The following is a 56,819-nucleotide window of genomic DNA, read 5'->3' as shown; positions in this document are numbered from 1 at the left end:
CTCCGGCCCGCCTCGGCAAGACGTTGGTTGAAGTCCTCAAGGGCTAAGCCACCTAAATATAGACCGGACGGAGGAACGGCATCTGCGCCTTCCGCCCGGCGTCGACGGCACGAGAACAGCAGATGCGCCGCGGACAGGCGGCAATCGAAATGCGGCAGCCGGCCATCAAGCCGGCAAATTCATCAAAGTCAGGAGGCGGACGGAAGCGTCCGCATATCACCATGGCACGGCAAGAAGCCAACGAGCAGTTTCAGGTCACCTCGTTTCTGGATGGCGCCAACGCTGCCTATATCGAGCAGCTCTACGCGCGGTACGAAGAGGATCCGGCATCGGTCGACGACCAGTGGCGTGCCTTCTTCAAGGCGCTGGAGGAGGATCCCAGCGATGTGAAGAGGGCGGCCAAGGGGGCTTCCTGGCGCAAGAAGAACTGGCCGCTTCAGGCAAGCGGCGATCTGGTGTCGGCTCTCGATGGCGACTGGGGCATCGTCGAGAAGGTCATCGAGACCAAGGTCAAAGCCAAGGCTGAAGCTCAGGGCAAGCCCGCCGACAGCACAGAGGTCCTGCAGGCGACGCGCGATTCCGTGCGCGCCATCATGATGATCCGCGCCTACCGCATGCGCGGCCACCTGCACGCCAAGCTCGACCCGCTCGGCATTGCCGCTCCCGTCGACGACTATCGCGAGCTGTCGGCGGAGAATTACGGCTTCACGGCCGCCGATTACGACCGCAAGATCTTCATCGACAACGTGCTCGGCCTGGAATACGCGACCATCCGCGAGATGATCGAAATCCTCGAGCGCACCTATTGCTCGACGCTCGGCGTCGAATTCATGCATATCTCCAACCCTGAGGAGAAGGCCTGGATCCAGGAGCGCATCGAGGGACCGGACAAGGGTGTGGCCTTTACGCCGGAAGGCAAGAAGGCGATCCTTGCCAAGCTCGTCGAAGCCGAAGGCTACGAGCAGTTCCTCGACGTCAAGTTCAAGGGCACGAAGCGTTTCGGCCTCGACGGCGGCGAATCGCTGATCCCGGCGCTGGAACAGATCCTCAAGCGTGGCGGCCATCTCGGCCTCAAGGAAGCCGTGTTCGGCATGGCCCATCGCGGCCGCCTGAACGTGCTCTCCCAGGTCATGGGCAAGCCGCACCGGGCGATCTTCCACGAGTTCAAGGGCGGCTCGGCCGCTCCCGACGAGGTCGAGGGCTCGGGTGACGTCAAGTACCATCTCGGCGCCTCCTCAGACCGCGAATTCGACGGCAACAAGATCCACGTTTCGCTGACGGCGAACCCCTCGCATCTCGAAATCGTCGATCCCGTCGTCATGGGCAAGGCCCGCGCCAAGCAGGATATGAACGCCACCGTCTGGGACGGCGACATCATCCCGCTTTCCGAACGCGCCAAGGTTCTGCCGCTGCTGATCCATGGCGACGCGGCTTTTGCCGGCCAGGGTGTCATTGCCGAAATCCTCGGCCTTTCCGGCCTGCGCGGCCACCGCGTCGCCGGCACCATGCATGTGATCATCAATAACCAGATCGGCTTCACCACGAACCCGGCCTTCTCGCGCTCGTCGCCCTATCCGTCCGACGTCGCCAAGATGATCGAGGCGCCGATCCTGCACGTCAACGGCGACGATCCGGAAGCAGTCGTTTATGGCGCCAAGATCGCCACCGAATTCCGCATGAAGTTCCACAAGCCTGTTGTGCTCGACCTGTTCTGCTACCGCCGCTACGGCCACAATGAAGGCGACGAACCGTCCTTCACGCAGCCGAAGATGTACAAGGTGATCCGCGCCCACAAGACCGTGCTGCAGCTCTATGCGGCCCGGCTCGTCGCCGAGGGACTGCTCACCGACGGCGAAGTCGAGAAGATGAAGGCCGATTGGCGCGCCCATCTCGAACAGGAGTTCGAGGCCGGCCAGCACTACAAGCCGAACAAGGCCGACTGGCTGGACGGCGAGTGGTCGGGCCTGCGCACGGCCGACAATGCCGACGAGCAGCGCCGCGGCAAGACCGCCGTGCCGATGAAGACGCTGAAGGAGATCGGCCGCAAGCTCTCGGAGATCCCGGCGGGCTTCAATGCGCACCGGACGATCCAGCGCTTCATGGAAAACCGCGCCAACATGATCGCCACCGGCGAGGGTATCGACTGGGCGATGGCCGAAGCGCTCTCCTTCGGTGCGCTCTGCGTCGAAGGCAGCAAGATCCGTCTGTCCGGCCAAGATTGCGAACGCGGCACCTTCTCGCAGCGCCACTCGGTTCTCTATGATCAGGAAACCGAAGAGCGCTACATCCCGCTCGCCAATCTTTCGCCGACGCAGGGGCGCTACGAAGTCATCAATTCGATGCTTTCGGAAGAGGCCGTGCTCGGTTTCGAATACGGCTATTCGCTCGCCCGTCCGAATGCGCTGACGCTCTGGGAAGCGCAGTTCGGCGATTTCGCCAACGGCGCGCAGGTGGTTTTCGACCAGTTCATCTCGTCGGGCGAACGCAAGTGGCTGCGCATGTCGGGCCTCGTCTGCCTGCTGCCGCACGGCTATGAAGGTCAGGGTCCGGAACATTCCTCGGCCCGCCTCGAGCGTTTCCTGCAGCTTTGCGCGGAAGACAACATGCAGGTCGCCAACGTCACGACGCCGGCGAACTACTTCCACATCCTGCGCCGGCAGGTGAAGCGCGACTTCCGCAAGCCGCTGATCCTGATGACGCCGAAGTCGCTGCTGCGCCACAAGCGGGCGGTCTCCACGCTTGCCGAAATGGCCGGTGAATCCGCCTTCCATCGCCTGCTCTGGGACGATGCCGAGGTGATCAAGGACGGCCCGATCAAGCTGCAGAAGGACAACAAGATCCGCCGCGTCGTCATGTGCTCCGGCAAGGTCTATTACGATCTTCTCGAAGAGCGTGAAAAGCGCGGCATCGACGACATCTATCTCTTACGCGTCGAGCAGCTCTATCCGTTCCCGGCAAAGGCGCTCATCAACGAGCTGTCGCGCTTCCGCAATGCCGAGATGGTCTGGTGCCAGGAAGAGCCGAAGAACATGGGCGCCTGGTCGTTCATCGACCCCTTCCTCGAATGGGTGCTCGCCCATATCGACGCGAAATACCAGCGCGTCCGTTATACCGGCCGTCCGGCCGCCGCCTCGCCGGCGACGGGTCTGATGTCCAAGCATCTGTCGCAGCTCGCCGCATTCCTCGAGGATGCATTGGGCGGTTAAAACACGGGGGGCGCAATGGCTTATTTCTTTCTGAGACTGCAGCCGCCGCGCCCCACTTTCCCGCATGACGGGACCGGGGAGGAAATGGCGGCGATGAAACGCCATGTCGAATACTGGCATCGGCACGCCCTTGCGGGATCGGCGATCATCGTCGGCCCCGTCTTCGAGGGTGAAGGCGCTTGGGGCATGGCGATCGTCGAGGTCGAGGATCAGGCGGCGGCGCAGGTTCTTGCCGACGGCGATCCGATCATCGCTTCCGGTTTTGGTTTCCGCTTCGATATCCTGCCGATGCCTTCGATCATCTCGCGGCCGCCCGCCGTCTGAAACGCATTAACGAAAACACACGAAATCAGGATCTGAACAATGGCCACAGAAATCCGCGTTCCAACTCTCGGTGAATCCGTCAGCGAGGCAACCGTCGGCACCTGGTTCAAGAAGGTCGGCGACGCCATCAAGGCCGACGAGCCGATTCTCGAGCTTGAAACCGACAAGGTGACCATCGAAGTTCCAGCACCCGCCTCCGGCACGCTTTCGGAAATCGTCGTCGCCGCCGGGGAGACCGTCGGCCTCGGCGCGCTGCTCGGCCAGATCGCCGAAGGCGCAGCTGCCGCTGCCGCGCCGGCTGCTGCTGTACCGGCCGCCGCACCTGCCCAGCCAGCCCCGGCTGCTGCTGCCCAGCCAGCGCCAGTTGCCGCTGCTGCGTCGTCGTCATCGAGCGCTTCCGTCTCCACCATGCCGCCGGCACCGGCGGCTTCGAAGATGCTTGCCGAAAACAATCTTTCCGCCGACCAGCTCGACGGTAGTGGCAAGCGCGGCCAGGTGCTGAAGGGCGACGTCATCGCCGCCGTTGCCAAGGGCATTTCTGCTCCGGCGGCCGCACCCGCGGCAACGCCTGCCGCCGCGCGCGGCCCGTCGACGGTCGAGGATGCCTCGCGCGAAGAGCGCGTGAAGATGACGCGCCTGCGTCAGACGATCGCCAAGCGCCTCAAGGATGCGCAGAACACCGCCGCCATGCTGACCACCTACAACGAGGTCGACATGAAGGCGGTCATGGACCTGCGCAACAAGTACAAGGACATTTTCGAGAAGAAGCACGGCGTCAAGCTCGGCTTCATGGGCTTCTTCACCAAGGCGGTGACGCATGCGCTGAAGGAATTGCCGGCCGTCAACGCTGAAATCGACGGCACCGACGTCATCTACAAGAACTACTGCCATGTCGGCATGGCCGTCGGCACGGACAAAGGCCTCGTCGTTCCTGTCATCCGCGACGCCGACCAGATGTCGATCGCCGAAATCGAGAAGGAACTCGGCCGTCTTGCCAAGGCAGCCCGTGATGGTTCGCTCTCCATGGCCGACATGCAGGGCGGCACCTTCACCATCACCAATGGCGGCGTCTACGGTTCGCTGATGTCTTCGCCGATCCTCAACGCGCCGCAGTCCGGCATTCTCGGCATGCACAAGATCCAGGAGCGGCCGGTGGCGATCGGCGGCCAGGTGGTCATCCGTCCGATGATGTATCTGGCGCTGTCGTACGATCACCGCATCGTCGACGGCAAGGAAGCGGTCACCTTCCTCGTGCGCGTCAAGGAAAGCCTGGAAGATCCGGAACGTCTGGTTCTCGATCTCTGAGGGAGCGCTTTCGATGCGGAACCGGATCATGCGAGCGGCGCGCTTTCTTCTTTGCGCTGCCGCCGCGCATATTCCGGTCTCCGCATCGGCTGCCGGCTGGGACATCAGCAAGGCAAGCAGCAATTTCGAGCTGGTGGCGCTGAGCGATGCCGAACTCTCCGGGCGGTCGATCGGCGCGATCCATATGGGCAATGTCGAGCTGACATCGGGGCGCATCGTTGCGGCCGATCCGCTCGCCCAGCCCGATCGTCCAGCGCTCGCAAGAACGGTTGCGCCGGGCGACTATCCGGTGACGCTCTACCAGGCCTTCGGGCGCATCGCCGCCGCCAGCATGCGGTTTGCCGAGGGCAGGCCGGATCATTGGGAGCTTGCAGTCCTGCCCGGGCAGGACACGGCGACGCTGAAGGACGGCGAGATCTTCGGCTATCCCGTCGATGCCGGCCTCGGATGCTACATGGATGCCGATACGTTTGATCTGATCGGAGAGCGTGAAGGGCAGGTACAGGCGCAGAAACCGGATGCCGACGTCAATTATTACGATGACGTGCTGGCGTCGGACCTCGACGCCAACAAGGGCATCTATGCACTGCACCGGCCGGTTGCCGGCAGACGAGGCAATGTCGCCGTGTTCTGGAGCGGCTGGGGCGACGGTTTCTACCCGGTTTTCTGGGGGCTCGACAAGGACGGCCGCGCGCTGGTGCTGCTGACGGATTTCAGCGTTGTCGAAAACGCCGACGGGCGGAAGGAGCCGAAGCTGCAATGAGCGGAAGGATCGGGATCATGGCGGGACGGAAAGGTGTGGCTGCGGTTGCAGCCGCCGCGTTTTTTGCCGTTCCGGCATCCACCTTCGGCGCCGCATGCAAGCAGGAACAAGCCGTCTACGTCGATCGCGACGGTGCCTATGAATTGCGCTTCGCACCGCTGAATTCTCCATCGGCCGCCGCCAGCAACCAGTTCAAGGTCAGCGCGCTCAAGACACCTGTCGTGATGGAAGGTTATGTCATGCCATCGGAAGATCCGGTGCGCGCCATCGGCATCCTGATGTTCAACTGCCCCGAGGGCGATGCGACCGGCGCCGATCTCGATGCCTGCACGGTCTGGCAGGGCGCCGTCTACGGCATGGATGCCGAGGGTGAGATGGACAATCTGCAGCCCGAAGGTGCTGCGGCGGCCGAAAAGCTCGTGCTCCCCGGCCTTGGTCCCGCCATCCGCGAATCCAGTGCCTGGGGCGAGGGCAAGGCTTCGGTAGCGCCTTGGGACGTACTGACATTCAAGGAGTGTGCGACATGAGCGATGCACCTGTTGTTCTCATCACCGGCGGAAGCCGGGGTATCGGCGCCGCGGCCTCAAGGCTCGCCGCGCGCCAGGGCTGGCGTGTTGCGGTGAATTATGCCGCCAACCGCGAAGCCGCGGATGCGGTCGTGGCTTCGATCACAGAAGGCGGCGGCGAGGCCGTGGCGATCCAGGGTGACGTCGGCAAGGCTGCGGATATCGTCTCGATGTTTACGGCGGTCGACCAGCATTTCGGCCGGCTTGACGGGCTCGTCAACAATGCCGGCATTGTCGACTATCCGCAGCGCATCGATGAGATGTCGGCGGAGCGAATCGAGCGCATGCTGCGCATCAATGTGACCGGCTCCATCCTCTGCGCCGCAGAGGCCATACGCCGGATGTCGAGCCGGCATGGCGGGCAGGGCGGGGCGATCGTCAATATCTCGTCGATGGCGGCGATCCTCGGTTCGGCGACGCAGTATGTCGATTATGCCGCTTCGAAGGCGGCGATCGACACCTTCACTGTCGGCTTGGCGCGTGAAGTCGCTGCCGAGGGCATCCGCGTGAATGCGATAAGGCCCGGCATCATCGAGACCGACCTCCATGCTTCGGGCGGGCTGCCTGACCGGGCACGCGAGATGGCGCCGGCGGTTCCGATGCAGCGTGCGGGCACGCCCGAGGAGGTGGCGGATGCGATCCTCTATCTTCTGTCACCTTCGGCTTCCTATATAACCGGCGCGATCCTCAATGTGAGCGGCGGTCGCTAGAACGACAGGGCGAAAAACAGCATGCAATATATTCTCGAATTCCTCGGCCTGATGGCCGTCTTTTCGATCTTCATCGTCGTGCCGGGCGCCGATTTTGCCGTTATCCTGCGCCAGAGCATCGTGCATGGGCGACGCGCCGCCATCATGACCGGGCTCGGCATGGGCTTCTCCCTGCTCTTCCACATCAGTTACACTATCCTCGGCCTCGGCCTGATCGTGTCCAAATCACTGATGCTGTTTGCTGTCATCAAATGGGCAGGCGTCGCCTATCTGGTCTATCTCGGCATCAAGTCGTTCCGCGAACCGGGCTTCAAGGTGAGGGATATCGAGGTGACGGCGGAAGACCGCAAGCCGGTCTCGATGCTGAAATGCCTGGGCATGGGCTTCATCACCAATGCGCTGAACCCGAAGCCGGTGCTGTTCTTCCTGTCGCTGTTTTCGACGCTCGTGCATCACGACACGCCGGCGCTGATCCAGTTCTCCTATGGCATCGGCATGGCGACGGCGCTGGTCGCCTGGTTTGCCGGCGTCTCCTATTTCTTCACGGTCAAGGCGATCCGTGACCGCTTCATCGCCAGCGGCAAATGGTTCAACCGCATCACCGGAGCGGCACTTGTCGGCTTCGGCTTCCGCCTCGCTTTGTCGCGCGCGGCCGATTAAACGAAAAATCCAAAGGGAAAGAAGCAATGTCCTACGATGTGATCATTATCGGAACCGGCCCGGGCGGCTATGTCTGCGCCGTCAAGGCGGCCCAGCTCGGCCTCAAGGTCGCCGTCGTCGAAAAGCGGGCGACCTATGGCGGCACCTGCCTGAACGTCGGCTGCATCCCGTCGAAGGCGCTGTTGCATGCCTCCGAAATGTTCCATCAGGCCGGCCACGGAATGAGCGCGCTCGGTATCGATATTCCGGCGCCGACGCTCAACCTCGGCAATATGATGGCCCACAAGGATGCGACGGTGAAGTCGAATGTCGACGGCGTCGCCTTCCTCTTCAAGAAGAACAAGATCGATACCTTTCAGGGCATCGGCAAGGTCGTCTCGGCCGGCAAGGTTTCCGTCACCGCCGACGATGGCAAGGTGCAGGAGATCGAAGGCAAGAACATCGTCATCGCCACCGGCTCCGACGTCGCCGGCATTCCTGGCGTGCAGGTCGAGATCGATGAAAAGACCATCATCTCCTCGACCGGCGGCATTGCGCTGGAGAAGGTGCCGGAAACGCTGATCGTCGTCGGCGGCGGCGTTATCGGTCTCGAGCTCGGTTCCGTCTGGTCGCGCCTCGGCGCCAAAGTCACCGTCGTCGAATATCTCGACACCATCCTTGGTGGTATGGACGGCGAAGTCTCCAAGCAATTCCAGCGTATGCTTGCCAAGCAGGGCATCGATTTCAATCTCAGCGCCAAGGTCACCGGCGTTGAAAAGGGCGACAAGGGCGCCAAGGTCACTTTCGAGCCCGTCAAGGGCGGCGACAGGGTGACGCTCGAGGCCGAAGTCGTGCTGATCGCCACCGGCCGCAAGCCCTATACATCGGGTCTCGGCCTCGAAGAGGCCGGTGTTACGCTCGACAATCGCGGCCGCGTCGAGATCGACGGTCACTTCAAGACCAATGTTGCCGGCATTTATGCGATCGGCGATGTGGTCAAGGGTCCGATGCTGGCGCACAAGGCGGAGGACGAAGGCGTGGCGCTTGCCGAAATCCTTGCCGGGCAGCATGGCCATGTGAATTACGAGGTCATTCCGAGCGTCGTCTACACCCAGCCGGAAATCGCTTCCGTCGGCAAGACCGAGGAAGAACTCAAGGCGGCTGATATCGCCTACAAGGTTGGCAAGTTCCCGTTCACGGCGAACGGCCGGGCGCGTGCGATGCTGGCGACGGACGGCTTCGTCAAGATTCTTGCCGACAAGGAAACCGACCGCGTGCTCGGCGGCCATATCGTCGGCTTCGGCGCCGGCGAGATGATCCACGAGATCGCCGTGCTGATGGAGTTCGGCGGTTCGTCAGAAGATCTCGGCCGTACCTGCCACGCGCATCCCACAATGTCGGAAGCGGTGAAAGAGGCTGCGCTCGCAACCTTCTTCAAGCCGATCCATATGTAATCTTACATATTCGTAACAAAGCATACAGCCGCTTGCCGAAAGGCAGGCGGCTGTTTTAGTTGTTGCCTATCGTTGAGTTCAGCATCCGTGAAGGTCCAGAAATGCAGCAGCCGTCCATCGTGAGCTACAGCCTGAGCCAGCGTTTTCTTCACTGGGCCGTGGCGCTGCTGATCTTCTTCAACCTGCTGTTTCCCGATGGCATGAATATCTGGCATCGGCTGATGCGCAGAGGCCAGGTACCGACGCCGGAGCAGATTTCGTCGGCGAATATCCATGCCTATGTTGGCATCGCCATCCTGCTGCTTGCCGTCCTCAGGCTCGGGCTGCGTTTTACCAAGGGCGTCCCGGACGAGGTCGCACAGGAGCCGGCGATCTTCCGTCTTGCAGCGAGGCTTGCTCATGCCGGCCTCTACATCCTGATCTTCGCGATGCCGCTTTCGGGCATCGCCGCCTACTATTTCGGTATCGATCCCGCCGGTTCGTTCCACGCGGATGCCTTGAAGATCATTCTCTGGGCGCTGATCGCGGCGCATGTCGCCGGCGCCCTCGTCCATCAGTTCTATTGGAAAGGCAATGTTCTGCGCCGTATGACGCTCGGCTGACCGCCAGCGGGTTCAGTTCACCGCGGTGACGGTGAAGCCCTGCTGGCGTAGCAGTTCGATGACGCCGTCCTTGCCGGGCAGGTGCAGGGCGCCGACGGCCATGAAGACGTTGCCGCCGTCGAGGATGGGGGCGGCGCGTTCGGCCATTACCTTGTTGCGGTCGAGGATGATGCGCTGCTCGAAGGCGGCATAATCGTTATTTTCGCCCTCTTCTTCGGGCGTCACGGTTTTCAGCATCGGCATGGTCATGCCGATGTCGCCGGAGAGGTAGAGATCGGTCATCGTCTCGACGACATCGCTCATCTTGTCGCCGAGTTCCAGCGTCTCGATCAGCGACTTCAGATGGAATTCGACCGGCAGATCGGCCATGGCCTGGATCTGTTCGGCGAGGGTTTCCAGCCCCTTGACCTGCTTGCCCTGAGCAACGGCGTCGGTGGCGATCTTCTGGTCGAGGAACTGCACGCCCTTTGCCTTGCGGGCGATTTCGCAGGCCGGCAGGGCGACGGCGCTCGAGATCATCCAGGGCCGCATGCGGGAAACGGCGCTGAGCGGGATACCGCGCTGCTTGAGGCCGGTTTCGAGGCGCTTGTAGTCCTCGGGAGAAAGCAGCTTGTCGATCGTTGTGCCGTCGGTGAACATCGTCAACTCCGGCTTTGCGAGCAGGGCGGCGGTCGCTTTCCGCTCATCGAGGATCTCGTCGGATTCGATGACGATCGTACTGGCGGCATCGTGGGCTGCCTGGGCGCGCGGTGGCAAGGCGAGCACGCGCGGATCGGTGACATGCATGCTGCCGAGCAGCCACGAAGGTGCAAGTCCCGGCTTCTCGACCTTCCAGAAGATGCCCTTGCCGTTCGGCGTGGCGTCGGCTTCCTTCAGCGCCTCGGCATAGCGGGCAGGGTCGTTCTGCTGCAGTTCGATCATCAGGTTGCGGCCAGTGCAGGCCACGTCTTCGGCCGCCGCCGGCCTTGCAGCCAGGAAAGCGACAAAGAGGGCCGCAAGAAGCAGCATGTGAAAGGCTGCGATCAGCCAGAGCAACAGATTGGCCGGCACTGCGAGGTAAGACGTCCGGCGGCCGATTGATGTCGTCATGATGGGTGTTCCGATCACATGCCTTGTGCGTTTCATGGTCTACGCCCGGCTTGCGCATATTCCTTTAAGAGAATGCGTTAACGAAAGTTAAAGTGCATCACATCAAATCGGATTCATGACGATGCGCTTTAAATCAACGCATCGTGCTTCCAAAAATCAATTCCGATTTCCGGGCCGATGCGCTAGGCGCGCGGATGCGCCCGATCATACACCTCGAGCAGCCGTGACGCATCGACTCCGGTATAGACCTGCGTTGTGGAAAGGCTGGCATGGCCGAGCAATTCCTGAATGGTGCGCAGATCGCCGCCGCCGGCAAGCAGGTGGGTGGCGAAGGAATGGCGCAGGGCATGCGGTGTCGCCGTCTCCGGCAGACCGAAGGCGCTGCGCATCTTCTGCATGGTGCGCTGGATGATCGCCGCCTGCAGCTTGCCGCCGCGGGCGCCGCGAAACAGCGGTTCGCCGCTTTCGAGATGGTATGGGCAGAGCGCGCGGTATTTCTCGACCGCGTCGAAAACCACAGAGAGCAACGGCACCAGCCGCGTCTTGTTGCCCTTGCCGGTGATGCGCAGCACCGTCGCGCCCTTCTGCAGGTCGGCGGGAGCAAGATCAAGCGCTTCGGAGATGCGCAGGCCGCAGCCGTAGAGCAGCGTCATGACAGCCGCATCGCGCGCCGCAATCCAGGGTTCGTCATGCAGTTGGGCGTCGTCGCTGACGACGGTGATCGCCTGCGTGTCCGACAGCGGCTTGGGCAGCGATTTCGGTTGTTTCGGCGAGCGCACTGCGCCGGCGCCGGCGGCGTTGACCAGGCCCTTCTTTTCGAGATGGCGCAGCAGCGAACGGAGACCGGCGAGATTGCGGCCGAGCGAGCGAGCGCCGGAGCCCTGCTTGCGCCGGGCCGCCAGGAAGGCGCGGAAATCGGCGGGGCGCAACTCCTTGATGTCGCGGAGCGTCACCGGGCCGGCGAGATGGCCGGTCAGGAAGGTCAGGAACTGGCGGGTGTCGCGCTCGTAAGCGTCGAGCGTATGCTCGGAAAGACGGCGCTCACGGGCGAGATTTTCAAGCCATGCGGCACGCTCCGTCATCAGGCGCGGATCGGCGATAACAAGCAGTTCGTTCACGTGGCTGGCCTTGATTTTGCCTTCAAGTCCGCCAATTTGGAGCAGGAACAGTTATGGAATTGCTAATGCCGGCCAAGCCTTTGTCATCCTTCGATCATATTGTACTGCGATAGCTTATACCCCATAGACAGGATCTTTCATGGCACGGCGCGATTCCATGACGGCTTTCGGACAGCTCGCGGAAGCGATCGCTCTCGTTTCACAGGGAAAGCCCGGTCATATCGTCGATACGCTGATTGCCGAACGCGGCCAGAGGATCGTGAAAAATCCGCTCTGGCCGGTCATGCGGCCATTCCTCTACACGCTGCTGCGTTACAACAAGGCGCTCGAATTCGCCAATGCGGTTGCCAAGATGCCGGGTTTCCAGTCGTTCGAATATCTGAGTGATGTGCTGAAGCTCGACATCGGCATCACCAATGGCGAACGCATCCCTGATACCGGCGGCTTCATCCTCGTCAGCAACCATCCCACAGGCATCGCCGATGGCGTTGCCGTGTTCGATCTCTTGAAAGCGCGTCGGCCGGACATGATGTTCTTTGCCAATCGCGATGCCATCCGCGTCAATCCGCGGTTCGCCGAGATGATCATTCCTGTCGAATGGCGGGAGGAGCATAAGAGCAAGCTGAAGGCGCGCGAAACGCTGCAACTGACCAACCATGCGGTGAAGGAAGGCAAGGCGACAGTGCTCTTTCCCTCAGGCCGCATCGCCTACTGGGCAAACGGCCGGCTGAACGAACGGCCATGGAAGACCTCGGCCGTCGGGCTGGCGCGCAAATACAATCTGCCGATCCTTCCCGTGCATGTGACGGCGCGCAATTCGGGGCTGTTCTACTGGCTGGCGAAATGGTCGACGGAGCTTCGCGACATGACCGTGTTCCACGAACTGTTGAACAAACGCGGCGACCGCTTCGATTTCGTGATCGGCAATCTTATTCCCGCCGAACAGCTAGACGGCGACCTCAACGAGGTGACGAAGGCTCTGGAGAAACATACGGTGCAGGATATGGCTGGGGATGGCGACGCGACCTTCGTCCCGGTCGGCCTGCCGGCGGCGATGCACCGCGAGGTTCCGGTTCCTGCAATCTAGAACCACCGGCATTGCCATGACAATCGATATCCGCACGTTCCGCGATCGATTGCCGCAGGAGATCGCAGATCTCGAAAGCGAGGCCCGGCAAGAAGGCTATCTCCATATCGCCCGCCTTATCGACGAATGGTCGACCGGCGCCGTCAGATTCGATCGTGACGGCGAAAGGCTGCTTGGCGCCTATGCCGAGGAGGCGCTTGCTGGCGTCGGCGGCATGACTGTTGAAACGGCCATGTCAGGGGCGCTGCGGATGCGGCGTTTCTACATCAGTCCCGCAATGCGCGGGCGCGGCATCGGCCGGATGCTTGCCATGGCTCTGGTTGATCATGCGTCGTCCTTCTGTACCGTCGTCACCGTTCATGCGGGAAACGATGGTGCGGCAAGGTTCTGGGAGTCGCTCGGGTTTCAGCCTCACGGACGAGATGGACATAGCCATCTGCTCGCGCTGCAGCACCATAACGGTGGTCCAGCGGCTTCGGATTTGCGCCAGTGTGTTACGCCCCGATCTCCTTGAGGCGGATGGCCTGGCGCGCCAACAGCCGCTCGACATCGGCAATATCGAGTGCGGAGAGCTTGGCGCCCGGCTTGCGCAGGGTGGCCGACTTGATCACGCCGCGCTTGGCAAGCACATATTTGCGCGAGGCAAGGCCAATGCCCTGCTGCTGTTCGTAGCGGGCGAGCGGCAGATAGGCGTCGAAGATCGCATGGGCGCGATCGGGATTTCCGCCTGCATAGGCCTCGACGACGCCAACCATCATCTCCGGATAACAAAAGCCGGTCATTGCGCCATCGGCGCCGCGGCCCATCTCTTCGGGCAGGAAAAGCCCGCCATTGCCGCAGAGGATGGAGATACGCCGCATGGCGCCCTTGTCGCTGGCGGCGCGAAGCGCGGTGATTTTCGATAGACCCGGCCAATCCTCGTGCTTGAGCATGACACAATTCGGCACCTCGTTGACGATACGCTCGATGACCTTAGGCGCGATGGTCACATTGGTGGTGAGCGGATAATCCTGCAGCACGAATGGCGTATCGCCCAGGGTCTCGCCAACCGACTGGTAGAAGGCGAAGGCCTGATCGTCAGTCTTGACGGTCCAGGGCGGCGCAACCATGACACCGGCCGCCCCCTCGCCCATAACGGCTTCGGCAAGTTCGCTCATCGGCGCAAGCCCTGGCGCCGAAACGCCGACAACGACGGGGAGGCGCCCGTCGAGGCGCTTCAGCACCCGTTGGACGACTGTCCGCGATTCCTCGGCGGTCAGCTTCGGGGCCTCGCCGAGCTGGCCAAGCACCGTCAGGCCGGTGACGCCGGCGCCCTCGTAGAAATCGACCATGCTGTCGATACTGGCGAGATCGAGCGCGCCGTCATCGGTGAAGGGGGTTACGGCGATCACATAGACGCCCTTGGCATCTTCGGTCAGTCTGGCCATTCGTACTCTCCAATTCAGCGGCCGAAGAACAGCGCCTCGGCATTTCGAACAAAAATCTTTTCGGCAATCGTGGGATCGTCAATGGCGGCCCGTATGGTCTCGATCAGATCGGCGTCATCGGGCATGCCGTCCCACAATTCGGTGTGCGGCCAATCGCTGCCCCAGAGCAGCCTTTCCGCATGGCTGGCGGCAAGGGCGCGGCCGACCTCGGCGAAACCTTGGTCATTCATGTCCTTCGTCAAACGGTAGGGCGCGGTGACTTTGACGTAGGCCTCGGCTCTGTCCATCAGTCTTTTCAGGGCATCGACATGCAACGATCTCGTCTCTCTGGCAAGTGGAATGAAGCCGAGATGGTCGATGACGAGGGGCAGGCGGATGCCGGACAGCGTTGCCGCAATATCGGGAAGTTGTTCGGGATTGATCTGCAATTGCAGCGACCAGCCGAGAGGGGCAATGCTTTCCGCCAGTGTCTTGGCGGCGGCGAGCGGGAGGCCACCCTTGTTGCGCGTATTGATCCGCACGCCGCGCACGCCGAGCCGATCCAGACGCTCCATCTCGGTCGCCGTGGTGTCAGGATCGATGACGACGATGCCGCGCAGACGATCTGGATAGGCGGCAAGCGCCTCCAGCAGCACCCTATTGTCGAGGCCATAGACGCTTGGTTGCACCAATACGCCCCTGGCGATGCCAAGACTGCCGGAGAATTCGATCCAGTCGGCAATCGTCGCGATGTCAGGCGTGTAGCTGCGTGGAGTGTTGAGCGGAGCGCCGGCGCGAAAGACGTGGAAATGCGCATCGACCGTGCCTTGCGGCAGCGCCGCCCGCGGCAGCCGCGTCAGCTGCCGGCGGGGCAGGCAAAGCGGCGCCTCCATATCAGCGGCACTCATCGCGCGTCGAGCTCCTCGCTTTGCAGGAAGTCGAAGTCGGCGCCTTCGTCAGCCTGGAGCACGCGCTCCTGATAGAGCTTGGCATAGCCGCGCGACGGGGCCGGGGAGGGCCGGTTGACGACATCAAGCATGCGGCGATCGAATTCCGCCTGGTCGATGTCGAGATCGATGCGCCGGCCCTCGACGTCGAGTCGAATGCGATCGCCGGTGCGGACGATCGCCAGCGGGCCGCCATCGGCGGCTTCAGGCGTGATATGGAGGATGATCGTGCCGAAGGCCGTGCCGCTCATGCGGGCGTCGGAAATCCGCACCATGTCCTTCACGCCCAGGCGGGCGAGCTTGCGGGGGATGGGTAGATAGCCGGCTTCCGGCATGCCGGGCGCACCTTTCGGCCCGGCATTGCGCAGAACCAGAACGTCGTCGGCATGTACGTCGAGATCGTCGCTGTCGATGCGCAGCGTCATATCCTCGACGGAATCGAAGACCACGGCGCGCCCGCTATGCTGCAGCAGATCCTTGGAGGCGGCGGATTGCTTGATGACGGCGCCGCGCGGCGCCAGATTGCCGCGCAAGACGGCGATCGTTCCGATCGGCTTCAACGGTTTCTCGACGGTGCGGATAATGGTCTGGCCCGGCTCATCGACGACATCGTCGATGATCTCGCCGATCGTTCTACCGTACACGGTCGGGGCGCGGGCGTCGATTTCGTGACGCACCGCCTTCAACAGAGCCGGAACGCCGCCGGCCTCATGGAATTGCTCCATATAATGCTGGCCGGAGGGCTGCAGGTCGACGAGCAGGGGAATGCTCCGGCCGAGCCGGTCGAGCTCGGCCATGTCGAGGCGCAGACCGAGGCGGCCGGTTATCGCGGCAAGATGCACGACGGCATTGGTCGAGCCGCCCATCGCCTGCAGTGCGACGAGGCCGTTGCGTATTGCCTGCGGCGTCAGGATATCGCGCACCGTCGGTGCAGCCTCATCCATGGCGAGACGCGCGGCGACACGGCCGGTCTCCTCGGCAAGGCGGACTCGTTCAGATTCGACGGCGGGTGCCGAACCGGCGCGGGGAAGGCAGAGACCCATGACTTCGGTGAGGTTCGCCATGGTGCTCGCCGTGCCCATCACCGTGCAGGTGCCGATCGAGCTGGCCAGCTTGTTGTTGACGTCGGCGATCTCGGCCTCGTCGATCTCTCCGGCGCGGAAGCGCCCCCAGAAACGGCGGCAATCCGTGCAGGCGCCAAGCCGTTCGCCCTTGTGGTGGCCGACGGCCATCGGGCCGGTCGGCAGGAAGATCGCCGGTATCTCGCTGCTGGCGGCCGCCATGATCTGGGCCGGCAGGGTCTTGTCGCAGCCGCCGATCAGGACGACGGCATCCATCGGCTGGGCGCGGATCATCTCTTCCGTTTCCATCGCCATCAAGTTGCGCAGATACATCGAGGTCGGCGAGGCAAAGCTCTCGTGGATCGAGATTGTCGGAAACACCATGGGCATCGCACCCGTCAGCATGACGCCGCGCTTGGTTGCCTCGATGAGTTGCGGCACATTGCCGTGACAGGGATTGAAATCACTGTAGGTGTTGGCGATGCCGACGATCGGACGGTCGAGCGCATCGTCCGAATAACCCATGGCCTTGATGAATGCCTTGCGCAGGAAAAGGGAGAATCCCTGATCGCCGTAACTCGTCAGCTTGCGACGAAGACCGTTCGACAAACCTGTTCCTCCCTCGCCAAATTGATCCATGGCCGTGGTATCAGCGTAGAGGGATACGGATGATTGTCAATAAATAAGATGGCGTCACTGTATCGTATTTTCGGATTTCTTCGGCGATCACCATAAATTACAATGGGAATCAGCGAAATTAGCACTTTTGTTCGACAATCAAACGATTGGCTTTTGCGATGAAGATGGATAGATTATTGATAAAATGAGATTGTATGCAGAGGAAGCGCCATGACGGGAACGAGACGACGGCGTATCGGCATTATCGGTGCCGGCTGGGTCAGCGCCTACCATCTGCCTGCATGGATGCGGCAATCGGAAAGAGCCGAGGTCGTGGCGCTTGCCGACCCGTCGCCGAGCGCCGTCGAAGCGCGGCTTGCCGCCTTCGATATCGCGCGCCACTATGCGAGCGCGCAGGCGATGCTGGATGCCGAGCAGCTCGATGCCGTGGATATCTGCGCGCCACGGGAGTTCCATGCCGAACTGGTGCGGCTGGCGGCGGAAAAAGGCCTCGACATCATCTGTCAGAAGCCGCTCGCACCCTCCTACGGCGAGGCTGTCGACCTGCTGGCAGGTCTTTCAGGCAGGGGCAGGTTGATGATCCATGAGAACTGGCGGTTCCGCGCTTATTATCGGCGGCTGAAGGCGTGGCTCGACGAGGGACTTGCCGGCGAGATCCGCCAGGTGCAGTTCGAATTCCTGTCCAGCGGCATGATCGCGGATGCGGAAGGAAAAAGGCCGGCGCTGGTGCGCCAGCCCTTTTTCCGGACGCAGAAGCGATTGCTGGTTATGGAAGTCATGATCCATCATCTCGACACGCTGAGATATCTTCTGGGCGAGATGGAGGTGGTGAGTGCGCGGCTTGAGAGGAGCAATCGCGATATAGTCGCGGAGGATGTCGCAAGCGTCGTCCTGCGCCGGACGAGCGACGGTGTTCTCGTCACCATCAACGCCAATCTCGCCGTGCATGGCGCGCCGCCGGCGCCGCGTGATCACTTACGCATCTTCGGAACACGCGGCACGCTCGAACTTAATGGCAATCTGCTCTCGGCTGAGGGTGCGCGGCAGTGCCGGGAGAACTTCGATCCCGACGAGACCTACCAGGGTTCCTATGACGCGACCATTGCGCATTTCCTCGACAGCCTCGATGGAAAGGTGGCGATGGAGACATCGCCGGGCGATAACATCAAGACGCTTGCTCTGGTCGAGGATATCTATCGCTTGAGCCGGTTCGACCCGGAACGCAATCCACTGTAACATGGCTCGCCGTTAGAGCGCCGCGCGTCCAGGACGCTCTATCACTTTAGATTGGCGCATAATCCCTTTCCGAAAATCGAATCCGGTTTTCGGGGTTATGCTTCAGAGGAGATGACATTGCAGACGCTCAACGAAAGCCGCGAAGACGGCATCGAGCATGATGATCTAAGCATTGCCCGCGCGCTGGAGGAGGACATCATTTTCGGGCGGCTGGCGCCTGGAACCCGCCTGACCGAAGACACGCTCCTTGCCCGCTTTCACGTCACGCGCCATTTCGCCCGGCAGGCGATCGTGCAGCTCGAGACGATGGGTATCGTGGTTCGCGAGCGCAACAAGGGCGCGACCGTCCGCTCGCTGACGGCCCGCCAGGTCCAGGAAATCTACGACGTTCGGGAACTGCTGCAACGGCAGGCAGCGCTGTGGATAAAGCTGCCGGCGCCCGAGGCGTTGATCGAGGAACTGCTGGCGCTGCACGAGGAGCATGGCCGCCACATCGAATCCGGCTATCTCAGGGGTGTGCACGAGGCCAACGATAAATTCCACCTGACGCTCTTCGGCGCCTGCGGCAATTCGCATCTGGTGCAATCGATCGAGCTCTATATGCGGCTCAGCCTGCCGGTGCGCGCCAATTCGATGTCGAGCAAGGAATCGCTGCGTATCTCGCACGAACATCACCGGCTGATGATCGAGATGCTGCGCGGTGGGGATAACTGGGTTCTCGCCCAGCTCTGCGTCGACCATCTGCAGCCGAGCAAGAAACGCTATCTCGCCTATGTCAGTGACAACTGACGCGAACCGGCCGCTTGAAAGGGAGCGCAATCTTTCGATTGCGCTCCCTTCGCCTACCGGCTCACCAATCGAGGCGCAGGAGAGACACGCCTTGACGCGGTAGGGAGACTTTGAGGGCGATCTTGCCGTCGTCGACCTTGACCGACGCCTCGCCGTCGATCTCGGCGAGTTTTCCCGAGGCTTCCAGCCTGGCATGGTCTTCGCCGGCCGGATTCTGCGGCTTGCCCATCGCCTTCCAGACGCCGAAGGCGTTGGAATGCTCCTCGTCCATCCTGAAATGCTTGAGCGAGGCGGACTTGTCGCCCCAGCCGTCGAGATTGACCGTGATGTCGGCGGACGGCCCGGCTTCGTCATCGTCGTGGTAGTGCCAGAGGAGAATGGAAACACCCTTGTCGTCGCGGGTCGCCACGACGTTGACATCGGGCTTGCCGCGCACGCCATGGCTCATGATATCCTCGATATCGCGGCGATAATCGCTTTCCGATTCCAGCCATTCGCCGCCGAGCTTGCCGAGCATGCGGAAGCCGTTGAGAACAGCCTTGTCGACGCCGTTGGTGGCAAGATCGCGGAAGCCGTCGAAATAGGGCTGGTCGTCGAAGAGGAAAGCCCAGGTCACCGCGCCTTCGATATGGATGTTGGCGCGTCTCGCCAGTTCGTAAGTGCGAATCATGCTCTCGACGACATAGACGCCGTAGAGTGGGCCGTTGCGATAACCGTTCTGCGGATGGACGCGTGCAGAGCAGGCCGCACAGCCTTCCGGATCGGATTCGCCGATCACCACGGGCAGGTGTCGGAGTTCCGGAAACTCGTTGATGATGGCAAGGTTCGTCTCGATGTCGCGGAGCTGCTTGTGCAGGCCCATCCGGACGTGGCCCTCGTAGATCACCGGATTGCCCTTGGCATGGAAGGCGAGGAAATCGATCGGCGACTTATTGTCGACCGCGTGCTTGAGGAAGGCACGCAGGAAAGTCTGGGCCTTTTCGTTGGCAAAGGCGCCGCAGGTGTGCGGACCGCCGACACGGGCATTCGGCAAGGCACGCTTCAGGGCCTTGGCGCTGACATCATACATTTCGCAGAATTGCGGTATGGTGCCGGTCCAGTAGTGACCGTCCGGCTCGTTCCACACTTCCCATGGCCAGCTTGAAACGACGGCCTCGCCATATCTTTCGGCCAGATGGCGCGCCCATGCTTCGATCAGGTCAGCCCATTTCTTCAGATCCGTCGGCGGCGCCGTCCAACCGGTGGTGATCGTTGCGTATTTGTCGGCCGGCTCCCATTGGTGGCGATAGGGACCGTCGAAATCGGAGAGCGCCTCAGGCGTGAAACCGATCTGGATCAGCGGAATGTTGCCGGCTTCCACATAGGTGTCGAAGATCTTGTCGATGATCGTCCAATCATAGACCGGATTACCGTTCGCATCCTCGGTATAGGCATTGGTCGAACCCCATTTGAGCGCAGGCAGGCCGTCGCCGCTGGTCAGAAGATTGTGCGCACGGATGCGGGGTGGCTCGGGGCTCAGCTCGGTGAGTTCCTTGAGCAGCTTCCTGCCGTGCGGGGAGTAGGTGTAGTTCGGCTCGTCGTAACCGAACCAGTTCCACAAGGGTTCGTATTTGCCGGTTGGCCGGTTGGCGTGAACGGAGATTGTCACGTCATAGGGGCTGCTCATCCTGGTGTCCTCTTGAACGGTCATGCCAAAGCCTCCTCCCGAAAGCAGCCGACCTGTCTGGTGATGAAGTGCGGCCTCTTGGGAGGGCGCCGCGCTCGCTGCAAAAGCTAAGCCAAACGCTCACTTTGTCAATAATATAAAAAATCAGATCGGCGCCGTTCGCCAAAAATGCCTGTAAATGCGCTATTTTTTATGACAGACAAAATTATCAGTTGCCGTTTCTCAAAAAATTGTCGATAACTGTGGCGTGAGTTCGCCCGCCGTCGAGGAGTGCATGTGTCCCTGCGGCACGCGCAGGCAGGGGTTCGCTGGACGCCATCGTCAATCGATTACGGGAAGCGCTCGCCGCGGCGAGTTGAGGAGGAGGAACATCCGATGAAGTTCCGTAAATATGCAGCCATTGCCTTATTGTCGCTCATGGCCCTTCCGGCATTTGCGCAGGATTTCATTGCCGGCATACCGCGCAATGAAACGCTGATCATCCAGGGTACGCCGCAGCAGAATGCCGACTGGTTCAACCTCTGGGCTCCGGGCGGTGGGGCGGCTGCAAATCTCAACGGCCTGCAGCAGCTGACCACCGATACGCTATGGTTCATCAATCCCGAAGGCGGCAAGGATGCCTGGCAGAATGCGCTGGCCAGCGAACCGCCGAGCTACAACGCCGATTTCACCGAGATGACGGTGAAGCTGCGCAAGGGCATTTTCTGGAGTGATGGCATCGAATTCACCAGCGACGACGTGGTCTATACCGTGCAGACGCAGATCGACCATCCCGGCATGGCCTGGAGCGCGCCCTTCACCGTCAATGTCGCGAGTATCGAAAATCCGGATCCACAGACGGTCGTCTTCCATCTAAAGAAGCCGAACTCGCGCTTCCATACGCTTTTCACCGTGCGCTGGAATGCCGCCTGGATCATGCCGAAACACGTCTTCGAGAAGGCCGCAGATCCGCTGTCCTTCAACAACAACCCGCCGGTTTCACTCGGGCCCTACCAGCTGCAGAGTTATGACAAGGGCGGCAACTGGACGATCTGGAAGCTGCGCGATGACTGGCAGCGCACGTCGATCGGCCTGGCTGCAGCACAGCCGCCCGAGGTCAAGTACGTCGTCTATCGCGCCGCCGGCAATCCGGAGGCCCGCGTCATCGAGCAACGCAACCACAATCTCGACGTCATCAACGACATGGCGCCCGAGGGCATGTTCTCGATCATGCGTGACAGCAAGAGCACGGCCTCCTGGCTGAAGGGTTTCCCTTTCGCGCATCCGGACCCGACGCTGCCTTCCGTTCTCTTCAATACGAAGAAGGCACCCTTCGACAATAAGGACGTGCGCTGGGCTCTCGCTCTGCTGATCGACATCCGCGAAGTGGCGCTTGGCTCCTATCGCGGCGCGGCCAATATCGCCGCCCTTGCCACGCCGCCGACGGGTTCTGCCCCGGACGATTATTACGCACCGATGCAGGACTGGCTGACGAACTTCGAGCTCGACACCGGGTCCCGCAAGATCAAGCCTTACGATCCCAACATCTCGTCGCAGATCGCCAATATGGTGCGCAGCCAATGGGCCGATCAGATCCCGACCGATCCGGCCAAGCTGCAGCGAACCTTCGGCTTCGGCTGGTGGAAGAAGGACGTTGAGGCTGCGACCGAGCTGCTGCAGAAGGCAGGCTTCAAGAAGAGCGGCCGCCAGTGGATGAAGCCTGACGGCACGCCCTTTACGATCCGCCTGCAGGTGGAAGGCGATGCCATCCCGACGCTTGCCCGCGCCGGCACGGTGATCGCCCAGCAATGGACGCAAGCCGGCATCGCCACCAAGGTCGATGTCGCCGGCCCGACCAATGGCCAGCGCCTCAGCACCGGCGATTTCGAGACGGCGATCTACTGGAGCATCGAGACCTGGGGCGGTCATCCCGATCTCTCCTTCTTCCTCGACAGCTATCATTCGGAGTTCATCAAGCCGGTCGGGCAGATCCAGCCGCCGCGCAATCTGCAGCGCTGGCAGGATCCGCGTCTCGACCAGCTCATCGAGCGCAATCGGTCGATCGCCTTCGATTCGCCCGATGTCGCCAAACTCGGCCAAGACTTTCTGAAGCTTGCCGTCGAGGAAATGCCGATGATCCCGCTGATGGCCTACAACAAGTTCGCGCCGCTCGATACGACCTACTGGACCAACTATCCGAGCGCGGACAATCCCTATTCGGCCTCGGGTCCGAACTGGTCGAACATCCGCTACATGGTGGTCGGTCTGAAGGCCAATCCGGATGCGCCGAAGCCTTGATCGAGGCAATATCGAGGGAGCAGCCGGCCGCCGGCTGTTCCCGTTCTGCTATTGAAAGGTCGATGTCATGAACGGCTTTCTGATCTATGCGGCAAAACGCTTTCTGCAATTTCTTTTCGTGGTCTTCACCGGCATCACGCTGGCCTTCCTGATCGCGCATTTTTCGCCGGTCGATCCGATCGAGCAGACCGTGTCGCTGTTGACGAGCTTTGGCTCCACCGATCCGCAGGCCGTCGAGATCCTCCGCGAATCGCTGCGTGAACTCTACGGCACCGGCGGGCCGCTGCTGGAGCAGTATTTCACCTTCTGGGGCCGCGTCCTGACCGGCGATTTCGGCCCGTCGCTTTCCTCTTTCCCGACCCCTGTGATGACCGTTATCGGCCGGGCACTGCCCTGGACGGTCGGGCTTCTGACCCTCGCAACGATCATCTCCTGGATCATCGGCAATTTTCTCGGCGCGCTTGCCGGTTATTTCCACAGCAGCAAGCTGCTGAAGGTTGCCGGTATCGTCATCATGGCGCTGCAGCCGATCCCGACCTACATCATCGGTCTCAGCCTGGTGATCCTCTTCGGTTTCATCTGGCCGATCCTGCCGATCAGCGACGGCGCGCAGGTCAATCTCGCGCCTGCCTTCAACTGGGCCTTCATCAGCTCGGTGATCGAGCACGGCATCCTGCCGGCCCTGACCCTCGTGCTGGTCGGCATCGGTGGCTGGTTCATCTCGATGCGTTCGCTGGTTTCCAACATCGTCACCGACGATCACGTCGTCTATGCCGAACTTGGTGGCGTGCGCTCGCGCAGCATCTTTTCGCAATATGTGGCGCGCAACGCCATGCTGCCGCAGGTCACCGGCCTGGCACTCAGTCTCGGCAATGTCTTCGGCGGTGCCGTCATCGTCGAGTTCGTCTTCAACTATCCCGGGATCGGCAAGCTTCTGATCTCCGGCATTTATTCCGGCGATTACAGCCTCGTGCTCGGTGTCACCACAATCGCCATCATCGCGGTTGCCGCCGCGGTCTTCGTGATCGACATCATCTATCCGCTGATCGATCCACGCGTGAAACTGGGGTAATCCGTGATGTTCAAAGTCCTCAGAGACCTGCTGCGCTACAACAAGGAGTTCCTGCTCGGAACCATCCTGATCTCAATCCTGGCGCTGATCGCGGCATCGTTCTTCTCGCCCTATGACGAGAATGCCATCTATGTCGTCGCGCCCGACATGCCGCCTTCGGCCGAATTCTGGCTCGGCACCACCTCGCGTGGCCAGGAGGTTTTCTGGCAGATCGCCGCCTCGATGCGCAATACGCTGTTCTTCGGCATCATCGTCGCCTTCGTCAGCCGCATCATCGCCATCGCCGTCGGACTGATCTCCGGCTATATCGGTGGACGAACCGACCAGATCATCATGGCGGTCAACGATACGCTCGGCGCCCTGCCGAATATTCCGATCCTGCTGCTTCTGGTCTTCGTGCTTCGCGACCAGATGACGTGGTTCATGCTGGCGATCACCGCGGCGCTGCTCGGATGGACGCATGACAGCCGCCTGATCCGTTCCGTCGCCCTGTCTCTCCGCCACCGGGAATTTACCCGGCACGCGGTCTTCTCGGGCATGCGGACACGACAGATCCTCATCCGCGAGCATCTGCCCTATGTCATGCCGATCGTCTTCTTCACGACCATGAACAATCTGATCTGGGCGATCGGCCTCGAGGTGACGCTCTCGGTGCTTGGATTTTCCGACATCAACCGGCCGACGATCGGCGGCATGATCTACTGGGCCAATGCGCATTCCGCGATGGTATCGGGCGTATGGTGGTGGGTCGCCTTTCCGATGCTCTTCGTCGTCATCCTGTTCCTTGGCCTGTTCATGCTCGCCATGTCGGTGAACGAATATATCGACCCGCGCTCGCGCCTGGCCCGCATGGGAGCTTGAGGAGATGCAGAACCTGATGAGGACGCAGCCTTTGACCCTTGCCGAAAACGCCAAGGATGCACTGACGATCGACGGGCTTAAATGTTATTACGTCAATGATTATTTCGGCGTGCGGCGGGAGATCCGCGCAGTCGACGATATCAGCCTGACCATCCGCAGGAACGAGATCTACGGCATTGCCGGCGAATCCTCGAGTGGCAAGACATCACTGATCAAGACGCTTGCCGGCGCCATCCGGCCGCCGATGCGCGTCGTCGGCGGGACGGTGAAATTCAATTTTGCCGACGGACCGATCGATGTCTATGCTGAACCGAGCAAGATGAAGGCGGCACGCTGGCGCCACCTTTCCTATATCATGCAAGGCTCGATGAACGTGCTGAACCCGGTCAGGAGGGTCAAACACGCCTTCACCGATTTCGCCTCCCGCCACATGAACCTCGATCCAGATGCCTTCCGCGCGCGCGTCGAGGCGCATCTTGCCCGCCTGCATCTCGATCCGCACGTGCTCGAGGCCTTTCCACACCAGCTTTCGGGCGGCATGCGCCAGCGCCTGACGATTGCTCTCGCCACTGTCTGCGAGCCGGAATTCATCATCGCCGACGAGCCGACGACGGCGCTTGACGTGCTCGTCCAGCAGGACGTGCTGGCGCTGATCAAGGAAGTGCAGATGCGCTTGCAGTCCTCGGTCATCTTCGTGACCCACGACATGTCGGTGCATGCCGCCATCACCGACCGGCTGGCCATCATGTATGCGGGACGGCTGGCGGAGGAGGGGCCGACGCAGGCGATCTTCGACAATCCCCAGCATCCCTATACCGTTCACCTGATCGGCAGCCTGCCGCGCATCGGCGATGTCTCAACGCGAAAGAGCCTCAGGGGCAAGCCGCCGGCACTCTCGGATCCGCCTTCGGGATGCCGGTTCCATCCGCGCTGTCCGATCGCGATCGACAAATGCGCACGTGAGGTGCCGGCCATGCTGCCGAGCGCGACCGGAGGGCGGGTCGCGTGGTTCCGTGCCGGGGAGTACCAGATTCAATGAGCAGCCATTTCCTTCTCGAACTCGACCACGTCACCAAGCTCTTTCCGATCGGCGGTTTCTTCTCGCGCGAAAAGATGAAAGCGGTCGACGATGTCAGCTTTGCCCTCGCCGCCGACAAGCCCGAGATCTTCACGATCGTCGGCGAATCCGGCTCCGGCAAGTCGACACTGGCAAAGATGATTCTCGGTAACGAAAAGGTCGATCGGGGCAGCATCCGCTTCGACGGCGCCGATGTGAAGGCGGTGCGTTCCCGTAGGGATCGTGAGGCTTTCATGGCCAAGGTTCAGCCGGTCTTTCAAAATCCGTTCGAGGCCTTCAATCCGCTGACCCGGATCGACGAGTATCTGCTGGCCACCGCCCATCGCTTCAAGGGCGCGAAGAGCCGGGCCGAGAAAGAGGCGCTTGCCGACATTGCCCTTCAACGTGTCGGCCTGTCGATGGCGGAGATAAAAGGTCGTTTCTCGCATGAGCTTTCAGGCGGCCAATTGCAGCGCATCGCCGTCGCCCGCGCCCTGATACCCGAGCCGAAGCTGATCGTGGCGGACGAGCCGGTCTCGATGGTCGACGCATCGCTGCGGATGTCGATCGTCAATCTCTTTCGGGATCTGCGCGACGCGCTCAACGTTTCGATCGTCTACATCACCCATGATCTTGCGACCGCCTATTATATTTCCGACCGCGTGGTGATCATGCGCAAGGGCGTGGTGGTGGAGAGCGGCGATGCCAGGGATGTGCTGGAACATCCGAAACACGCCTATTCGATCGCGTTGAAGAACGCCGTCCTGCCGCCCAATCCTCGCGAGGCGTCGGCGATCATTCGCCTGCGGCAGCGCAATGGCAAGGCAAATGAAGCCTATTCCGGCGATGGCGACCGCCTTGCCAGGTGAAGCTCAATTTCTGAGCTTCACTCTTTAAATCACCGCGGCGACTCGCAGTACCTGGCTCCGTCTTTGCGGTTCCAATTCCATCGATTTGCGGGCATGGTCTCGCGCGATGAGCACAGATTCGTCCGATCTCTTTGGCGCGCTTTTCGAGGCACCGCCCGCGAACCGAACGGTTCCGGTGCTGGTGCCGATGCCGGCGCCCAAACCCTATTCCTATTCGGTGCCGGATGGCATGGCGGTCGAGCCCGGCTCGGTCGTGCAGGTGCCGCTCGGGCCGCGGCAGGTGATCGGCGTCGTCTGGGACGGCGGCGAAGACGGCGTCGATCCGAAGAAGCTTCGGCCGATCAGCCATGTCTTCGACTGCCCGCCGCTTTCCAGGGAGATGCGGGATTTCATCGATTGGGTGGCGACCTATACGCTCTCGCCGCCTGGGCTCGTTGCTCGCATGGCGCTGAGGGCGCCGAACGCCTTCGAGCCGGAACCGATGGTGGAGGGGTTGAAGCTCGTCGGCGGCGAACCGGAACGGATGACGCCGGCGCGCGCCCGGGTGCTCGATACCGCCTCCGACGGCTTTTCCTGGACACGCAGCGGTCTTGCCCATGCGGCGGGCGTCTCGACGAGCGTCGTCGACGGACTGATCACGCTCGGCATTTTTGAGGCGATATTCCTGCCGCCGCCGCCGGTTGTGGCGATGCCCGATCCGGATTTTGCCGCCGCACGTCTCGAAGGGCCGCAGAAGGAGGCAGCCGAAGAGATCGTTACCGACGTCCGCAAGGGCGAATTTTCGGTGTCGCTGATCGACGGGGTGACCGGCTCCGGCAAGACCGAGGTTTATTTCGAGGCGATTGCCGAGACGCTGAAACGTGGCAAGCAGGTGCTGATCCTGCTGCCGGAGATCGCGCTGACGGCCAGTTTCATGGAGCGCTTCCAGGACCGCTTCGGGGCAAAGCCGGCCGAATGGCATTCCGATCTTGCGCCGCGCATGCGCGAAAAGGTCTGGCGCCAGGCGGTGACCGGCGAAGTGCGGGTGGTGGCGGGCGCGCGCTCGGCACTCTTCCTGCCCTTCGAGGATCTCGGCCTGATCATCGTCGACGAGGAGCACGATCCCGCTTACAAGCAGGAGGATCGCGTCTTTTACAATGCTCGCGATATGGCTGTGGTGCGCGGCCGAATCGGCGATTTCCCCGTCATCCTGGTGTCGGCGACGCCGTCGGTCGAAAGCCAGGTGAACGGGCAGAGCGGACGCTACAGCACCGTCCACCTGCCGACGCGTTTCGGCGATGCGGCGATGCCGGACCTGCATCTGGTCGATATGCGCAGGCATGCGCCGGAGCGTGGCGGCTTCCTGTCGCCGGTGCTGATCCGGGCGATCGGCAAGACGGTGGAGAAGCGCGAACAGGCGTTGCTCTTTCTCAACCGGCGCGGTTATGCGCCGTTGACGCTTTGCCGGGTCTGCGGCCATCGGTTCCAATGCCCGCAATGTTCGAGCTGGCTGGTGGAGCATCGTTTCCGCAAGCAGCTGCAATGCCACCAATGCGGCCATGCCGAGCGCACGCCGGAAGCCTGCCCGGAATGCGGCACGCTCGACCATCTCGTTGCCTGCGGGCCAGGAGTCGAGCGCATCGCCGAAGAGGTGGAACGGCATTTCCCGGAGGCGCGAACGATCGTTCTCTCCTCGGATATTATGGGTGGGGTGAAGCGGCTGCGGCTGGAGCTGGAAGCGATCGCCAAGGGCGAGGCGGATATCGTCATCGGCACCCAGCTTGTCGCCAAGGGGCATAATTTTCCGCTGATGACGCTGGTCGGCATCGTCGATGCCGATCTCGGCCTTGCCAATGGCGACCCCCGCGCGGCCGAGCGCACCTTCCAGCTTTTGTCGCAGGTGACCGGCCGGGCCGGGCGCACCGGCCTCAAGAGCCATGGGCTGCTGCAGACCTATCAGCCGCAGCATCCTGTCATGCAGGCGATCGTATCAGGTGATTCCGACGCCTTCTACGAGCGCGAGATCAGCGAACGCGAACGCGCCGTGCTGCCGCCCTTCGGCAGGCTTGCGTCGATCATCGTTTCTGCCGAGACCCGCCATGATGCTGAAAACCATGCGCGCGGCATGCGCAACGCCGCACCGCAGGTGTCGGGTATCTCGGTGCTCGGCCCGGCCGAAGCGCCGCTTGCGCTGGTGCGCGGCCGCCACCGCTTCCGTCTTTTGGTGCACGGGCGGCGAAACTCGGACATGCAGGGGTTCCTGCGGGCGATGCTGTCGCAGTCACCCAAGGAGCGCGGATCGGTGCAGGTGCAGCTGGATATCGATCCGCAGAGTTTTCTCTAGACGCCATTTCCTCCTTTTTCGGCCCATGCCATAAAACACTGATTCATCCGGGTGATTTGGGGCTGACGCATGGAGTTTTATTTTCCGACCGAGCTTGGCGAGCAGCTTGCTTTTTGCTCTGCCGCTTTCACGGCGCTTGCCGGCTTCATCATGATGTTCGCGCCGGGGCAGACTTTCCGTCTTCTCGGTCTGCAGGCGCAGGAGGGGCGGCCGGAAGGTTTCGGCGAGGGACGCTCGATGGGCGGTTTCTATCTCGGTTTCGGCCTGTCGGCGATCCTGCTCGCCCAGGACTGGATCTACATGGCGCTCGGCGCCTCTTTCGCGATGGCTGCCTTTGCCCGTATCATCTCGATCCTGTCCGATAAGGGGAGTAATCTCGTCAACTATTTACTCCTGGTTGTACAGATTGCTTTGGCCGCGCTACCGCTGCTCTACGTTTTCGGCTTCATCCAGACGTGACTCTCTCTGCCGGCAGACGGCATTTCTGGCCTCCTTCCAGGCCATTGCGCAATTTTGCGAACAGAAAATCATATGAAAGGCATATTCGGGCGTTACGCGTGTTGCGAGTCCGTACATCCTATGTTAGACGGACCCCGAATTTCGGAAGAAGCAAGAGGCTTCTCTTGTGATTTCTGGGGGAAATCAAAACGAATTCAAGATCATAGGTTCGGCGCCCGCCGAGAGCCGGATTTTGGGTTGAAATCAGGGAAATTTGTGCCAGTGGCAGACACGTCCCAGCTTACTTCTGGTGTTGCCGAGCGCTATGCCTCGTCGCTTTTCGAACTGGCGCTCGAGCAGGGCGCCGTCGACAGCGTAACCGCCGATCTTGACCATTTCCAGACGATGCTGGATGAGAGCGCCGACCTGAAGCGCTTCGTCGCAAGCCCGGTTTTCTCCGCCGAAGACCAGTTGAAGGCGATCGTCGCCATCAGCGAGAAGGCCGGCATCAGCGGTTTCTTCGCCAATTTCCTGAAGGTCGTGGCGCGCAACCGCCGCCTGTTTGCCCTGCCGGGCATGATCAAGGCCTTCCGCATCATCGCCGCGAACCATCGCGGTGAAATTTCCGCCGAGGTCACCTCGGCGCATGCGCTTTCGCAAGCGCAGGAAACCGAATTGAAGGTGGCACTCAAGAGCGTTACCGGCAAAGACGTGACGATTGCCGTCACGGTTGATCCGTCAATTCTTGGTGGTCTGATCGTGAAGGTCGGGTCCCGCCAGATTGATACGTCTCTTCGTACCAAACTCTCTACCCTTAAGCTCGCATTGAAAGAGGTTGGCTGATGGATATCCGCGCCGCGGAAATTTCCGCAATTCTCAAAGACCAGATCAAAAATTTCGGCAAAGAGGCAGAAGTCTCGGAAGTCGGCCAGGTTCTCTCCGTCGGTGACGGTATCGCTCGTGTCTATGGTCTGGACAATGTCCAGGCCGGTGAAATGGTCGAGTTCCCGGGCGGCATCCGTGGCATGGCGCTGAACCTCGAATCCGACAATGTCGGTGTCGTCATCTTCGGCGCTGACCGTGACATCAAGGAAGGCGACACCGTCAAGCGGACCGGCGCCATCGTCGACGTTCCGGTCGGACCTGAATTGCTCGGCCGCGTCGTCGACGCGCTCGGCAATCCGATCGACGGCAAAGGCCCGATCAATGCGACGCGCCGCTCGCGCGTCGACATCAAGGCTCCCGGCATCATCCCCCGCAAGTCGGTTCATGAACCGATGTCGACTGGCCTTAAGGCCATCGATGCGCTGATCCCGGTCGGCCGCGGCCAGCGCGAACTCGTCATCGGCGACCGCCAGACCGGCAAGACCGCGATCCTTCTCGATGCCTTCCTCAACCAGAAGGCCATTCACGACAACGGTCCGGAAGGTGAGAAGCTTTACTGCGTCTACGTCGCCATCGGCCAGAAGCGTTCGACTGTCGCGCAGTTCGTCAAGGTGCTCGAAGAGCGCGGCGCTCTGAAATATTCGATCATCGTTGCCGCCACCGCTTCCGATCCGGCGCCGATGCAGTTCCTGGCTCCGTTTGCCGGCTGCACCATGGGCGAATATTTCCGTGATAACGGCATGCATGCGCTGATCGGTTACGACGATCTGTCCAAGCAGGCCGTATCCTACCGTCAGATGTCGCTGCTGCTGCGCCGCCCGCCGGGTCGCGAAGCCTATCCGGGCGACGTTTTCTACCTGCATTCGCGCCTGCTCGAGCGCGCTGCGAAGATGAATGACGACATGGGCGCCGGTTCGCTGACCGCTCTGCCGGTTATCGAGACGCAGGGCAACGACGTTTCGGCCTTCATTCCGACCAATGTGATTTCGATCACCGACGGCCAGATCTTCCTTGAAACGGATCTGTTCTATCAGGGTATCCGTCCTGCCGTGAACGTTGGTCTGTCGGTTTCCCGCGTTGGATCGTCGGCGCAGATCAAGGCGATGAAACAGGTTGCCGGCTCGATCAAGGGCGAACTCGCGCAGTATCGCGAAATGGCTGCCTTCGCCCAGTTCGGTTCGGACCTCGACGCTGCGACGCAGCGCCTGCTGAACCGTGGCGCACGCCTGACCGAACTCCTGAAGCAGTCGCAGTTCTCGCCGCTGAAGACGGAGGAACAGGTCGCGGTGATCTTCGCGGGCGTCAACGGCTATCTCGACAAGCTGCCGGTTGCTTCGGTCGGCAAGTTCGAGCAGGGTCTCCTCTCATATCTGCGTTCGGAGGGCACCGCCATCCTCGACGCGATCCGCACGGAAAAGGCAATCAGCGATGATACCAGGGGCAAGCTTACCGCTGCTCTCGATAGCTTCGCAAAGTCTTTCTCGTAATCGGGCCCTAAGTTAGGACGGATCACGGATGCCTTCACTTAAGGATCTGAAAAACCGGATCGCCTCCGTCAAGGCGACGCAGAAGATCACCAAGGCGATGAAAATGGTCGCCGCGGCGAAGCTTCGGCGTGCGCAGGAGGCGGCCGAGGCCGCCCGGCCTTATTCGCAGCGCATGGGTGCGGTTCTGGCGAACATCGCCAAGGCCGTCACCGATGCGGATGGCGCGCCGACGCTGATGACCGGTACCGGCAGGGACCAGGTTCACCTGCTGGTGGTCTGCACAGCCGAACGCGGTCTTTGCGGTGGCTTCAATTCGCAAATCGCACGCTTTGCGCGCGAGCATGTCCGCAAGCTGCTTGCCGAGGGCAAGACGGTGAAGATCTTTACCGTCGGCAAGAAGGGTTATGACATCCTTCGCCGCGAATATGCTTCTCTGATCATCGAGCGCAAGGAATTGCGTGACGTCAAGCGAATCGGTTTCGAGAATGCGGACCAGATCGGCAAGCGCGTCATCCAGATGTACGAGGCTGGTGAATTTGACGTCTGCACGCTGTTCTATTCCGAATTCAAGTCGGTGATCAGCCAGATTCCAACAGCGCAGCAGCTCATCCCGGCTTCGACGGGCGGAGTACAGAGCGAAGATGCCGCGCATGCAGGCGCCGTCTACGAATATGAGCCGGATCCGGCATCGATCCTCGAAGATCTGATCCCGCGCAATATCTCGGTCCAGGTCTTCCGTGCGCTCCTCGAGAACGTTGCCGGCGAGATGGGTGCGAAGATGAGCGCGATGGATAATGCGACGCGTAACGCCGGTGAGATGATCAACAAGCTGACGCTGAGCTACAACCGCCAGCGTCAGGCGCAGATCACCAAGGAACTCATTGAAATCATTTCGGGCGCGGAAGCGCTCTGAGGTTAGGAAAAGAGGGTCAGAAAATGGCTGAGGCAGCTACCCCCAAGACAGGCTCTGTCGGCAGAGTCACACAGGTTATCGGCGCCGTCGTCGACGTTGCTTTCGAAGGCGAACTGCCGAAGATCCTGAACGCGCTGGAAACCAGCAACAACGGCAATCGCCTCGTTCTCGAAATTGCGCAGCACCTTGGCGAAAACGTCGTTCGTACCATCGCGATGGACTCGACCGACGGTCTCGTGCGCGGCCAGGAAGTCACCGACACGGGCTCTCCGATCATGGTTCCCGTCGGCAATGAGACGCTCGGCCGCATCATGAACGTCATCGGTGAGCCGGTCGACGAAGCAGGTCCGCTGGTTACCGCCCACAAGCGCTCCATCCACCAGGATGCGCCGACCTATGTCGAGCAGTCGACGGAAGCGCAGATCCTCGTCACCGGCATCAAGGTCGTCGACCTTCTCGCCCCCTATGCACGCGGCGGCAAGATCGGCCTCTTCGGTGGCGCCGGCGTCGGCAAGACCGTCTTGATCATGGAACTGATCAACAACGTCGCCAAGGCGCATGGTGGTTACTCGGTTTTTGCGGGCGTCGGTGAACGCACCCGCGAAGGCAACGACCTTTACCATGAAATGATCGAATCGAACGTCAACAAGCACGGTGGTGGCGAAGGCTCGAAGGCTGCGCTGGTTTACGGCCAGATGAACGAGCCGCCGGGTGCGCGCGCGCGCGTTGCTCTGACCGGCCTGACGGTCGCTGAACACTTCCGTGACCAGGGCCAGGACGTGTTGTTCTTCGTCGACAACATCTTCCGCTTCACGCAGGCAGGTTCCGAAGTGTCGGCTCTGCTCGGCCGCATCCCGTCGGCCGTCGGCTATCAGCCGACGCTCGCAACCGACATGGGCCAGATGCAGGAGCGCATCACGACGACAACCACCGGCTCGATCACCTCGGTCCAGGCCATTTACGTTCCGGCCGACGACTTGACTGACCCGGCGCCGGCAACTTCGTTCGCTCACTTGGACGCAACGACGGTTCTGTCGCGCTCGATCGCTGAAAAGGGTATCTACCCGGCCGTCGATCCGCTCGACTCCACGTCGCGCATGCTCGACCCATTGGTCGTCGGCGAAGAGCATTACGAAGTCGCCCGTAAGGTCCAGTCGACGCTGCAGCGTTACAAGGCCCTCCAGGACATCATTGCGATCCTTGGCATGGATGAACTGTCCGAAGAAGACAAGGTTGCCGTCGCCCGCGCCCGCAAGATCGAGCGCTTCCTGTCGCAGCCGTTCTTCGTCGCCGAAGTTTTCACCGGCTCGCCGGGCAAACTGGTTGCTCTTGAAGACACGATCAAGGGCTTCAAGGGCCTCGTCAACGGCGAATATGATCACTTGCCGGAGGCTGCCTTCTACATGGTCGGCTCTATGGACGAAGCTGTCGAGAAGGCCAAGAAGCTCGTAGCTGCTTGATGAGCGACGCGCTAGACGAAATATTCTGCTGCGACTCCCTGAAAGGAGTCGTGGCGGATCTTCCGGAACCAGCTGCTCCCACCGTCTATCGTGCCGATAACGGCGTGCTGATGATGGTGGTAGGTCTTGTCCAGAGCGAGGAAGGCCTTGGCTATCTCGATCAAGCGATACTGCACTGCCCGTTCTGCGGGACAAAATTGCAAGATGCAAAAGCCATAGCCGAGAAGGTAGGTCACTGATGGCTGACAATTTCAACTTTGAGCTCGTTTCACCGGAGCGCCTGCTGCTGTCGGAGATGGTGACTGAGGTCGTCATTCCTGCGACCGAAGGCGAAATGACGGTCATGGCAAACCATGCTCCGACGATGACGACGATCAAGCCTGGTGTCGTAAGCGTGCGTTTCGCCTCGGGTAAGAAACAGGACTATGTGGTGTTCGGCGGTTTTGCGGATATCCTGCCGACCGGCTGTACATTGCTTGCTGAATCTGCAGTTCCGGTCGAAGAACTCCAAAAGGACGAGCTGACCCGCCGCATCGAGGCCGCCCGTAGGGAACTCGAACATGCCGAGTTGCACGAGCATAAGTCGAAGCTCGAGCACTTCATCATGGAAATGACGCATCTGAGCGGTATCGTTCAACAGGACTGATCGCAGTCGACTATGACGATGAAAGGCGGCTGTAGCAGCCGCCTTTTTTGTGTCCGTTCCATCTCTTAGGGGGCGGAAGACAGCGCCACTGGTGGCTTGAAATGAACAAGCGGTCGATATCGCCGCTTTTGCAACGTGCAAAGTTCATCTCAGAAGCCCGTGCCGCCGCGCAGCTCGATGACGACCGTCCTGAGCAGTATCTTCAGGTCGAGCAGCAGGCTGAAATTCCTGACATAATAGATATCGCAAGCGATGCGGGCGCGGGCTTGCAGCGATCGCGCCGTCGGGCCCCGCCAGCCGCGTGTCTGCGCAAGACCGGTGATGCCGGGGCGCATGATGTGGCGTTGATGGTAGTCCGGCACCAGTTCTTCGTAGAGCTTGCCGGCTGCCCGCATGTTGATGGCGTGGCAGCGCGGGCCGACCAGCGACATCTCGCCCCTGAGGACGTTGAAAAGCTGCGGCAGCTCGTCGATATTGGTTTTGCGGAGCACCGCGCCGATGCTTGTCACCCGGCTGTCGCCCTTGACGGTCTGTTGAACGCCGCTCGGATCACAAGCTTCGGCGCGCATCGACCGGAACTTGAAGACCGTGATCTTCCGGCCGTTCAGCCCCCAGCGGATCTGGCGGAAAAACACCGGACCGCCATCGTCGAGTTTGATGAAAAGAGCGATGGCCAGAAAAAGCGGCGCCAGCACGAGGAGGGCGCTGACTGAGGCGACGACGTCGATCAACCGCTTCATGGCCAGCCGCAACGCCATTTTTCTTTCTACAGGGGAAAAGCTATCCGGCTGGCGAATGTTGGAGTTCGCTATAACCAGGGTCTTGGTTTTGTCCTGACGCTGAGACGGATCGAAGCGTGAATTCGTCTTCGAAGTAAAAGCATTCATTACGCAAGGTCCACAAGTTTAGATGCGATACTGAACAGCAGTGAGACAGATACATGGTCACGTATCGTTTGTCATCGGTATAAATATGAATTTGATAACCCTAAAGACGCCAAAAATGGGAGTATTTCGCGTTAACCTTAATGCCTGTAGTTGCACTTCTGGGGAATTTATACTTTGAAAGGAGTAGCCCGATTGGGTAGGCGAGATGTCAGCCGGTTGCCGAAATCGATCGCCGGTTTTTCCAGCAGGAAGTAGCTGAGGCTCGCGACCAGAAGGATGAGCGCCGCCGCCAGCCCGCAAGATTGCAGCCAGCCGGCGACGACATTTTCCGAGGAAAAGCCAAACGAGCCCGGGTCGAGTCTCTGGATCAATATCAGGATGATCTCCTGCCAGATATAGATGCCGAAGGAGATCTTTGCGATGTAGCGGACAGGAGCGTTGTCGAACAGCCTGCCCAGGAGTTGCGAATGGCTGAGCGAAACGAGCGCCGTTGCGACCGCCAGCGGAAAGACCGGAAAACCGTAGGGGATTTCGAGCCAGCCGTAAGCCTCGTCGGAGCCGCCGGGCGATATGACGAGGCGGTAGCCGGCAACGGCGATGGCCAGGAGCGATACAACATCGAACCAGGAGGCGCGCCTTGTTGGGAGCATGACCTCGACGCCCGCGGCAAGCGCGCCGAGCGCGAAGACGGCAAAGAAGCCGATCGGATTATATCTCGGCATCCACTCCTTCGCGCCGCCCTGCAGGCCGTACTGCCAGCCGCGTCCGATGTCGTCGAGCGGAAAGAAGGTCAGGATCAGCATATGGTCGAGAAGTACGGCTGCGATGACGCAAAACCAGGCGAAGCGGGCAAGCAACGGGCGCCGCCTCAGGGGGGGCAAACGAAATAGCAGGAGAAAGCAGATCGGCAGGAGCACATAGCTGGTGACCTCGAAGGCAATCGACCAGAGCGGCCCGTCGGCTTCGACAGGAAACAAGGTACGCCAATGCCACTGGCTCATGAACAGCAGCCCGGAGACGTAGCGGAGCACAATCTCCGGCGTCAGCGGCAGGGCAAGCAGCGTCAGGCTGAGAGCGAAGCCGATGGTGGCGGCGAACCAGAAGCCCGGAGCGATGCGCGCCGCCCTGCGGATCGCGTAATGGCGGAGGCTCGGCATGGCGCTACCGGCGTCGAGCGCGCGCCAGAAGGGATGGGCAAGAAGAAAGCCGCTGAGCACGAAGAAGATGGCGACGCCGAAATTGCCGAAGCGGAGGATATGTGCGGTCGGTCCGAGTTCGTCAGGGATTCTGCGCATATCCAGCCGCAGCGCGAAGTGGTGGGAGAGCACCAGCAGACATGCCGTCGCACGCAGAAAGTCCGCTCCGGCCAGTCTCTCCTGTTGTCGCATCCTGCCTCCCCACCTTGCCCAGAACATGATGCCGAAAAGTGTGAGCGGTGCTCGGACGACATCATGCACCACTTCCTTGATTTAGATACGGATTCAGCTCTTAGGCCGGAGCGGCCCAAGATCTGAATCCGTATCTGAGATTTTGCAGCGGAAAGCCGCGACGGGCAAGGCAGGGGGTGGGCTCAGTCGAGAAGTTCGTTGGTATAATAGGTGGAAAAGTCCGGCTTCTCCTTGAGTGCGGCGCCATTCGCATCGACCAGAATCCCATTCTCCATCAGGAAGCCGCCGAGGGCCTCGGCCTTTGCCGGGTCGAGCTTACCGATCACGCCGGCCTCGGATTTCAGGAAGTGCCCCTCGATCAATGCCTTTTGAGAAGCCTTTACCAGTTCCGTGTTCATCAGTGCGCCGTTGCTTCCAGAGATCAGCAGCTCGCAGGCTTCGTCGGGATGGTCGACGGAGTAGGCATAACCCTTTCGTGTCGCCTGGATGAAGGCGCGGGCGTGTTCCCGACTTGCGGAGAGATAGGCGTCGCTTGAGACGACGACCGTCGTCTGCTCGTCGGGAATGCCATAATCGGAATAGTGGAAGCGGCCGATCTTCCGGTTTTCCAGTTCGGCGGCGATGCCTTCCCAGGTGTAGATCTCCAGCGTGAAATCGATCGAGCCATTGTCCAGCGCCTCGTAAGCGGAGGTGCCGAGGGTGACGGTCTTGACGTCGCCCTTGCCGCCGTCATTGCGGATCATCGCGGAGATCAGCGCGCTCTCCCAGGTGCCGCCAAAGCCGCCATAGGTCTTGCCGTCGAGGTCTTTCGGGCTCTTGATGTCGTCGCGTCCGCCCTTGAAGATCAGGCGTGCGGTTTCCGTCTGGACGACGCCGTAGACCATCTTCACGTCACCGCCGCCAGCGCGCTGCGTGAGGGTCTCGATCTCGCTGCTGATGCCGAAATCGGCAACGCCGTTGGACACCAGCGTTCCGGCGCTGGTGTCGGTGAAGGGAAGAATCTCGACATCGAGCCCGGCATCGGCATAGAAGCCCTTCGCCTTGGCGACATAGATGCCGATATGGTTGGTGTTGGGTGTCCAGTCGAGCGCGATGCGAACCTTTGCGGGCGCCGATTGGGCGAGGGCGGTACGGCCGGCGAGGCTTGCCGCGATGGCGGCGAAGATCGTCTGGCGACGGGTGAGAAGCAGCATGGTGACCTCCTCAGGTCTCTAGAGCATGATGCCGAAAAGTGTGAGCGGTTTTCGGACGACATCATGCTCTAACTCTTTAAATCAGAACAGGATTCAGATTTGAGGCCGACCGGCCTAAAATCATCCTGTTCTAGCGGATGAAGCAGGGTTTGCAGGATTTCGGTTTCGATCGCCTGGGCCGCCGGCGAGCCGAGATCGGCAATGCTTCTCGGGCGGGGCAGGGGAACGCGGAATTCGCGGATGATACGCGCCGGACGGGCCGAAAGCACGTAGATACGGTCGGAGAGGAACACGGCCTCGCGAACATCATGGGTGATCAGCAGCGCCGTCCAACGGTGTTCGGTCCACATGCCCTGCAGCCATTCCTGGATCTGCGTGCGCGTCAGCGCGTCCAGCGCGCCGAAAGGCTCGTCGAGCAGCAGCATGTCCTGGGTCTGGACGACGGTGCGCAGCAGCGCGGCGCGCTGGCGCATGCCGCCTGACAGTTCGGAGGGATAGTGGTGTTCGAAGCCGGCAAGGCCGAAGCTCTCGAACAGCGGCGCGACGGCGGCGCGGGCCGCGCGGCGGCTCATGCCTTTCACCTCGAGACCGAGTGCCGCATTGTCGATGATCCGGCGCCAGGGCATCAGCGCATCGCGTTGCGGCATGAAGGCGAAGGAATGCGGCGCCTGTTCCAGCGGCACGCCCTTAAAAAGCATGGTGCCGGCATCGGGGCGCAGTGCCTGGGTCAGCAGTCGCAGCACCGTCGATTTTCCGGAGCCGGAGGGGCCGACGATCGAAACGAACTCGCCGTCTGCGACGGCGAGCGAAATATCGCCGAGCACCTTCATGCCGTCGAAGGACTTCGAGATATTGTGCAGTTCAACCATTGTATCGCTCATCGGCGCCGCTCCGCGGTTGGCTGCCAGGGCATGACGAGGCGCTGGATCAATAGCGTCGCTCCGAAGAGGCAGAGTGTCAGAACGGCGCTGATGACGACGGCGGCGAGCACGAGATCGGGACGGAAATTGTTCTTGGCGTTGAGGATATAGATGCCGAGGCCGCGGGCGGCGCCGGCATATTCGGCAAAGATCGCGCCGACGACGGCATAGGTGATCGAGATCCGCAGGCCGGCGAAGAAATAGGGCAGCGAGGAGGGAAGCCGTGCCAGGCGGAAAATGCGCCAGCGGCTCGCCTTCATCGAATTCAGCAATTCGGCGATGTCGCGGTCAGTCGATTCATAGCCCTGCAGCAAGGCGACGAGCAGCGGGAAGAAGGTGACGAGCGCCACCAGCAGGATCTTCGGCAACAGGCCGAAGCCGAACCAGAGGACGACGAGGGGCGCGATCGCCACCAGCGGCAGGGTCTGGCTGGCGATGAAGATCGGCAGCAATGCCCGGCGCATGAAGGGCACGAAATCCATGAGGATCGAGGCGGCGAAGGCGAAGGCCAGCGACAGCGCGAAACCTCCGAGTGTCGCGCCGAGCGTCGGCCAGGTGTTTGATATCAGCGCCTCGCGGTTCAGCCAGCCCTGGATGACGATGCGCGAAGGCGCCGGCAGGATGGAAGGTTTGATACCGGAAAGATCGACATAGAGTTCCCATGCCGCCAAAAAGACGCAGCCGGCCAGCAAGGCGGGTATGCCCCGGTAGAGAGCGGCGCGGAGCGCGGCAAGGCGCGAAGCCGATGGTTGTGGCAGTGTCATCAGCGTTCGATTTCAGGCTTTCGTCGGGCTATTGGCAGACGCCGTGATGTCGAGGGTAACATGTCCCTCGGGGTCGCCGAAGCGATAGAAGGCCTCACGAATGGTTGCGAAGACGGCACCGGCATCGCCAGAAAGCCTGGTGCAGAAATTCTTGGCACGGTCGAAGGTGCCAGAGCGCTTCAGGAAGTCGATGCAGCCATAAATCTCGTCCATATGGGTACCGGTTCCCATGACGTAGAGCGAGAATTGCGCAGCGGTCGGCTGGCCGGTCTCGGTGGTGGTTTCAACGGCGGCAAGTGCGGCTGTTATGCGCTCGGCAAGCGGCTCCGCCTGACCGAGGGAGGGGTTGACGCCGCAGATGACGTCGTCGGGCTCGCCGGGGCAGCCACGTGAAACGGTGGCGGAAAGGACGCAATGCTCGCCGGTCTTCGCAGCGGCAACAAATAGATCGTGCATGGCGGCGAAGAGAATGTCAGGCGGGCCGACCAGCAGTGTGGAGATGTCATCGGTCTCGATGCGCAGCCGGTCGCGATAAGGATCGAGCGCCTTGACGGCATCAAGAATGATGCCGACGAAATTGCCGGACATCGGATAGAGTGACACCTGTGCGCCTGAGAACATCTGAACCTCGCTCCGCTGGCATTACCCAGATCAGCTTTGAAGGGTCCAGAGGCTTGCACCTCACATCTCAGCCCCGGCGATACGGAGCTCCCCTGTTATTGGCGCGGAAACTATCACCGGGGTTTCCTCCCCGCAACAGCAAAATTGCGAACCCGTCTGCGCGGTCGGGATGGACCTGATGCGACGGGAAACACCCGGACGGAGGTCCTGTCCGGGTGTTCCCAATGGTTCCGTACCTGCCGGGAACGGAACCGGAGCTCTCTGCCTCAGGCGGCTAGCGCATAACCCCGAAAATCGGAATCGATTTTCGGAAAGGATTATGCGCAGATTCAAAGTAATAGAGCGTCCTTAGCGCGTCCGAAAAGACGCGCGGCGCTCTGTGTCGGTATAGGGACGATCGCTGCGGGCAGTGACGAGCGCCTGCGTCCACCATTCCAGCCTCGCCATCATCCGATCGAGCAAACGCATTGCGTCGGCGGGATTGTCGAGCCGCCCGTCTGTGTCGAAGCGGTTCCAAGGTGCGGCAAAGCTGACCGAATCGCGGATCGTCACGGCGTGGAGTTCGGCAAAGACGAGCCGCAGCTGTTCGACGGCGCGCAGGCCGCCAGATATGCCGCCATAGGAAACGAAGGCGACCGGCTTGCCCTGCCAGGGCTCGAAGAAGAAATCGATGATCGACTTCAACGAGGCGGTGAAGCTGTGATTGTATTCCGGCGTGACGATGATGAAGGCGTCGGCCATGCCAAGCCGTCCGGCGAGCCTGTCGATTTCGGGGTGCGTCATGTCACGGTTGGCCGGCAGCGCGAAATCCAGCGGGTCGATGATGTCGATATCAAATTGCGGGAAGCGGACGAGCTCCTGCGTCAGCCATTTGACCACCCGGTCGCAGATGCGGCCCTCTCTCGTGCTCCCGTAGATGACAGCCAGCCTGGTGGGTGTTTTCACGCGTCGCTCCTTGTTGCGATTGGACTTTACGATTGCAGGAGCCAAGGTTATAAAACCTCAACTAATATTGAGGTCAAGAGGTGATGGATACAATTCCTGCGGCGCCGCTCGGCAAGCTTCTGACGGTCGGTGAAGTGGCAGAGCGCAGCGGCCTGGCCGTCTCGGCGCTGCATTTTTACGAGACCAAGGGGCTGATCTCGAGCATCCGCTCCCGCGGCAACCAGCGGCGCTATGGCCGCGATGTGCTTCGCCGGCTCGGCATCATCAAGGTGGCGCAGCGTGTTGGCATTCCGCTTTCGGAAATCCAGGCGGCGTTCGAGTCCCTGCCGCAGGGACGCACGCCGACCGTCGCCGACTGGCAGACGCTGTCGGCGCGCTGGAAGGATGATCTCGACGCGCGAATCAGGCGGCTTAGCCTGCTGCGCGACCGTCTGACAGGTTGCATCGGCTGCGGCTGCCTGTCGATCGAAAGCTGTCCGTTGCGCAATCCCTGCGACCGGCTCGGCAAGGAGGGGCCAGGCGCGCGGCTTCTGGAGACCGAAAACTAAAAGGCTGGAACTTCTTGGGAAGAGCAGTTTCCGGGGTGAGACCAAGTCTCTCCCGGGAAAGATCGATGCGCGCCTTTCTTTCGGTCGGCGTGCTCATATGTTAAGGGCGAGTGACGCAACCGGCGGCACTGTCCGCGAGGAGGACGGCTTCGTGTTTCATCCCAGACTGTTCGAAAATCGCAATGTGGTCGTGACCGGCGCCGGTCGCGGCATCGGCCTTGAAGTGGCCCGGCAGTTCCTGGACTGCGGCGCGAAAGTAATCGTCCATACCGGGCGCAAGCCGGGACGCGACCTCCCGGATTTCCTGCTGACGGCTGAATCTGAAAGACGGGCGCTGCTGCTGCATGCCGATTTCTCCGCAGTCGGTGGCGCAGCGCAATTTGCTGAAGATGCTCTCGCCTTCTTCGACAGGGTCGATGTGCTCGTCAACAATGCCGGTACCATGCTTGGCCGTTTTCCCGCTGCCACGCTCACCGACGCAGAATATGAGGCGGTCGTGCGGCTCAACCAGACATCGGTGGTGGCGCTGACACGCGCGCTGCTGCCGGCATTGAAGGCGGCTGAAGGCGCTGCCATCGTCAACACGGTTTCGATTTCGGCGCTGACCGGCGGCAGCCCCGGCTCCTCGATCTATTCGGCTTCGAAAGCCTTCGTTGCGACCTATTCCAAGGCGCTTGCCCGTGAGCTTGCACCGGACGGAATCCGCGTCAATTGCGTGTCACCGGGAACGATCGAGACGGAATTCCATGAGCGCTATTCCTCCCGCGAAAAGCTGGAACAGACGAGAAAATCCATCCCCCTGCAGCGGCTCGGCACGGCGGAGGACTGCGCTCCCGCCTATCTGTTCCTGGCGGCTCCCTCGCTCTCGGGCTACATCACCGGACAGGTGATCGAGATCAACGGCGGTCAGCTTATCTGCTGATTTGTTTGGACCTTTTTTGGCATTTCATCACTTTTGACCAATTCGCTTGTGCGAATATGCTATTGTGCTGATCTACCTCATCGCCTCCCTTCCGAGATAATACCGAATGCCGTTGCCCAAACCCGAGCCGGGGATGACCGGCCAGGAATTGCACAAACTCGCTGGAAAAGCCCACGAAGCGAGCGATCTGCTGAAAGCGCTAGCGCACCAGACCCGACTTCTGATCCTCTGCATACTGGCGAACGAGGAGCGGACGGTGAGTGAAATCGAGAACATCCTCGGCATACAGCAGGCAATGGTCTCGCAGCAGTTGGCGCGTTTAAGGCTCGAAGGCCTGGTCCATACGCGCCGTCAGGGCAGGCTGGTCTATTACAGCATCGGCAATGTCAGCGTGCTTGCTTTCCTCGAATCGCTGTTCGATCTTTTTCCGGCTGCAGAAAACAGTTAGCGATCGCCCTTGCGGAGCACGGCTGCTGCGTCAAAGATGAACTGACCCGGATGATGTCATGCCGGATCGGGAGACCGGATGATCGACAAGCTGGAATTCTTCATCGCCCTTGCCAATGAAAAGCATTTTGGCCGCGCCGCGGAGGAGTGCGGGATCTCGCAGCCGACGCTTTCGGCTGCCATCCGGCAGCTCGAGGATCAGCTTGGCGTCATGCTGGTGCAGCGCGGTTCGCGGTTCCAGGGGCTGACGCCGGAAGGGCAGCGCGTGCTCGAATGGGCGCGACGCATCGTCGGCGATGCCCGCACCATGCGCGAAGAGATGCGCGCCGCGCGCCGCGGCCTTTCCGGCCACATCCGCCTCGCTGCTATTCCGACCGCGCTCGCCATGCTTTCGCGCATCACCACGCCTTTTCAGGAGCGGCATCCCGGCGTGACCTTTTCGATCGTCTCGCGGAATTCGCTGCAGGTGCTGAGCATGCTCGAAAACCTCGAAATCGATGCCGGCATCACCTATCTCGAAAACGAGCCGCTCGGCCGCGTCACGACCGTTCCCCTCTATGCCGAGCGCTATAATCTGATCACGGCTGCAGGCAGTCCGCTATCCGATCGCGACAACGTGACCTGGCGGGAGATCGGCGATCTTCGGCTTTGTCTATTGACTGCCGACATGCAGAACCGTCGGATCATCAACCGCCACTTGACGGAAGCGGGCGCCACAGCGCATCCGACGCTCGAATCCAACTCGATGATCGTGCTGTTCTCGCATGTCAGGACTGGACGCTGGGCGAGCATCATGCCGCGCAATGTGGCCAAATCCTTTGGATTTCCAGTGGAAATCCGCATGATCCCGATCGTCGAGCCGGAGGCGCATCATCTGGTCGGCCTTGTTGCGCCTTATCGCGAGCCCTTTACGCCGCTTGTATCGGCCTTGCTGCACGAGGCGAGGGTGCTCGTGCAAGACGAAGAACTCTGATAGAAAAAACCTATCAAGCAACGAGATAGCTTTATTGATCACCGGCTGCTTCCCTGAAATGGTAGTTGCGGAATAGCACTCGGCCGGGGGAGGCCCGCTATTCCGCAACGAGCAAGCCGCCGGGAGGGCTGCCTTATGACCATTCATATCGCCGAAGGCGATATTGCAGCGCGCACCCGAGCCATCGTCGCCGATCTTCGATTTCTCGAAGGGCCGCTGCTTCCCATTCTGCACGAGGTTCAGCAGGAATTCGGCTATGTGCCGCAGGAAGCCATGCCCGTCATCGCGGAGGAATTGAACCTCTCGCGTGCCGAGGTGCATGGCGTGGTGACCTTCTATCACGATTATCGCGACCATCCCGCCGGCCGGCACGTGCTGAAGCTCTGTCGCGCCGAAGCCTGTCAGTCGATGGGTGGCGATGCGCTGGCCGAACGCGTCAAGGCGCTGCTCGGCATTGATTTTCATCAGACGACGCTCGATGGCGGCGTGACGCTGGAGCCGGTCTACTGTCTCGGGCTCTGCGCCTGCGCGCCGGCGGTGATGCTTGACGGCGAGCTCTATGGCCGGGTCGACGATCAGACGGCGGCGGAACTCGTCGCGGAGGTACGTCGATGACGGTGAGGATATATGTTCCGCGCGATGCCGCAGCGCTGGCGCTCGGGGCCGAAAAGGTGGCAAAGGCGATTGCCCAGGAGATCGCCGCCCGCGGCTTCGATGCCGAGATCGTGCGCAACGGCTCGCGCGGAATGTTCTGGCTGGAGCCACTGGTCGAGATCGAGGTAGCCGGAAAGCGCATCGGTTATGGACCCGTGAAGTCCAAGGATGTGGCTGATCTGTTCGATGCCGGGATGATTGATGGAGGCGAGCATCGACTCTGTCTAGGGGAGGTTGAAGACCTCCCGTTCCTCAAGGAGCAAACTCGCCTGACCTTCGCCCGTTGCGGCGTCACCGATCCGCTTTCGCTGGCGGATTACGAGGCGCATGGCGGTCTTGCCGGCCTTCGCCGCGCCGTTTCGATGACATCAGCCGAAATCGTCAAGGAAGTCACCGATTCCGGCCTGCGCGGACGCGGCGGCGCCGGCTTTCCCACGGGCATCAAGTGGAAGACCGTTCTCGATGCCGCCGGCGAACGCAAATATATCGTCTGCAATGCCGATGAGGGCGACAGCGGCACTTTTGCCGACCGGATGATCATGGAGGGCGATCCCTTCGTGTTGATCGAGGGCATGGCGATATCAGGGCTGGCGACCGGGGCGACCAAGGGTTTCGTCTATACGCGTTCGGAATATCCGCATGCGATCGCTGTCATGACCGAGGCCGTCGGCCTCGCGCGCCAGGCCGGTATCCTCGGACCATCGGTGCTCGGATCCGGCCGCGCCTTCGATATCGAGGTGCGCACCGGCGCCGGCGCCTATGTCTGCGGTGAGGAGACGGCGCTGCTGAACAGCCTCGAGGGCAAGCGCGGCATCGTGCGCGCCAAGCCGCCGCTGCCGGCGCATAAGGGGCTGTTTAACTGTCCGACCGTCATCAACAACGTGATCTCGCTGGCTTCGGTGCCCGTTATCATGGAAAAGGGTGCGGCCTTCTACCGCGATTTCGGCATGGGCCGCTCACGCGGCACCATCCCGCTGCAGATTGCCGGCAATGTCAGATATGGCGGCCTCTTTGAGACGGCCTTTGGTCTTTCGCTCGGAGATATCGTCGACAAGATCGGTGGCGGTACAGTGACGGGACGGCCGGTCAAAGCCGTGCAGGTCGGCGGACCGCTCGGCGCCTATTTCCCGCGGGCGCTGTTCGACACGCCGTTCGATTACGAATCCTTCGCCGCCAAGGACGGGCTTATCGGCCATGCCGGCATCGTCGTTTTCGACGACACGGCCGATATGCTGAAGCAGGCGCGTTTCGCGATGGAATTCTGCGCCGTCGAAAGCTGCGGCAAGTGCACGCCCTGCCGCATCGGCTCGACGCGCGGCGTCGAGACGGCCGATAAGATCGCCCGCGGTATCGAGCCGGAGAAGAACCGGGTGCTGCTTGCCGATCTCTGCAACACGATGAAGTTCGGCTCGCTCTGTGCGCTGGGTGGTTTCACGCCCTATCCCGTCATGAGCGCCATGACGCATTTCCCGGAGGATTTTTCGCCGGCACCTCTGGTGGAGGCGGCGGAATGACGAGTTTTTCATGGAACGCCTGCGCTGACGTCACCATCTCAAGCAAGGAGACCAATCATGTCTCTCATCCATGAAATCGACTACGGCACCCCTGCTTCGAAGTCCGAGGCCATGGTGACGCTCACCATCGACGGACAGCAGATCAGCGTGCCGGAGGGCACCTCCATCATGCGCGCCTCGATGGAGGCCGGCATCAAGGTGCCGAAGCTCTGTGCCACCGATATGGTCGACGCTTTCGGCTCCTGCCGGCTCTGCCTCGTCGAGATCGAGGGTCGCAACGGCACACCCTCCTCCTGCACGACGCCGGTGGCGGCAAACATGGTGGTGCACACGCAGACGGGGCGGCTGAAGGATATCCGCCGCGGCGTGATGGAACTCTATATTTCCGACCATCCGCTCGACTGTCTCACCTGCGCGGCCAACGGCGATTGCGAATTGCAGGACATGGCGGGCGCCGTCGGCCTGCGCGATGTGCGCTACGGCTATGAGGGCGACAACCACGTCAAGGCGCGCAGCAATGGCGACATCAATCTGAAATGGATGCCGAAGGACGAATCCAATCCCTACTTCACCTATGATCCCTCCAAGTGCATCGTCTGTTCGCGTTGCGTGCGCGCCTGCGAGGAAGTGCAGGGCACCTTCGCGCTGACGATCGAGGGCCGTGGCTTCGGCTCACGCGTTTCGCCCGGCATGCACGAGCATTTCATCGATTCCGAATGCGTGTCCTGCGGCGCCTGCGTCCAGGCCTGCCCGACGGCGACGCTGACGGAGAAATCGGTGATCCAGATCGGCCAGCCGGAGCATTCAGCCGTGACCACCTGCGCCTATTGCGGCGTCGGCTGTTCTTTCAAGGCGGAGATGCGCGGCGAGGAACTGGTGCGCATGGTGCCGTGGAAGGACGGTCAGGCCAATCGCGGCCATTCCTGCGTCAAGGGCCGCTTCGCCTATGGCTATTCCACCCACAAGGACCGCATCCTCAATCCGATGATCCGCGAAAAGGTCAGCGATCCCTGGCGGGAAGTCAGCTGGGACGAAGCCTTCGCGCATGTGGCGATGGAGTTCCGCCGCATCCAGTATCAATACGGCCGCGAGGCGATTGGCGGCATCACCTCGTCGCGTTGCACCAATGAGGAAACTTATCTGGTGCAGAAGCTGATCCGCGCCGGCTTCGGCAACAACAATGTCGATACCTGCGCCCGCGTCTGCCATTCGCCGACCGGCTACGGCCTCGGCCAGACGTTCGGCACGTCGGCGGGCACGCAGGATTTCGACAGCGTCGAGCATTCGGATGTCGTCGTCGTCATCGGCGCCAACCCGACCGACGGGCATCCGGTGTTCGGCTCGCGGCTGAAGAAGCGGCTGCGCCAAGGCGCCAAGCTCATCGTCATCGATCCGCGCCGCACCGATATCGTCCGCTCGCCGCATATCGAGGCCTCGTATCACCTGCCGCTGAAGCCCGGCACCAATGTCGCGGTCATGACGGCGCTGGCGCATGTGATCGTCACCGAAGGCCTCTTTGACGAGGTGTTCATCCGCGAGCGCTGCGACTGGTCGGAGTTCGAGGATTGGGCGGCCTTTGTCGCCGAACCGCAGCACAGTCCCGAGCAGACCGAGATCTTCACCGGCGTGCCGGCGGCGGATCTGCGCGGCGCGGCAAGGCTCTATGCCAAGGGCGGCAATGGTGCGATCTATTACGGCCTCGGCGTCACCGAACACAGCCAGGGCTCGACCACGGTCATCGCGATCGCCAACCTGGCGATGGCGACCGGCAATATCGGCCGTCCCGGCGTCGGCGTGAACCCACTGCGCGGCCAGAACAATGTGCAGGGCTCCTGCGACATGGGTTCCTTCCCGCACGAACTGCCGGGCTACCGGCACATTTCCGACGATGCGACGCGTGACATCTTCGAAAAGCTCTGGGGCGTGAAGCTCAACAACGAGCCAGGCCTGCGTATTCCGAACATGCTGGATGCGGCAGTCGACGGCTCCTTCAAGGGCATCTACATCCAGGGTGAAGACATCCTGCAGTCCGATCCCGATACCAAACATGTCGCGGCGGGGCTTGCGGCGATGGAATGCGTCGTCGTGCAGGATCTGTTCCTCAACGAGACCGCCAATTACGCCCATGTCTTCCTGCCGGGCTCGACCTTCCTGGAGAAGGACGGCACCTTCACCAATGCGGAGCGCCGCATCAACCGCGTGCGCAAGGTGATGTCGCCGCGCAACGGCTATGGCGACTGGGAAGTGACGCAGAAGCTTGCCCAGGCGATGGGGCTCGACTGGCATTATACCCATCCGTCGGAGATCATGGACGAGATCGCTGCGACGACGCCGAGTTTCGCGATGGTCTCCTACGACTATCTCGATAAAATGGGCTCGGTGCAGTGGCCCTGCAACGAGAAGAACCCGCTCGGCTCGCCGATCATGCATGTCAATGGCTTCGTGCGCGGCAAGGGCAAGTTCATCCGCACCGAATATGTAGCGACCGACGAGCGTACCGGCCCGCGCTTCCCGCTGCTGCTGACAACCGGCCGCATCCTCAGCCAGTACAATGTCGGGGCGCAGACGCGGCGGACCGAGAATGTCATCTGGCACGCGGAAGACCGGCTGGAAATCCATCCACACGATGCCGAGCAGCGCGGCGTTCGCGATGGCGACTGGGTGAAACTCGGCAGCCGCTCCGGCGACACGACGCTCAGGGCGCTGATCACCGATCGCGTCGCGCCGGGTGTCGTTTATACGACCTTTCATCATCCCAATACGCAGGCGAACGTCATCACCACCGATTTCTCCGACTGGGCGACGAACTGCCCGGAATACAAGGTGACGGCGGTGCAGGTCTCGCCCTCCAACGGGCCGAGTGAATGGCAGCTGGAATATGACGAGCAGGCGCGGCAATCACGCCGCATCGCTGGCAAGCTCGAGGCAGCGGAGTGACGATGCGGGGGCGGCTCGGTAAGCAGGAACGCGCATTATGACCTTCACCGTCACTGCCCATGCGCCCGAAACCGCCCGCCGCAACGGCATTATGCACACCAGCTCTCGCATCGTGCCGGAAGAGGTGCCGATCGCCTTTTCCTACGGCGGCAGTTCGCATGCGGTGATGATGGCAACACCTGCGGATCTCGAGGATTTTGCCCTCGGATTCAGTCTGACCGAAGGGATCATTGCCGGGCCGGCGGAGATATCGGGCGTCGAGGTCATCGAGGGTGAGCAGGGGATCGATGTGCAGGTGAGCCTGGTCGACGATGTCGCCGATCGGCTGCGGGCACGGCGCCGCAGCATGGCGGGGCCGGTCGGCTGCGGGCTCTGCGGCATCGAATCGATCGAACAGGCGGTACGGCCGGTGCCTGATGTTTCGACATCGCCGCTGGCGCTGTCGCATGCGGATATCGTCCGCGCCGTTTCGCTTCTGAACGAGGCACAGCCGCTGCATCGTGAGACACGGGCGGTGCATGGCGCCGGGTTCTATCTTCCCGGCAGAGGGCTGATTGCCGTGCGCGAAGATGTCGGCCGGCACAATGCGCTGGACAAGCTCTGCGGCGCCGTCATCCGCGCCAGTGAAAGAGGCGGCGACGGCGCCGTCGTCGTCACCAGCCGGCTTTCCGTCGAGATGGTGCAGAAGGCGGCGATCCTCGGCAGCCCTGTGCTTATCGCCATTTCCGCGCCCACGGCTCTCGCCATCCGCACGGCCGAAGAGGCCGGCATGACGCTCGTCGCGCTGGTGCGCGGCGAGGATTTCGAGATCTTCACTCACCCGCACCGCATCTCGCCCGGAAGCATTGCCGATGTCGCATGATACCAAAACCAAGCTCGTCTATATGGCAAACCAGATCGCCACCTTCTTCAAGAGCCAGCCGGAAAGCGAGGCCGCGCAGGGGGTCGCCACCCATATCAACAAATTCTGGGACCCGCGCATGCGGCGGCAGTTGTTCGAAATTCTAGAGAATGAGGAAAACGGCCTGGATGCACTCGTGCTTCAGGCCGTTCCTCTTATCCGAAAGCCGGAGCCGGTAACACACTAGAGCGCGTTCCTCGCGCTTTAGGTATTTATTTCAATGCTTTAGTTCAAAAAAAGCGAGGATCGGTCCGTGCGGGAGGAAAGGCAGGAGCAACCTGCCTGCGCAAAAGCTGAAATCAAAGCAGATTTGTATCAAGGAGGATTTTCATGACCGCAGCGGAAAGACGGACAGATGGGGCGTTGGCGGGGGTAGGCCTGCTCGATCGTGAAAGGATCATCGCAAGGCCCGGGTTCAATCGGTGGCTGGTGCCGCCGGCAGCGCTCGCCATCCATCTCTGCATCGGCATGGCCTATGGTTTCAGCGTCTTCTGGCTGCCGCTTTCCAAGTCGCTCGGAATCACGGCCTCGACGGCCTGCCCCGATCTGACACTCGCCTCGGCGCTGTTCACCACGACCTGCGACTGGCGTGTTGCCGACCTCGGCTGGATCTATACGCTGTTCTTCGTTCTGCTTGGTTCGTCCGCCGCCATCTGGGGCGGCTGGCTCGAGCGCGCCGGTCCGCGCAAGGCGGGCGTCGTTTCCGCTTGCTGCTGGTGCGGCGGCATCATTCTTGCCGCCATCGGCGTCATCACTCATCAGCTCTGGATGATGTGGCTCGGTGCCGGCGTCATCGGCGGCATCGGTCTCGGCCTCGGTTACATCTCGCCGGTCTCGACACTGATCAAGTGGTTTCCCGACCGGCGCGGCATGGCGACCGGCATGGCGATCATGGGCTTCGGCGGCGGTGCGATGATCGGCGCCCCATTGGCCAACCTGCTGATGAATACTTTTAAGACCGACAGTTCGGTCGGCGTCTGGCAGACCTTCATCGTCATGGCGGCGATCTATTTCGTCTTCATGATGGGCGGTGCCTTCGGCTACCGCATTCCGCCGGCTGGCTGGCGTCCCGAGGGTTGGACGCCGCCTGTGGCCAAGAGCACGATGATTACCACCAAACATGTGCACCTGCGCGATGCCCACAAGACTAAGCAGTTCTGGCTGATCTGGGCCGTGCTTTGCCTCAACGTTTCGGCCGGTATCGGCGTTCTCGGCATGGCCTCGCCGATGCTGCAGGAAATCTTCGCCGGCTCGCTGATCGGCCTGCCGGACGTCGGCTTCGCCCAGCTCGACGCGGGTCAGAAGGCATCGATCGCCACGATCGCCGCCGGTTTTGCCGGTTTGCTGTCGCTCTTCAACATCGGCGGACGGTTCTTCTGGGCGTCGCTGTCCGACAAGATCGGCCGCAAGAATACCTATTATTGCTTCTTCGTCCTCGGCATCGTGCTCTATGCGCTGGCGCCCACCTTCGCGGGCATGGGCAACAAGGCGCTGTTCGTTCTTTCCTTCGGCATCATCCTGTCGATGTATGGTGGCGGCTTCGCGACCATACCGGCCTATCTTGCCGATATTTTCGGCACCCAGTTCGTCGGCGCCATCCACGGCCGGCTGCTGACCGCCTGGGCAACGGCCGGCATCGTCGGTCCCGTCGTCGTCAACTATATCCGCGAAGCGCAGATCGCCGCCGGCGTCGCGCCCGGTCCAACCCTCTATACCGGCACCATGTATATCCTCGCCGGCATGCTGGCGCTCGGGCTCATTGCCAATTCGCTGATCAGGCCGCTTTCGGACAAGTGGTTCATGTCCGATGGCGAGGTCGCTGCGCTGCAGGCGAAGTCGGCGGCCGTCAATGCCGGCCCGACGGGTTCCTTCGGCATCGGCACAGGCGGGCTGGATGCCAAGGCGATGCTTGCCTGGGCCGTCGTCGGCGTGCCGTTGCTCTGGGGTGTCTGGGTGACGCTGCGGGCGACTTTGGCGCTGTTCGGCTGAGCCATCAAAGGGCGTCGCATGGGTGTTCATACGACGCGTTTATCTTCGTAGACGGCGCAATCTGATCAAAGTGCCGCCTGGCGGCGGCACAGTAACATGACGATGTGCGGAGACTGGGATCAGAACTCTTCCCAGCTCTGGGCGGTTGCCGCGGCGGCGCCCTGCGCCTTTGCGACACGTGAAACAAGATGCAGCGCCGGTGAGCCCGCCTGTCTTGCATCATGCCTGCCTGTGGTCTGGATCTGGCCTGGCAAACGGAACCTCGTCAGCAGGACACGCAGCGTTTCGGCCTCTCTCGCAAGGCTGTGGCTGGCAGCGGTGCTCTCCTCGACCATGGCGGCATTCTGCTGAGTTGCCTGATCCAGCGTATTGACAGCCTGGTTGATTTCCTTGAGGCCGGTTGCCTGCTCCCTGGAGGCTTCGACGATGGCGACGACGTTGCCGTCGATATCGCCGACCTGGGTGACGATCTCCTCGAGCGCTTTACCGGTTTGGCCGACGAGGCCGACGCCGTTCCTGACATGCTCGCCCGACGTGTTGATCAGCGCCTTGATCTCCTTGGCGGCGGTGGCGGAGCGCTGGGCGAGCTCGCGGACCTCCTGGGCCACCACAGCGAAGCCCTTGCCGGCCTCGCCGGCGCGGGCCGCTTCGACGCCGGCATTCAATGCCAGGAGGTTGGTCTGGAAGGCGATATCGTCGATGACGCCGATGATGTTGGTGATTTCGCGGGAGGACTGTTCGATCTGGCCCATGGCGGCGACGGCATTGCGGACCACGATACCGGATTGCTCGGCGCCCTGCTTGGTCATGGCGACGAGGCGGCCGGCCTCATCGGCGCGACGGCTGGAATCGTTGACGGTGGTGGTGATCTCTTCCAGGGCGGCTGCGGTTTCTTCGATGGATGCGGCTTGCTGTTCCGTCCGCTTGGAGAAGGAGTCTGCCGATGCGCCAATCTCGCGTGAGCCGGAGGCGATCGCGCTGGCATTCTCGCCGATCGTCTTCATCGTCTCGGCAAGACCTTTGATTGCGGTGTTGAAATCGTGCCGCAACTGTTCCATCGACGGGACGAAGGGCGTGTCTACCGTCCGTGTCAGATCACCTTCGGACAGCTGGCGTAGCGCGCCACCAAGCAGAGAAATCGCGCTCATGCGTTGGGTGACGTCGGTTGCGAACTTCACGACCTTGTAGACCTTGCCGTCGGCATCGACGATCGGGTTATAGGCAGCCTGGATCCAGATTTCGCGGCCGCCCTTGCCGAAACGGACGAATTCGTTGGCGATGAATTCGCCGTTGGCCAGACGGCGCCAGAAGCTGCCGTAATCCTCGGTGCTGACATAGGCCGGATCGCAGAAGATGCTGTGATGCTTGCCGGTGATCTCGGCCAGGGAATATCCCATGGCATTGCAGAAATTCTCATTCGCGGTCAGGATGTCGCCCTTCGGGTTGAATTCGATCACCGCCTGCGAGCGCGAGATCGCCTCCAGCTTGCCGGAATCCTCCACCGCCTGCTTCTTGGCGGCAGTGATGTCGGCCGCGAATTTCACCACCTTGAATGGCTTGCCGCCCTTGAGAACAGGATTGTAGGAAGCCTGGATCCATATCTCTTTGTTGCCCTTGGCGAGACGCTTGTAAGCACCGGCATCATATTCGCCGCGCCCGAGCCGTGCCCAGAAGGCACGATATTCAGGCGTTGCCGTATAGGCCGGCTCGCAGAACATGCTGTGATGCTTGCCGACGATCTCGCTCAGGCGATAACCAAGTGCATTGCAGAAATTCTCGTTCGCCGTGAGGATATTTCCCTTGAGGTCGAATTCGATAATCGCCTGCGATTTGGAAATGGCATTGAGAATATATTTCGAATCGGAAGATAGACCAAACATTCCCGTCCCTCTGAAATGCACAGTTTTCTGCTGCTTCGTCTGGTAAGGCGAAGCCGATCGGACAAGGAATGCCGGTGATGAGAAGACAGACAGTACTGGTTGTCATTCCCAGATTGGCGGAAAACGTGTCATCCTTGAGTATCCCATGATGACGGAACGTGGTTAATTTCCGGTATAGAAGCTGTTTCTAATCAAAAGCGCCAAGGCGGATGGTGGCGGCCGAGGCTTGCTCGCGATGCGCAACAAAAAACCGCCCGGGTGGGCGGTTTTTATTGAGAATTATATTGGCCGATCAGGCCGCCAGTTCATCCGTCTCGTTTTCCTTGAACATCTTGGCGAGGTTCAGGAAGCAGATCATGCCGTTTTCCGAGGCAATGATGCCTTCGCAATAAGCGCGGTCGAAGGAGGCGGTCACTTCGGGCACCGGCTGGACCTGGCTGGAGGAGATGGTGAGGATATCCGAGACGCGGTCGACAAGCATGCCGATGACCATGCTGTGAACTTCGGCGACGACGATGGCGCTGCGCTCATTGGCGACCGTGCTTTTCATGCCGAGTTTGAAAGCAAGATCGATGATCGGGATCACCGAGCCGCGCAGGTTCATGACACCGATGACATCGGCCGGCGCATGCGGGATCGGCGTCGACGGCGCCCAGCCGCGGATTTCGCGGATGGTCGTGGTCTTGACGCAGAATTCCTGATCATGCAGGCGGAAGGCAATAATTTCGAGCGTATCGCCGCTGAAGTTAGTCGAATTGATCGTGGCCATTAGAATTCTTCCCAACTATCGTAAGCCAGGGCAGAAGCGGATGCGCCACCATTGGCGCGGCCAAGCTTTGCCTTCATACCACGCGATGGCTTTGCGCTCGGCGAAGCATCGTTACGGTTATCGACGACATTAGCGAAAGAGTGTTGCCCAAATCTAAATCGGGAGACGCGATTGCGAAGGTTTTTAATCTCGGATGAAAACCAGGCGGTTTTGCTGTCGATCTCTTCCAGCCGATCTCTGGCTTTCGGGATCTTCCATGCATATTCGAGATCGTGAAGAAGAATTGCGCCGATTTACTTAGCCTATCGTCTTCTCAATCTGCGAGACTGCCCAATCCACCTGCTCTTTGGTGATGACCAGCGGCGGAGCGAGGCGAATTGTGTGGTCGTGGGTATCCTTGGCGAGAAGGCCGCGCTCTTTCAGGGCATGGCAATATTGCCGTGCGCCGCCGGCTTCGGGTTCCAGTTCGATGGCCATCATCAGGCCACGGCCGCGCACGTCCCTGACGATGTTCGAGCGGATCGACCCGAGGCCTTCGAGGAAGTAGTCGCCCATGACAGCGGCGTTCTCGATCATGCCCTCTTCCGTCAGCACCTTGAGCGCGGCACGCGCTACTGCGCAGGCGAGTGGATTGCCGCCGAAGGTCGAGCCGTGTTGGCCGGGCTGCAGCACGCCCAGAACTTCGGAATTCGAAAGCACGGCCGACACGGGATAGAAGCCGCCGGACAGCGCCTTGCCGATCAGCGTCACGTCGGCCTCGATGCCTTCGTGCTCCTCCGCCAGCAGCTTGCCGGTACGGCCGAGGCCGGTCTGGATCTCGTCGAGGATGAGGGTGACGTTGTTTGCCGTGCAGAGTTCGCGGATGCGGGTGAAATAACCTGCCGGCGGAATGATGACGCCGGCTTCCCCTTGAATCGGCTCGATCAGGGCGGCCACCGTATTGGCATTGATTGCGGCGGCGAAAGCCTCGGCATCGCCGAAGGGAATGATGCGGAAGCCTGGCGTATAGGGACCGAAGCCGGCGCGGGCTTCGGGATCGGTGGAGAAACTGATGATGCTCAGCGTCCGACCATGGAAATTATCAGCGCAGACGATGATCTCCGCCTTGCCTTCCGGCACGCCCTTGACCTCGTATCCCCATTTGCGCACCGCCTTGATGGCGGTCTCCACCGCTTCGGCGCCGGAATTCATCGGCAGGATCTTGTGGGAGCCGGTGAGAACCGCAAGCTCTTCGTAGAGATAGGCGAGCTGGTCGTTGCGGAAGGCGCGGGAAGTGAGCGTCAGCCTGCCCGCCTGCTCGACCATGGCGGCGAGGATTTTCGGATGACAATGGCCCTGGTTGACGGCGGAATAGGCCGAGAGGCAATCGAGATAACGGTTGCCGTCGGTATCCCAGACATAAACACCTTCGCCACGCGTCAGCACCACGTCGAGCGGCTTGTAGTTATGGGCGCCGAGCCGTTGTTCCGTGGCGATCAGTTTTTCCGAAGTGTTCATGGCCGTTCTCCCTCTAGTATTATTTCAACGCATGTCGCTATCGCAAAACCGCTGCACACTTTTGCCTGACATGCTCTTATGCGGCGCGTGTCGGGCGATCGAAGATGCGGCGGCCGAAGAGGCTTGCCGTCAGCTCCACCAGGATGCGGGCGCTCTTGCCGCGATCGTCGAGAAA

The 56,819-nt window shown here is 61.3% G+C and carries 54 protein-coding genes and 1 riboswitch (2 of these 55 cut by a window edge); of the genes, 37 read left to right on the top strand and 17 right to left on the bottom strand.

The genetic code is table 11. From position 1 onward, the window contains the following. The 10 genes from sucD to ACD590_RS20680 form a co-directional block, all read left to right on the top strand. Positions 1–47, top strand: the 3' end of a protein-coding gene (sucD, locus tag ACD590_RS20725; protein ID WP_011653811.1) for a succinate--CoA ligase subunit alpha. The gene continues 856 nt to the left of window position 1, outside the view; only the last 47 of its 903 coding nucleotides appear in the window; its start codon lies off the left edge, out of view; its stop codon occupies positions 45–47. Positions 48–221: 174 nt separating this feature from the next. Continuing rightward, complete coding sequence (locus tag ACD590_RS20720) at positions 222–3,206, top strand: 2-oxoglutarate dehydrogenase E1 component (protein WP_028733520.1); 2,985 nt, start codon at positions 222–224, stop codon at positions 3,204–3,206. Positions 3,207–3,221: 15 nt separating this feature from the next. Beyond that, positions 3,222–3,530: a YciI family protein gene (locus ACD590_RS20715; RefSeq protein ID WP_018243883.1), complete on the top strand. Its 309-nt coding sequence runs from the start codon at positions 3,222–3,224 to the stop codon at positions 3,528–3,530. 39 nt (positions 3,531–3,569) lie between these two features. Continuing rightward, positions 3,570–4,835: a 2-oxoglutarate dehydrogenase complex dihydrolipoyllysine-residue succinyltransferase gene (gene odhB, locus ACD590_RS20710; RefSeq protein WP_018243882.1), complete on the top strand. Its 1,266-nt coding sequence runs from the start codon at positions 3,570–3,572 to the stop codon at positions 4,833–4,835. A 13-nt stretch (positions 4,836–4,848) separates the two neighbouring features. After that, positions 4,849–5,598 carry a DUF4241 domain-containing protein gene (locus ACD590_RS20705; protein ID WP_128408744.1) on the top strand — a complete coding sequence of 250 codons (750 nt, stop codon included), beginning with the start codon at positions 4,849–4,851 and terminating at the stop codon, positions 5,596–5,598. Further along, a complete protein-coding gene (locus tag ACD590_RS20700; RefSeq protein ID WP_028733518.1) occupies positions 5,595–6,125 on the top strand; it encodes a hypothetical protein in 531 nt (176 codons plus the stop codon). Before ACD590_RS20705 ends, ACD590_RS20700 begins: the two co-directional genes overlap by 4 nt. Next, complete coding sequence (locus ACD590_RS20695) at positions 6,122–6,874, top strand: SDR family oxidoreductase (protein WP_028733517.1); 753 nt, start codon at positions 6,122–6,124, stop codon at positions 6,872–6,874. The genes ACD590_RS20700 and ACD590_RS20695 overlap by 4 nt, the downstream gene beginning before the upstream one ends. A 21-nt stretch (positions 6,875–6,895) precedes the next feature. After that, the gene (locus ACD590_RS20690) at positions 6,896–7,534 is read left to right on the top strand and encodes a LysE family translocator (RefSeq protein WP_018243878.1); all 639 of its coding nucleotides are present in this window, start codon (positions 6,896–6,898) and stop codon (positions 7,532–7,534) included. A gap of 26 nt (positions 7,535–7,560) precedes the next feature. Beyond that, positions 7,561–8,967, top strand: coding sequence for a dihydrolipoyl dehydrogenase (gene lpdA, locus ACD590_RS20685; RefSeq protein ID WP_028733515.1), 1,407 nt, complete (start codon positions 7,561–7,563; stop codon positions 8,965–8,967). A 101-nt stretch (positions 8,968–9,068) separates the two neighbouring features. Then, entirely contained in the window at positions 9,069–9,569 is a 501-nt protein-coding gene (locus tag ACD590_RS20680) for a cytochrome b (protein ID WP_439003266.1), read from the top strand. Positions 9,570–9,581: 12 nt separating this feature from the next. On the opposite strand, the gene ACD590_RS20675 is transcribed toward ACD590_RS20680, so the two are convergent. Both ACD590_RS20675 and ACD590_RS20670 read right to left on the bottom strand, forming a co-directional pair. Next, the gene (locus ACD590_RS20675; RefSeq protein WP_028734223.1) at positions 9,582–10,658 is read right to left on the bottom strand and encodes a TraB/GumN family protein; all 1,077 of its coding nucleotides are present in this window, start codon (positions 10,656–10,658) and stop codon (positions 9,582–9,584) included. Between the two features lie 182 nt (positions 10,659–10,840). After that, entirely contained in the window at positions 10,841–11,776 is a 936-nt protein-coding gene (locus tag ACD590_RS20670; protein ID WP_028734224.1) for a tyrosine recombinase XerC, read from the bottom strand. A 139-nt stretch (positions 11,777–11,915) separates the two neighbouring features. Here ACD590_RS20670 and ACD590_RS20665 point away from each other — a divergent pair, with 139 nt between their 5' ends. Continuing rightward, positions 11,916–12,863, top strand: coding sequence for a GNAT family N-acetyltransferase (locus tag ACD590_RS20665; protein ID WP_028734225.1), 948 nt, complete (start codon positions 11,916–11,918; stop codon positions 12,861–12,863). A gap of 16 nt (positions 12,864–12,879) precedes the next feature. Further along, entirely contained in the window at positions 12,880–13,377 is a 498-nt protein-coding gene (locus ACD590_RS20660; RefSeq protein WP_028734226.1) for a GNAT family N-acetyltransferase, read from the top strand. Here the strand turns inward: ACD590_RS20660 and ACD590_RS20655 are convergent. The 3 genes from ACD590_RS20655 to ACD590_RS20645 are packed head-to-tail and all read right to left on the bottom strand — an operon-like array spanning position 13,358 to position 16,886. Continuing rightward, positions 13,358–14,290: a dihydrodipicolinate synthase family protein gene (locus ACD590_RS20655; RefSeq protein ID WP_028734227.1), complete on the bottom strand. Its 933-nt coding sequence runs from the start codon at positions 14,288–14,290 to the stop codon at positions 13,358–13,360. The genes ACD590_RS20660 and ACD590_RS20655 overlap by 20 nt on opposite strands. A 14-nt stretch (positions 14,291–14,304) precedes the next feature. Beyond that, entirely contained in the window at positions 14,305–15,177 is an 873-nt protein-coding gene (locus ACD590_RS20650; protein ID WP_028734228.1) for an amidohydrolase family protein, read from the bottom strand. Continuing rightward, a complete protein-coding gene (locus ACD590_RS20645; RefSeq protein WP_439003265.1) occupies positions 15,174–16,886 on the bottom strand; it encodes an IlvD/Edd family dehydratase in 1,713 nt (570 codons plus the stop codon). Before ACD590_RS20645 ends, ACD590_RS20650 begins: the two co-directional genes overlap by 4 nt. 240 nt (positions 16,887–17,126) lie before the next feature. Between ACD590_RS20645 and ACD590_RS20640 the strand changes: the two genes are divergently transcribed. Together ACD590_RS20640 and ACD590_RS20635 are read left to right on the top strand one after the other, a co-directional pair. Next, on the top strand, positions 17,127–18,152 hold the full coding sequence (locus tag ACD590_RS20640; protein ID WP_439003264.1) for a Gfo/Idh/MocA family protein: 1,026 nt from the start codon (positions 17,127–17,129) through the stop codon (positions 18,150–18,152). A gap of 117 nt (positions 18,153–18,269) precedes the next feature. Beyond that, positions 18,270–18,941 (top strand): GntR family transcriptional regulator, encoded by a 672-nt coding sequence (locus ACD590_RS20635; RefSeq protein ID WP_018243866.1) that lies wholly within the window; start codon positions 18,270–18,272, stop codon positions 18,939–18,941. A 61-nt stretch (positions 18,942–19,002) separates the two neighbouring features. Here ACD590_RS20635 and ACD590_RS20630 read toward each other — a convergent pair whose 3' ends face one another. Further along, the gene (locus tag ACD590_RS20630; protein WP_439003263.1) at positions 19,003–20,631 is read right to left on the bottom strand and encodes a GH39 family glycosyl hydrolase; all 1,629 of its coding nucleotides are present in this window, start codon (positions 20,629–20,631) and stop codon (positions 19,003–19,005) included. 351 nt (positions 20,632–20,982) lie between these two features. Here ACD590_RS20630 and ACD590_RS20625 point away from each other — a divergent pair, with 351 nt between their 5' ends. From ACD590_RS20625 to ACD590_RS20565, 13 genes are all read left to right on the top strand, one after another. Continuing rightward, positions 20,983–22,884: an ABC transporter substrate-binding protein gene (locus ACD590_RS20625; protein WP_028734231.1), complete on the top strand. Its 1,902-nt coding sequence runs from the start codon at positions 20,983–20,985 to the stop codon at positions 22,882–22,884. A gap of 67 nt (positions 22,885–22,951) precedes the next feature. Next, on the top strand, positions 22,952–23,956 hold the full coding sequence (locus ACD590_RS20620) for an ABC transporter permease (protein ID WP_018243863.1): 1,005 nt from the start codon (positions 22,952–22,954) through the stop codon (positions 23,954–23,956). Between the two features lie 6 nt (positions 23,957–23,962). After that, on the top strand, positions 23,963–24,817 hold the full coding sequence (locus tag ACD590_RS20615; RefSeq protein ID WP_439020961.1) for an ABC transporter permease: 855 nt from the start codon (positions 23,963–23,965) through the stop codon (positions 24,815–24,817). A 4-nt stretch (positions 24,818–24,821) separates the two neighbouring features. Next, positions 24,822–25,856, top strand: coding sequence for an ABC transporter ATP-binding protein (locus ACD590_RS20610; RefSeq protein WP_439020947.1), 1,035 nt, complete (start codon positions 24,822–24,824; stop codon positions 25,854–25,856). Beyond that, positions 25,853–26,743, top strand: coding sequence for an ABC transporter ATP-binding protein (locus tag ACD590_RS20605; RefSeq protein ID WP_439003261.1), 891 nt, complete (start codon positions 25,853–25,855; stop codon positions 26,741–26,743). The genes ACD590_RS20610 and ACD590_RS20605 overlap by 4 nt, the downstream gene beginning before the upstream one ends. Positions 26,744–26,849: 106 nt before the next feature. Next, positions 26,850–29,066, top strand: coding sequence for a primosomal protein N' (locus tag ACD590_RS20600; protein WP_065276372.1), 2,217 nt, complete (start codon positions 26,850–26,852; stop codon positions 29,064–29,066). Positions 29,067–29,135: 69 nt separating this feature from the next. After that, positions 29,136–29,525: an AGROH133_08824 family phage infection protein gene (locus tag ACD590_RS20595; RefSeq protein ID WP_018243858.1), complete on the top strand. Its 390-nt coding sequence runs from the start codon at positions 29,136–29,138 to the stop codon at positions 29,523–29,525. A gap of 255 nt (positions 29,526–29,780) precedes the next feature. Further along, positions 29,781–30,347, top strand: a complete 567-nt coding sequence (locus ACD590_RS20590) for a F0F1 ATP synthase subunit delta (RefSeq protein WP_018243857.1) — start codon at positions 29,781–29,783, stop codon at positions 30,345–30,347. Then, on the top strand, positions 30,347–31,876 hold the full coding sequence (gene atpA, locus ACD590_RS20585) for a F0F1 ATP synthase subunit alpha (protein ID WP_028734236.1): 1,530 nt from the start codon (positions 30,347–30,349) through the stop codon (positions 31,874–31,876). The genes ACD590_RS20590 and atpA overlap by 1 nt, the downstream gene beginning before the upstream one ends. A 28-nt stretch (positions 31,877–31,904) precedes the next feature. Next, a complete protein-coding gene (locus tag ACD590_RS20580; RefSeq protein ID WP_113543708.1) occupies positions 31,905–32,789 on the top strand; it encodes a F0F1 ATP synthase subunit gamma in 885 nt (294 codons plus the stop codon). A gap of 23 nt (positions 32,790–32,812) precedes the next feature. Continuing rightward, positions 32,813–34,249, top strand: coding sequence for a F0F1 ATP synthase subunit beta (gene atpD, locus ACD590_RS20575; protein ID WP_018243854.1), 1,437 nt, complete (start codon positions 32,813–32,815; stop codon positions 34,247–34,249). Continuing rightward, positions 34,249–34,488: a hypothetical protein gene (locus tag ACD590_RS20570; RefSeq protein WP_439003260.1), complete on the top strand. Its 240-nt coding sequence runs from the start codon at positions 34,249–34,251 to the stop codon at positions 34,486–34,488. Before atpD ends, ACD590_RS20570 begins: the two co-directional genes overlap by 1 nt. Beyond that, complete coding sequence (locus tag ACD590_RS20565; protein ID WP_018243852.1) at positions 34,488–34,895, top strand: F0F1 ATP synthase subunit epsilon; 408 nt, start codon at positions 34,488–34,490, stop codon at positions 34,893–34,895. The genes ACD590_RS20570 and ACD590_RS20565 overlap by 1 nt, the downstream gene beginning before the upstream one ends. A gap of 149 nt (positions 34,896–35,044) precedes the next feature. Here the strand turns inward: ACD590_RS20565 and ACD590_RS20560 are convergent, their stop codons facing one another. From ACD590_RS20560 to ACD590_RS20530, 7 genes are all read right to left on the bottom strand, one after another. Then, positions 35,045–35,782, bottom strand: a complete 738-nt coding sequence (locus ACD590_RS20560; RefSeq protein ID WP_439003259.1) for a sugar transferase — start codon at positions 35,780–35,782, stop codon at positions 35,045–35,047. 167 nt (positions 35,783–35,949) lie between these two features. Continuing rightward, positions 35,950–37,170 carry an acyltransferase family protein gene (locus ACD590_RS20555; RefSeq protein ID WP_439003258.1) on the bottom strand — a complete coding sequence of 407 codons (1,221 nt, stop codon included), beginning with the start codon at positions 37,168–37,170 and terminating at the stop codon, positions 35,950–35,952. A 182-nt stretch (positions 37,171–37,352) separates the two neighbouring features. Beyond that, positions 37,353–38,363 (bottom strand): ABC transporter substrate-binding protein, encoded by a 1,011-nt coding sequence (locus ACD590_RS20550; RefSeq protein ID WP_439003257.1) that lies wholly within the window; start codon positions 38,361–38,363, stop codon positions 37,353–37,355. A 68-nt stretch (positions 38,364–38,431) separates the two neighbouring features. Next, on the bottom strand, positions 38,432–39,244 hold the full coding sequence (locus ACD590_RS20545) for an ABC transporter ATP-binding protein (protein ID WP_028734241.1): 813 nt from the start codon (positions 39,242–39,244) through the stop codon (positions 38,432–38,434). After that, positions 39,241–40,047, bottom strand: a complete 807-nt coding sequence (locus ACD590_RS20540) for an ABC transporter permease (protein WP_018243847.1) — start codon at positions 40,045–40,047, stop codon at positions 39,241–39,243. The genes ACD590_RS20545 and ACD590_RS20540 overlap by 4 nt, the downstream gene beginning before the upstream one ends. Positions 40,048–40,059: 12 nt before the next feature. Further along, positions 40,060–40,668, bottom strand: coding sequence for a YkoF family thiamine/hydroxymethylpyrimidine-binding protein (locus ACD590_RS20535; protein WP_427148365.1), 609 nt, complete (start codon positions 40,666–40,668; stop codon positions 40,060–40,062). Beyond that, a riboswitch (TPP riboswitch) is annotated at positions 40,659–40,772 on the bottom strand. (Overlaps the previous gene by 10 nt.) A 244-nt stretch (positions 40,773–41,016) precedes the next feature. Continuing rightward, positions 41,017–41,613, bottom strand: a complete 597-nt coding sequence (locus tag ACD590_RS20530) for an NADPH-dependent FMN reductase (protein ID WP_028734244.1) — start codon at positions 41,611–41,613, stop codon at positions 41,017–41,019. A gap of 83 nt (positions 41,614–41,696) precedes the next feature. On the opposite strand from ACD590_RS20530, the gene soxR reads away from it, so the two are divergent. The 10 genes from soxR to ACD590_RS20480 all read left to right on the top strand — a co-directional run bounded on the left by soxR (position 41,697) and on the right by ACD590_RS20480 (position 52,498). Next, complete coding sequence (gene soxR / locus ACD590_RS20525; protein ID WP_017995352.1) at positions 41,697–42,161, top strand: redox-sensitive transcriptional activator SoxR; 465 nt, start codon at positions 41,697–41,699, stop codon at positions 42,159–42,161. Between the two features lie 151 nt (positions 42,162–42,312). After that, complete coding sequence (locus ACD590_RS20520) at positions 42,313–43,083, top strand: SDR family NAD(P)-dependent oxidoreductase (protein ID WP_018517248.1); 771 nt, start codon at positions 42,313–42,315, stop codon at positions 43,081–43,083. A 106-nt stretch (positions 43,084–43,189) separates the two neighbouring features. After that, the gene (locus ACD590_RS20515; RefSeq protein WP_018069028.1) at positions 43,190–43,531 is read left to right on the top strand and encodes an ArsR/SmtB family transcription factor; all 342 of its coding nucleotides are present in this window, start codon (positions 43,190–43,192) and stop codon (positions 43,529–43,531) included. A 78-nt stretch (positions 43,532–43,609) separates the two neighbouring features. Further along, positions 43,610–44,503 (top strand): LysR family transcriptional regulator, encoded by an 894-nt coding sequence (locus tag ACD590_RS20510; RefSeq protein ID WP_003543441.1) that lies wholly within the window; start codon positions 43,610–43,612, stop codon positions 44,501–44,503. A 135-nt stretch (positions 44,504–44,638) separates the two neighbouring features. Then, on the top strand, positions 44,639–45,118 hold the full coding sequence (locus ACD590_RS20505) for a formate dehydrogenase subunit gamma (RefSeq protein ID WP_064649762.1): 480 nt from the start codon (positions 44,639–44,641) through the stop codon (positions 45,116–45,118). After that, complete coding sequence (locus ACD590_RS20500; RefSeq protein WP_047620336.1) at positions 45,115–46,671, top strand: formate dehydrogenase beta subunit; 1,557 nt, start codon at positions 45,115–45,117, stop codon at positions 46,669–46,671. The genes ACD590_RS20505 and ACD590_RS20500 overlap by 4 nt, the downstream gene beginning before the upstream one ends. A gap of 57 nt (positions 46,672–46,728) precedes the next feature. Continuing rightward, positions 46,729–49,608 carry a formate dehydrogenase subunit alpha gene (fdhF, locus tag ACD590_RS20495; RefSeq protein ID WP_439003256.1) on the top strand — a complete coding sequence of 960 codons (2,880 nt, stop codon included), beginning with the start codon at positions 46,729–46,731 and terminating at the stop codon, positions 49,606–49,608. A gap of 37 nt (positions 49,609–49,645) precedes the next feature. After that, positions 49,646–50,470: a formate dehydrogenase accessory sulfurtransferase FdhD gene (gene fdhD / locus ACD590_RS20490; protein ID WP_439003255.1), complete on the top strand. Its 825-nt coding sequence runs from the start codon at positions 49,646–49,648 to the stop codon at positions 50,468–50,470. After that, the gene (locus tag ACD590_RS20485) at positions 50,460–50,696 is read left to right on the top strand and encodes a formate dehydrogenase subunit delta (RefSeq protein WP_018448151.1); all 237 of its coding nucleotides are present in this window, start codon (positions 50,460–50,462) and stop codon (positions 50,694–50,696) included. Before fdhD ends, ACD590_RS20485 begins: the two co-directional genes overlap by 11 nt. Positions 50,697–50,839: 143 nt before the next feature. Further along, a complete protein-coding gene (locus tag ACD590_RS20480; protein ID WP_065276380.1) occupies positions 50,840–52,498 on the top strand; it encodes an OFA family MFS transporter in 1,659 nt (552 codons plus the stop codon). A gap of 119 nt (positions 52,499–52,617) precedes the next feature. On the opposite strand, the gene ACD590_RS20475 is transcribed toward ACD590_RS20480, so the two are convergent. The 4 genes from ACD590_RS20475 to rocF form a co-directional block, all read right to left on the bottom strand. Beyond that, on the bottom strand, positions 52,618–54,378 hold the full coding sequence (locus ACD590_RS20475) for a methyl-accepting chemotaxis protein (RefSeq protein WP_439003254.1): 1,761 nt from the start codon (positions 54,376–54,378) through the stop codon (positions 52,618–52,620). A 292-nt stretch (positions 54,379–54,670) separates the two neighbouring features. Beyond that, the gene (locus ACD590_RS20470) at positions 54,671–55,147 is read right to left on the bottom strand and encodes a chemotaxis protein CheW (RefSeq protein ID WP_003543427.1); all 477 of its coding nucleotides are present in this window, start codon (positions 55,145–55,147) and stop codon (positions 54,671–54,673) included. Positions 55,148–55,444: 297 nt separating this feature from the next. Further along, positions 55,445–56,644: an ornithine--oxo-acid transaminase gene (gene rocD, locus ACD590_RS20465; protein WP_439003253.1), complete on the bottom strand. Its 1,200-nt coding sequence runs from the start codon at positions 56,642–56,644 to the stop codon at positions 55,445–55,447. A gap of 76 nt (positions 56,645–56,720) precedes the next feature. Then, positions 56,721–56,819, bottom strand: the end of a protein-coding gene (rocF, locus tag ACD590_RS20460) for an arginase (RefSeq protein WP_130718093.1). Its footprint extends 837 nt past the window's final position; the window shows 99 of its 936 coding nt (coding positions 838–936); its start codon lies off the right edge, out of view; the stop codon is at positions 56,721–56,723.

The organism is Rhizobium sp. 862_C5_N1_2 (assembly GCF_051811205.1).
GTDB lineage: Bacteria > Pseudomonadota > Alphaproteobacteria > Rhizobiales > Rhizobiaceae > Rhizobium > Rhizobium leguminosarum.
Note: the sequence above shows the minus strand (reverse complement) of the source record. Positions and strands in the feature narration are given on the sequence as shown.

What these genes read in the sequence shown, in the direction of transcription:
- ACD590_RS20720 (WP_028733520.1), top strand. Translation starts at nt 222, where the DNA reads ATGGCACGGCAAGAAGCCAACGAGCAGTTTCAGGTCACCTCGTTTCTG.
- ACD590_RS20715 (WP_018243883.1), top strand. Translation starts at nt 3,222, where the DNA reads ATGGCTTATTTCTTTCTGAGACTGCAGCCGCCGCGCCCCACTTTCCCG.
- odhB (WP_018243882.1), top strand. Translation starts at nt 3,570, where the DNA reads ATGGCCACAGAAATCCGCGTTCCAACTCTCGGTGAATCCGTCAGCGAG.
- ACD590_RS20705 (WP_128408744.1), top strand. Translation starts at nt 4,849, where the DNA reads ATGCGGAACCGGATCATGCGAGCGGCGCGCTTTCTTCTTTGCGCTGCC.
- ACD590_RS20700 (WP_028733518.1), top strand. Translation starts at nt 5,595, where the DNA reads ATGAGCGGAAGGATCGGGATCATGGCGGGACGGAAAGGTGTGGCTGCG.
- ACD590_RS20695 (WP_028733517.1), top strand. Translation starts at nt 6,122, where the DNA reads ATGAGCGATGCACCTGTTGTTCTCATCACCGGCGGAAGCCGGGGTATC.
- ACD590_RS20690 (WP_018243878.1), top strand. Translation starts at nt 6,896, where the DNA reads ATGCAATATATTCTCGAATTCCTCGGCCTGATGGCCGTCTTTTCGATC.
- lpdA (WP_028733515.1), top strand. Translation starts at nt 7,561, where the DNA reads ATGTCCTACGATGTGATCATTATCGGAACCGGCCCGGGCGGCTATGTC.
- ACD590_RS20680 (WP_439003266.1), top strand. Translation starts at nt 9,069, where the DNA reads ATGCAGCAGCCGTCCATCGTGAGCTACAGCCTGAGCCAGCGTTTTCTT.
- ACD590_RS20675 (WP_028734223.1), bottom strand. Translation starts at nt 10,658, where the DNA reads ATGACGACATCAATCGGCCGCCGGACGTCTTACCTCGCAGTGCCGGCC.
- ACD590_RS20665 (WP_028734225.1), top strand. Translation starts at nt 11,916, where the DNA reads ATGGCACGGCGCGATTCCATGACGGCTTTCGGACAGCTCGCGGAAGCG.
- ACD590_RS20660 (WP_028734226.1), top strand. Translation starts at nt 12,880, where the DNA reads ATGACAATCGATATCCGCACGTTCCGCGATCGATTGCCGCAGGAGATC.
- ACD590_RS20655 (WP_028734227.1), bottom strand. Translation starts at nt 14,290, where the DNA reads ATGGCCAGACTGACCGAAGATGCCAAGGGCGTCTATGTGATCGCCGTA.
- ACD590_RS20650 (WP_028734228.1), bottom strand. Translation starts at nt 15,177, where the DNA reads ATGAGTGCCGCTGATATGGAGGCGCCGCTTTGCCTGCCCCGCCGGCAG.
- ACD590_RS20640 (WP_439003264.1), top strand. Translation starts at nt 17,127, where the DNA reads ATGACGGGAACGAGACGACGGCGTATCGGCATTATCGGTGCCGGCTGG.
- ACD590_RS20630 (WP_439003263.1), bottom strand. Translation starts at nt 20,631, where the DNA reads ATGACCGTTCAAGAGGACACCAGGATGAGCAGCCCCTATGACGTGACA.
- ACD590_RS20625 (WP_028734231.1), top strand. Translation starts at nt 20,983, where the DNA reads ATGAAGTTCCGTAAATATGCAGCCATTGCCTTATTGTCGCTCATGGCC.
- ACD590_RS20620 (WP_018243863.1), top strand. Translation starts at nt 22,952, where the DNA reads ATGAACGGCTTTCTGATCTATGCGGCAAAACGCTTTCTGCAATTTCTT.
- ACD590_RS20615 (WP_439020961.1), top strand. Translation starts at nt 23,963, where the DNA reads ATGTTCAAAGTCCTCAGAGACCTGCTGCGCTACAACAAGGAGTTCCTG.
- ACD590_RS20610 (WP_439020947.1), top strand. Translation starts at nt 24,822, where the DNA reads ATGCAGAACCTGATGAGGACGCAGCCTTTGACCCTTGCCGAAAACGCC.
- ACD590_RS20605 (WP_439003261.1), top strand. Translation starts at nt 25,853, where the DNA reads ATGAGCAGCCATTTCCTTCTCGAACTCGACCACGTCACCAAGCTCTTT.
- ACD590_RS20600 (WP_065276372.1), top strand. Translation starts at nt 26,850, where the DNA reads ATGAGCACAGATTCGTCCGATCTCTTTGGCGCGCTTTTCGAGGCACCG.
- ACD590_RS20595 (WP_018243858.1), top strand. Translation starts at nt 29,136, where the DNA reads ATGGAGTTTTATTTTCCGACCGAGCTTGGCGAGCAGCTTGCTTTTTGC.
- atpA (WP_028734236.1), top strand. Translation starts at nt 30,347, where the DNA reads ATGGATATCCGCGCCGCGGAAATTTCCGCAATTCTCAAAGACCAGATC.
- ACD590_RS20580 (WP_113543708.1), top strand. Translation starts at nt 31,905, where the DNA reads ATGCCTTCACTTAAGGATCTGAAAAACCGGATCGCCTCCGTCAAGGCG.
- atpD (WP_018243854.1), top strand. Translation starts at nt 32,813, where the DNA reads ATGGCTGAGGCAGCTACCCCCAAGACAGGCTCTGTCGGCAGAGTCACA.
- ACD590_RS20570 (WP_439003260.1), top strand. Translation starts at nt 34,249, where the DNA reads ATGAGCGACGCGCTAGACGAAATATTCTGCTGCGACTCCCTGAAAGGA.
- ACD590_RS20565 (WP_018243852.1), top strand. Translation starts at nt 34,488, where the DNA reads ATGGCTGACAATTTCAACTTTGAGCTCGTTTCACCGGAGCGCCTGCTG.
- ACD590_RS20560 (WP_439003259.1), bottom strand. Translation starts at nt 35,782, where the DNA reads ATGAATGCTTTTACTTCGAAGACGAATTCACGCTTCGATCCGTCTCAG.
- ACD590_RS20555 (WP_439003258.1), bottom strand. Translation starts at nt 37,170, where the DNA reads ATGCGACAACAGGAGAGACTGGCCGGAGCGGACTTTCTGCGTGCGACG.
- ACD590_RS20550 (WP_439003257.1), bottom strand. Translation starts at nt 38,363, where the DNA reads ATGCTGCTTCTCACCCGTCGCCAGACGATCTTCGCCGCCATCGCGGCA.
- ACD590_RS20545 (WP_028734241.1), bottom strand. Translation starts at nt 39,244, where the DNA reads ATGAGCGATACAATGGTTGAACTGCACAATATCTCGAAGTCCTTCGAC.
- ACD590_RS20540 (WP_018243847.1), bottom strand. Translation starts at nt 40,047, where the DNA reads ATGACACTGCCACAACCATCGGCTTCGCGCCTTGCCGCGCTCCGCGCC.
- ACD590_RS20535 (WP_427148365.1), bottom strand. Translation starts at nt 40,668, where the DNA reads ATGTTCTCAGGCGCACAGGTGTCACTCTATCCGATGTCCGGCAATTTC.
- soxR (WP_017995352.1), top strand. Translation starts at nt 41,697, where the DNA reads ATGGATACAATTCCTGCGGCGCCGCTCGGCAAGCTTCTGACGGTCGGT.
- ACD590_RS20515 (WP_018069028.1), top strand. Translation starts at nt 43,190, where the DNA reads ATGCCGTTGCCCAAACCCGAGCCGGGGATGACCGGCCAGGAATTGCAC.
- ACD590_RS20510 (WP_003543441.1), top strand. Translation starts at nt 43,610, where the DNA reads ATGATCGACAAGCTGGAATTCTTCATCGCCCTTGCCAATGAAAAGCAT.
- ACD590_RS20505 (WP_064649762.1), top strand. Translation starts at nt 44,639, where the DNA reads ATGACCATTCATATCGCCGAAGGCGATATTGCAGCGCGCACCCGAGCC.
- ACD590_RS20500 (WP_047620336.1), top strand. Translation starts at nt 45,115, where the DNA reads ATGACGGTGAGGATATATGTTCCGCGCGATGCCGCAGCGCTGGCGCTC.
- fdhF (WP_439003256.1), top strand. Translation starts at nt 46,729, where the DNA reads ATGTCTCTCATCCATGAAATCGACTACGGCACCCCTGCTTCGAAGTCC.
- fdhD (WP_439003255.1), top strand. Translation starts at nt 49,646, where the DNA reads ATGACCTTCACCGTCACTGCCCATGCGCCCGAAACCGCCCGCCGCAAC.
- ACD590_RS20485 (WP_018448151.1), top strand. Translation starts at nt 50,460, where the DNA reads ATGTCGCATGATACCAAAACCAAGCTCGTCTATATGGCAAACCAGATC.
- ACD590_RS20480 (WP_065276380.1), top strand. Translation starts at nt 50,840, where the DNA reads ATGACCGCAGCGGAAAGACGGACAGATGGGGCGTTGGCGGGGGTAGGC.
- ACD590_RS20475 (WP_439003254.1), bottom strand. Translation starts at nt 54,378, where the DNA reads ATGTTTGGTCTATCTTCCGATTCGAAATATATTCTCAATGCCATTTCC.
- ACD590_RS20470 (WP_003543427.1), bottom strand. Translation starts at nt 55,147, where the DNA reads ATGGCCACGATCAATTCGACTAACTTCAGCGGCGATACGCTCGAAATT.
- rocD (WP_439003253.1), bottom strand. Translation starts at nt 56,644, where the DNA reads ATGAACACTTCGGAAAAACTGATCGCCACGGAACAACGGCTCGGCGCC.